Origin of the sequence: Eoetvoesiella sp. (assembly GCF_035555955.1) — a bacterium.
GTDB lineage: Bacteria > Pseudomonadota > Gammaproteobacteria > Burkholderiales > Burkholderiaceae_B > Eoetvoesia.
The window spans coordinates 57,672-115,342 of sequence record NZ_DATMGA010000039.1 but is presented as its reverse complement, the minus strand read 5'-3'; the positions used below and the strand labels follow the sequence as shown (position 1 = coordinate 115,342).

Sequence of the window (57,671 nt, the reverse complement as noted above, 5' to 3'; positions counted from 1 at the left end):
CATATCGTCCGGTTCGATCTCGAATAGCGCAACGTATCCGTAGGCGCCAAACGAGATGACCAGCTCGCGGAGATAGGGGTTGTTGGCAGTGGCCTTGCGGCAGGTGAATGGAAACTGCCTAAGTAATTCGATGCTTTGCGCAATCCGCTCCAAAGCCCTTTGAGCCAGTTGCGTGTTGTTCGGATCTTGCCCCAGCAAAAAGTCGAACAGCCGGAGCAAATCCGCTTCGGCCTCTTCCGTGAAGCGAACGGCGTAGGTCATGCCTTGCTGCTACGCTTCTTGGCCGCATCCAACTTCGTCTGAAGTTTGTTCAATACCGTCTCGGCATCCACATAATGACCGGTTTGCCGTGCATGATCGCGCGAAGCCAGGCCGCGCGCCAGGAAGGCATCGTTGGCCTTGCGCAATTCGACCTGGCTTCGTACGGCTTGCTCGATGAACTGGGACAGGCTTTCTCCTTCACGCAGAACGCTTTCGGTGTCCTGGCGCAACAGGGGGTCGACTCTGAGCGGAGGGAAGGTGGCGGTTTTCATGGGACGTCATTTTGCATTGCAATTGTGATGCATTTTAGGCTAACGAGCAGGGCATAGCAAGATGTCGAGTTTGCGTACGGTATTGTGGTTATCGCCAGCCCAGCGCGGGGGCCACGTGGGTCAGGATCGCCTCGATCACGTGCGCGTTGTAGTCCACGCCGAGCTGGTTCGGAACCGTCAGCAGAAGTGTGTCGGCTTCGGCGATGGCCTCGTCCTTCTTCAACTGCTCGATGAGTTTGTCCGGCTCGGCGGCGTAGCTGCGGCCGAACACCGCCCGTGTCTTGTCGTCAATGAAGCCGACTTGATCGGTGTTTTCTTCCGGGCGGCCGAAGTAGGCCCGGTCCCGGTCATCCATCAGCGCGAAAATACTGCGGCTGACCGAGACCCGCGGCTCCCGCGCGTGGCCGGCCTCTTTCCAGGCGGCCTTGTATGCCCGGATTTGCGCTGCTTGCTGGACGTGGAAAGCTTCGCCGGTTTCATCATTTTTCAGGGTCGAGCTTTGCAGGTTCATGCCTAGCCTCGCAGCCCAGACAGCCGTGGCGTTGGAGCCCGCGCCCCACCAGATTCTCTCGCGCAGCCCTTCCGACAGCGGTTCGAGACGCAAGAGGCCCGGCGGGTTGGGGAACATGGGGCGAGGGCTCGGCTGCGCAAAGCCTTCGCCTTGCAGCAGCTTGAGAAAGACTTCGGCATGCTGGCGCCCCATGTCCGCGTCGGTTTGCCCTTCGGCGGGCTGGAACCCGAAATAGCGCCAGCCGTCGATCACCTGCTCCGGCGAACCCCGGCTGATCCCCAATTGCAGGCGTCCGCCCGCGATGAGATCGGCCGCGCCGGCATCCTCGATCATGTAGAGAGGGTTTTCGTAACGCATGTCGATCACCGCCGTGCCTATTTCAATGCGCCGTGTTCTGGCGCCCACCGCGGCAAGCAGCGGGAATGGCGAAGAGAGCTGGCGGGCGAAGTGGTGGACGCGAAAATACGCGCCATCCAGCCCGAGCTCTTCAGCGGCCGCGGCAAGATCTATGGATTGCAAGAGCGTGTCCGAGGCGGAGCGCGTTTGCGATTGATGCGACGGCGTCCAGTGGCCGAAGGAAAGAAACCCGATTTTCTTCATGGTGATGCAAGCCTTGGAGGTTTGAAGCGGTGACTGAGTTTAATGCTTCGGCGGCCGCATCGGTTGCAGGCCGGTAGATAGCCTGAACCTTTCAAGGTTGAAGTGATTGAGTGCCCAAGCATGCCATAGGCTTGCCCCGGGGCTGGACTTCAGGAGAGCACGCTGTTCCGGAGCTGCGCGGCCTGGCAAACGGGCGGATGCCCGTTAAGCTCCTTGTAATTCATATGCCTTTCAGACACAATTATATTTCCATATGAAATAAGTATTACTGCATGTGTTGAAGCCTTTTACAGCCCGAGAGGAGTCATGCCGCACGGGCTGTTTTTTTACTGTACGTCGTTGCCCTATATCTCTATTCGAAAAAATTCCCACCCATGAAAAAAGTTGTTACCGCATTGGTAGTCCTCGCGTCGGCCTTGTCCCTTGTGGGATGTTCGGACGACGGGAGCTCGGGCAATAATGCCTCCACGGAAAGCGCGGATGCGTTCTATCGCCCCAAAAACCTGGCCATTCAAAAAGTCGATAGTTCGCAAAGCCTGCTGCGCATCCTCAGCGAGGACGACACGCTCACCACGTGCAGCATCGGAGCCTCCGGCGATCTTTCCGCCTGCGAGAATCAGGAACTGAACGGCGCCGACGTCGTGCACCAGATGGTGGTGAATGCGCGCACCGGCTCGGTGTATTTTCTGCAGGACAATGCCGATTCCATACTCGTATGCGATGGCGCCGGCGGTTCGATCTCGTCGTGCGCGCCGGCAACGGGGGGCGGCACCTTCACGGATCCGGAGTTCCTGGCCGTCAATGCAGAAGGCACAATGGCCTATGTCGCCAACGAAGACAATACGTTGACTGTCTGTACGATTGCCGGCGACGGCACTTTCGGCAGCTGCACGGTGACCGACGCCAATGGCGCGCTGGACACGCCCGTTTCGATCGGGCTGGTCTCGGGCGCCTACGGCACCCACGCGTATTTCCTGAACGGCGAAACCAAGTCCGAAGTAACCGCCTGCACGCTTGCGCCCAACGGCATGCCCAGCACCTGCCAGGCCCAGAACGACGGCACGTTCACGGCTCCTACCACGATCGCATTTTCCCCCGACGGCAAGTACGCCTATATCGGCAATCTCGACGACAGCGTGGCGGTTTGCAGTGTTGGGAACGATGCCTCGCTTTCGTCCTGCCACGCAATCGACGGCGACAACGAGCAGCGCTTCGCCGGCATTCTGAAGATTGCCGCCGATACTGCCGGCGCCAATGTCTACGTTGCCAATGCCCGCAGCAGCACCATCACGCATTGCAAGCTTACGGGGGGCGGCGCCGACTTCGCCGACTGCACCCCCTACGGGATAGAGGGCTTTGCCGTCACCAGCGACTTCGTGCTAAGCGGTAGCGCCGCATCCCCGGCCATGTTCATTACCAGCCTGTACAACGACAGCGTCTATGGCTGCGGCATCGAGGCGGACGGCAGCATAGCCGACAGCTGCATCGCCACCCGCTTTCTGGCGCAATAGCAACCCCATATGTATTCATTCCCCATGTATCCGACATTCCATAAAGCCCTGAACATGTTTCGACAATTCCTGATCGCCTGTCTTCTGCCATTGTCGTTCTTTGCCACCGCGGCCCAGGCCGACGTGCTTTATTACAACATTGCCCACGCGGTCAATCACTCCAAGTACATCGATTGGGCCGTGAGCAATGGCGCCAATGGCATCGAGGCCGATCTGCGCTTTACCGACAATGGCGAGGTTCTCAAGTTCCAGCACGGCACGATATGCGAGTGCCAGTTCCCGACAGGGTGGTATGCATGGAACGAAACGGATATCTGTGTCCAGATGATGTCGGTCAGCCCCACTTACAAGCCCGATCCCGATCTTCCGAAAACAGAGACCGTCAAGTCGGGGAAGGACGCCTGCCTGGTCAATGAAACCGCGCGCGGTTTCATGAATACCCTCGCCACGAAATCCTCGATTGCCCTGTTCATCGTCGACAGTAAGGTCGGCGGCAGCGTGGCTGCGAGCCAGGCGGCGCGCGCCGCGGCGGGACGCAATGTCATTGCCGCCCTGGTCAAGGATTTGTTTGGCAAAGGCTACAAAGGAAAGGTGATCGTCGGCGTCGACAAGGAAAAGTTCCATGCCTACATCATGGCCGCTGCCCAGGCCGCGCGCTCGACGTCCTATGCGAACCGTATTTACTTCAGCATCGACGAAAATGGCAATAAGGAGGAGTTTGCACTCAGCGCCATCGAGCTGTTGAACGAATATGCACCGGGCAAGGTGGCATACGGCAACGGCATCTCGGCCAATTTTGACGGCAATTACGAGAAGGTATTCAAGGTCGGCGTGGCGGCCGAAAAACAGGGCAAGGTTCAGTTCAACTACATCTGGACGCTGGATAAACCCAACCCGATGAACACCTACCTTTCCCTGGGCGTGCGCGGCATCATGACCAACAGCCCGAAAACCCTGCAGGGCGCCCTGAAGCCATACCTGGCTCCGGGCCGGGTTCCCGCCGGGCGCATGGCTCGTCCCGACGATCCCCTTTAATCTTCAAGAGTGGCCGGTCGGCCGCCGGCGCACTGCGTTTTGCGTGGCGGTTACAGGCCCTGGCCTTCGACCCCGGTATCGAATACCGAATCGATCACCTCGGCCAGTTTTTCTATCAGCAGTCTGGTCGAGGCCGGCATTTCGACGTGCTTGGGCCAAACGACGCCGATGGGCGCCGTTACGATGGCGGGGGGCATCTTCAGCGGCAGGATGCTGATGCCGCTGACGCGCGAGTAATGCTGGGCCAGATGCTGCGAATAAAAGCTGATGGCGTTGGCGTCGCGGATGAAGGTGTTGGACGCGGTCATCGAGCCGGATTCGATGGCGCCGGCCGGTAGCGGCATGTCAAAGTAATCCATGATGGCGTCGACGTGCTCGCGGAAGATGGCGTCGGGTGGCGGAATGATCAGGGGGTAGCCGGCCAGGTCCTGCACGGTGATTTTTTCCCTGCCGGCCAGGGGGTTCCGTGTTCCGCATACCGCGACGATGGCCTCGCCCGGATGCAGCGGCTGGAGTTCAAGGCCTGTGTGCCGCGGCGCGCTCGGCAGGGTGCCCACGATGATGTCGAGCTTGCCCTCTTGCAGCATGGGCAAGAGGCTGTCCGAGTTTCCTTCCACCAGAACGACCGTCGTGGCGGGGGCCTCTTCCTTGAGGAGGATGACGCTGCGCGGCACCAGCGCGGGCGCGGCCACCGGCAGCATGCCGATGCGTATGCTGCCGGTGGTGCCGGCTTTCAGGTGCCGCAATTCGTCGCGGGTCGTGTTGAGCTCGCGCAGCACCGAGCGTGAAAACCGGATCAGGCATTCGCCGAAAGCGGTGGGAATGAGGCCTTTGGGGTCGCGCTCGAACAGCCGCACCTCCAGGCCACGCTCGAGTTCGCTCAGCGACTTGGAGACGGCCGGTTGGGTGATGTTCAGGTAATCCGCGACGCGGCCGACATGGCGCAGCTCGTCCAGGGCCACCAGCAGTTGGAAGTGACGCGGCCGCAGGTTGGCGCGTATGTACCAGTCTAATCGTGCCATGGCATTTCCTGTAGAAAGAAAGGAATGGGCTGTATTACGAGACGGTTATCAGGGGCGCGGCAATTTTCATTGGCCGGCTTTTTCCGTGTCTGACATAGTAGCAGCAGGTGATTTTCCGCTGTCGGGAAATGGAAACTTTGGAAAAGGTAGTAGCGATGACTATGGTTGGCCAGGAGAGGGTTCGCAATGTGCTGTTCATCATGTGCGACCAATTGCGTTGGGATTATCTGTCCTGCTACGGGCATCGCGTGCTTGACACCCCGAACATCGACGGCCTGGCGAAACGGGGAGTGCGCTTCGATGCGGCCTATGTGCAGTCCGCATGTTGCGTGCCCTCGCGCATGTCGTATTACACGGGGCGCTATGTAAGCAGTCATGGTGCCACCTGGAACTACGTGCCCTTGTCGGTGGTGCAGAACACGCTGGGCGACTTCCTGAAGGGCGCCGGCCTGGAGGCGATGCTGGCGGGCAAGACGCATGTCATCCCGGACAAGCTCGGCCTGCAGCGGTTTGGCCTGGATGCCGATAGCTCGCTGGGCCGCCATTACCTGCAGGGCGGTTTTTCCGAACTGGATCGCTACGACGGCCACAGCAGTCCGGGCAGCGAAAGCGGGTACGCGGACTACTTGCGCGCACAGGGCTACGATAGCCCGGACCCCTGGACGGATTACGCCATAGGGGCCTTGGATGACAATGGGCAGGCCGTCAGCGGATGGCTGTTGCGCAATGCCCATTTCCCCGCTCGTGTCGATCGCCGGCATTCCGAGACAGCCTACATGACGGATCGCGCGCTGGAGTACATCCGTGCGAAGGGCGATCAGCCCTGGGTGCTGCACCTGTCGTACATCAAGCCGCATTGGCCGCTGATGGCGCCCAAACCCTATCACGACATGTATCGCGATGCCGATACCGGCCCCATCATTTCCCCCGCGGCGGAAACCACCGCGCCGCATCCTGTGCTGCAGGCGTATCGCCAGGCCCATGAGGACTGCATCAGCTACGGCAAGGAAGACGTCGTGCGGCACGTGCGCCCGACCTACATGGGGCTGATCAAGGAGGTCGACGATCATATCGGCCGGCTGATGACCGAGCTGGAGGCCTTGGGACGCCTGGACGATACGCTGATTGTTTTTTGCTCTGATCATGGCGATCAACTGGGCGATCACGGCCTGGGCGAAAAAGAGCTGTTCTACGAACAGGCGGTTCGCGTGCCCCTGATCGTGGTCGATCCAAGAAAATCGGCGGACGCCACCCGGGGCACGGCGGAAAGCCGTTTCGTCGAAAGTGTCGACGTGCTGCCCACCATGCTGGAAGCCCTGGGCCTGCCTCTTTCCGACCACTTGCTGGAGGGGCGTTCGCTGCGCCCGATATTGCAAGGTGAACAGGTCGACGACTGGCGGGATTGCGTGTTCAGCGAACTGGACTATGCCTTTCGCGATGCGCGCGTTTTACTGAACCGCAAGCCCGACGAATGCTATGCCTGGATGGTGCGCGACTCGCGCTGGAAATACATTCACTACCAGGGCTTTCGCCCGCAGCTTTTCGACATGCGCGACGACCCCCAGGAAATCCGCGATCTGGGCGAAGACCCACAGTACGAGGAGGTGCGCCGGTGCATGAAGGACCGGCTTGCCGACTGGCTGATGGAGCGCAAGCGCCGCACCACCATCGATAACGCCACCGTCGAACGGACGACCGAAGGCTGGAAAAACCTGGGCTTCATGAAAATCGGGGTCTGGTAGGTATCAGGCTTCCGATTTTGTACCGTATTGCGGGTTATAGGTATTGCTAATCGGTTAAGGCCATCCGCATTAAAAAATTTTTTATTGCGTCGCATTAACCAGAAATCTCATAGGGAAAACTGCAAAACTCCAGCCATGGGAAATGGCTGGAGTTTTGCATTTGCACATTTAAATTTATTGACATCGTTTGCGCGCTATCGGATTATTCGTACCGAAGTACGATTCAGTCGTACCGAATTGCGAAAATAAATGGAGCGCAGACAAATGGAATATCCGGCAACCCCCCCATCAAACACCGACGGTATCGAGTTCGTGGAGTTGAGCCATCCCTGGGGGCATGGCGTCCCCAATTGGCCGTATTTCGAAGACGTGAAAATCGAGCGGCTGCATTACATGGCCAAAAGCGGCGTGCTGACGCAGCGCATTACCACGGTGATGCATAGCGGCACGCACATCGACGCACCAGCCCATGTGGTCGAAGGCACGCCGTTCCTGGAAGAAATCCCCTTGGACCGCTTTTTCGGAACCGGCGTCGTCGTCAGCATCCCGAAAAAGAAGTGGGAGGTGATTACGCCCAAGGATCTGGAAAACGCCTACCCGAAAATCCAGAAGGGCGACATCGTCATCATCAATACCGGCTGGCATCACCACTACGGCGACAATTCCATGTACTACGCTTACTCGCCAGGGCTATACAAGGAGGCGGGAGAGTGGCTGGCGGAAAAAGGCGTGAAGATGGTCGGCGTGGATCAGCAGGCGCTGGACCATCCGCTGGGCACGGCCATCGGCCCGCACGGCGTCGGCCCTTTGCTGCCTCGAGTGTGCGAGGAATACAAGCGTGAAACCGGACGGGCCGTGGAAGAGGACTTCCCCTTGTGGGAGCCGGCTCATCGGGCGCTGCTGACCGCCGGAATCCCGGGCATTGAAAACGTGGGCGGCGACCTGGACAAGGTAACCGGCAAGCGCGTGACGATCGCGGCATTTCCCTGGCGCTGGGTGAAGGGCGACGGGTGCATCGTGCGCGTGGTGGCCATGGTCGACCACAAGGGCGATTTCCGCATCGAAAAAGCGTAAGCCCAGGAGCCTGCCATGAATGTCACCTACTTTTCCGACGCGCAACCCTACCAGGCTGCCCTCCATTTCGACATGCGTTCGCTCCGGCTGCAAGGGGCGGATGTCACCGATGTGGAAAATTTCTGGGTGGGCTTGTCGCATTTCCTGCCGGGTGGCGGAGCCAGCTGGGACGCATCTCCGCTCGAGAAAGTGTATGTGGTGTTATCGGGCGAAATGGTCGTCCGTACGAAGAACGAAGAAGCGACGCTTGGCGCCCTGGATTCATGCGTGATTCCAGCCGGTGAGGAGCGGGAGATCGTCAATCGTTCCAATCTGCCGGCATCCATGCTGGTGGTGATGCCAACGAAACGGGATTGAAATCATGTCCAGCACGATTAACAGTTTGTTCGATGTGGCGGGCAAGAGCGTGGTCATCACCGGGGCGACGGGAGCCCTGGGAGAGGCCCTGGCCCTGGCGATGGCAAGCGCCGGCGCGCGGCTGACCCTGGCGGCCGGAGGCGCGGCCAGGCTCGGCGAGGTGGCCGAAGCGGCGCGTGCCTGCGGGGCCGAGGTGGCGACGCTTGCGGCAAGGCCCGACGACGGGGAAAAGGCCGAGGCAATCATCGATGCCGCCGTCCAGGCATACGGCTCGGTCGATGTCCTGGTCGTTGCGTCCGGAACCAACAATGTGTCGCCGATCACGGATTTTCCGCAAGATCGCTGGCAGGAAGTGATGGACGCCAATGTGCTTGGCTCCTGGCTGATGTGCCGGGCGGCGGGGCGGAAAATGATTGCCCAGGGCGGTGGCGGCAAGGTCGTCCTGGTTTCCTCCACCCGGGGCAAGCTGGGCCATGCAGCGGGGTACACGGCCTATTGTCCTTCGAAGCATGCGATCGACGGGCTGGCCCGTTCGCTGGCCTGCGAGTGGGGGCGGCATGGCATCAATGTGAACGCCATTGCGCCGACCGTCTTTCGTTCCGCCCTGACCGCCTGGATGTTCGAGGACGATCCAAAAGGCAAGGAAGCGCGTGAAGGCATGCTCAAGCGCATCCCGCTGGGCCGTCTCGGGGAACCGGACGACCTGGTGGGGGCCGTGCTGTACCTGGCATCCAGGGCCTCGGATTTTTGCACGGGGCAGATCCTGTATGTCGACGGCGGCTATACAGCGGGGTAGCCATGTCCAGTTCCGATCAAGACCATATCGCCGTGGTGGGCGCGGGCCTCATGGGCTGTGGTATCGCCCAGGTCTTCCTGGCTGCGGGCCATTCGGTGTCGCTGTATGACCCGTATCCGGAAGCCCTTGCCAAGGCGGCGCCGTGCATACGCGCCAACCTGCAAAGCATTGGCGGATCGCAGGCGTGCCTGGCGCGGTTGACGCTTTGCGAGCACGTTGGCGATGCCGTTGGCCAGGCGGCTTTCGTGTTCGAAGCGGGGCCCGAGAAGCTGGAGCTGAAACAGCGCATCTTTGCGCAGTTGGATGCCGCGGCGCCGGCGGCAGCGGTATTGGCCAGCAACACTTCGGTCATACCCATTACGGACATTGCGTCGAAATTGCCGCCTGGGCGTCAGGCCCATGTCGTCGGTACGCATTGGTGGAACCCGCCCTACCTGGTCCCTTTGGTGGAAGTGGTCCGAACCGTGCAGCTTTCGGAAACTGCGTTCGATCGCACCATGGCGCTGCTGCGCAAAGTGGGCAAGAAGCCGGTCGAGGTCAAGAAGGATGTGCCGGGCTTCGTCGGCAATCGGCTGCAGCATGCCTTGTGGCGGGAAGCCTTTGCCATTGTCCATGCCGGCATATGCGATGCGCAGACAGTCGACGAAGTGGTGAAGAACAGCTTCGGCATGCGCCTGCCGGTGTTGGGTCCGCTTGAAAATGCCGAGCTCGTGGGCCTGGATCTGACGCTCGATATCCACAAGGTGGTGTTGCCGCATCTCGATGCGAGCGGCGGCCCATCACCCTTATTGGACAGCCTTGTGTCCAGCGGCTTGCTGGGCGTGAAGACGGGCGAAGGCCTGAGGCGCTGGTCGGAAGATGACGCGCAGGCCGTCCGGCAGCGCGTCGCCACGCATCTGCAGCGCATGCTTTTCGAGCGCGGGGCGGAAACCTGAAGCGATGATTTCAAGGCGGCCGCAGAGCTGCCCGATATGGATGGAGATCAGCATGACAACAGCAGTAAAACGCCCGCAACCCAAGGTCATCATTACCTGCGCGGTAACCGGGGCGATTCACACGCCGACCCTGTCGGATGCCTTGCCTTATACGCCGCAGGATATTGCGCAGCAAGCCGTGGAGGCGGCGCAGGCGGGAGCCGCCATTCTGCATTTGCATGCCAGGAACCCCGAAGACGGCAGCCCCACGGGTGATCCGGATGTCTTTGCGCAGTTCCTGCCGGCCATTGGCGAACGCACCGATGCCGTCATCAATCTGACGACGGGCGGCAGTCCCGAGATGACGGTCGAGCAGCGGCTGGCTGCCGCATTGCGTTTCCGGCCCGAAATGTGTTCGTTGAACATGGGATCGATGAACTTTTCGATGCACTTGATGGGTTCGAAGGTAAAAGACTGGAAGTTCCCATGGGAAAAGCCTTATATCGAAGCCAGCGAAGCCTTTATATTCCGGAATACCTTTCGGGATATCGCCAGGGTGCTCGAACTGATGTCCGATTTCGGCACGCGCTACGAGCATGAGTGCTACGACATCGGCCACTTGTATAACCTGGCCTATTTCGTGGACAGGGGGTTGATCAAGCCGCCGTTCTTCATCCAGGGGGTGTTTGGCATTCTGGGCGGCATCGGTGCCGATTACGACAACGTCGTTTTCATGAAGCGAACTGCCGACCGGCTTTTCGGCGGCGACTATGTCTGGTCTGTGCTGGCGGCGGGCAAGCATCAAATGCCCATTACGACCCAAGCGGCGATGATGGGGGGCAATGTGCGGGTCGGCCTGGAGGACAGCCTGTTCATCGGCCGGGGGCGCCTGGCAAGCAGCAATGCCCAGCAGGTGGGGAAAATCCGTCTCATCCTTGAGGAATTGGGAATGGAAATCGCTACGCCGGACGAAGCCAGGCAGATACTGGCGCTGAAAGGGCAAGCCGAGGTGGCGTTCTAGCCCGGCCGGCATCCACCGTCGCGGACGGCGGCGGTTTGGCGGGAGATGGTGAAGCAAGCTGCAGGAAGTGGTAGCAGGCCGGCGCGGATTGGAGCGTGCCGGATTGGCATTGTCAATGAGCTGTCCATGAGCAATCAAAAAACATATCAAGGAGACTTTCATGAAACGAGCTTTCCAGGGTTTACGTAAATCGCGGCTGGTTGCCGCGTCCGCCGGGCTGGTCTTGGGGCTGGCCGCCGCAACGGCCTGCCATGCAGCCAATGAAATCGTCATCGGCGCGTCGCTGCCGCTCAGCGGCCCGCTGGCGGGTTTCGGCAAATACCAGCAGTGGGGCTATCAGACCGCGGTCGACGATGCGAACAAGGCCGGCGGCGTCACGATAGACGGCAAGCAATACACCTTCCGCCTGATCGTTCGCGACGACAAGACGGACCCCAACGTGGCCGCCAGCAATACCGAAACCTTGATCTCGCGCGACAAGGCCCTGGTAATGCTGGGTTCCTGCACTCCCGCCCTGGTCAACGCGGGCGCGCTGGTCGCCGAGCGCAAGAAGGTGCCGCTGGTGACGGGCTGCGATCCTCTTGGCGCATTCCGTTCCGTGCGGAAATGGCATTATGTGTGGGATATCTTCTTCGACGAAGCCGAGCTGTCCGAAGCCGTGTTCAAGATGATGGACGACCTGGGCGTGAAAACCGACAAGACCTTGGCGCTGCTGCACGACAACGGCCCGGACGGAAAGGTGGTTGGGGGGCAGATCTGGCCCGCGCTGGCCAAGAAATACGGTTACAAGATCGTGCAGAAAACCGAATTCCCCGTGGACAATATGCAGTTCACGACGGCCGTCAGCGAACTGAAATCGAAGAATCCGCAAGTGGTGCTGGTCGATGCCATTACGCCGCAGGCGGTGTCTATACGCAAGCAGATGGCGGCCGTCGGTTTCGTGCCCAAGGTTCTCGACATGGAAAAAGGCGCGGAGCCCGAGCAGTTCGCCAAGGCGGCCGGCAAGCTTTCCGATGGTGTTCTGGTGGGCGCCTACTGGGATCCCAGCTTCAAGTATCCCGGCGCCTCGCAATTGTCGAAGCGGTTCGAAAAAGAAACGGGCTTGAGCGTCAGCCAGCATATTGCCGACTCGCATGCCGCGGCAAATGTCATGATCGATGCCATCATTGCCGCCAAATCGCTGGATCGCGCTCAGATCAACAAGGCCATTGCGAAGACCGACAAGGTCTATGTCGTCGGCCCCGTCAAGTTCGATCAGACCAATACGTCCAAGTTGCCGATTGCCATGTCCCAGTGGCAGGATGGCAAGCCCGTTATCGTATGGCCCAGGGATCTGGCCACCGGTACGTACATCCAGCCGAAATAAAGCCGGGCCGCCGGGCATTCCGTCGAAAGAGGGAGTTTTATGGAAAACGTGGACATCGTAATCAACAGCCTGGTTTCCGGAGTGCTGTTGGGGGGCGTGTTGGCCTTGGCCGCACTGGGCCTATCCATAGTCCTGGGCGTCATGGGCCTGGTGAACCTGGCCCATGGCGAACTGCTGATCGCGGGCGGCTATCTCATGGTCTTCGTCATGCAGCCCCTGGGCTTGAGTTCCCTGCTCGCGCTGCCGCTGGTTGCCGTGCTGATGGCTGCCTTGGCCTGGCCCCTGCAGCGCTACATGTTGCAGCCTCTTGCGGATAAGCCGCCCGAGTCCGCAATGATGACCACGTTCGGCCTTTCCATCGTATTGCAGAATGTCTACATCATGCTGTTCCATGCCGATACGCGCTCCATCCAGTTCGGCAATGGGGTGAGCTCCATTCAGATAGGCCCGGTCGGGTTCGGAAGAATCTACCTGATCGGCTTCGTGCTTTCCATCGTGGTCATTCTCGCGGTGCATTTCCTCATCTCGCGCACGGCGTTTGGGCGCGACCTGCGCGCCAGCGCGTCGGACCCGGTTGCCGCGGCTGTGAACGGCGTGGACGTACGGCGCGTGCATGGCTGGACATTCGCGCTGGGCGCCGCCTGCGCCGGGGTCGGGGGTGTGCTGATCGGCAGCATCTTTGCCTTCACACCCATAAGTGGCGCCACCTACCTGTTGAACGCTTTCGCCATCGTCGTGCTGGGAGGGCTGGGCAATATCTTCGGAACGCTGGTGGGCGGTTTGCTGCTTGGGGTGTTGCAAAGCCTGGGCGGCTTGATGCTGGGCGATGGTTATCGCGATCTGGTGGGCCTGGTGCTGTTGCTGCTCATGCTGGCCCTGCGCCCGCAGGGGCTGCTGGGACGCAAGGGGGGATAACATGCAAACACAAATCAAACCCGCGGCGCATGCCGATGCGGCGGCCTGCCGAACCATTGCGTACTCGGTTGTCCTGCTGGCGGTAGTGGGCTTTCCCATTGTCGTTCCAGGGGCCTTGAGCAGCTACGGCTTTGAAGTCGGGTTCCGGCTGCTGCTGTTGATGACGCTGGCCGAAGCCTGGAATCTTCTGGCTGGATACGGAGGCCTGGTATCGCTGGGAACCGCCTCGTTTTTCGGGGCCGGCGGTTATATGCTGATGGGCCTCATGAATTTCGCCGGCCTGCCGGTCTTGCCCGCTTTGCTGGCTTCGGCCGTGGCGGGGGCGGCGCTGGCCGCCCTGGTGTCGCCCGCGGTGTTCCGCCTGAAAGGCCTGTACTTCACCGTGGGCACGCTTGCCCTGGCCGAGGCCATACGGTTGTTCATGATCAACACCAGCTATTTTGGCGGCGCGACGGGCTGGTTCGCCGTCGTGGATCCGCCTTCCGTGCAGGTTCTGTACTTGTGGGCGTGGGTGCTGTTCGTCTTTGCCACCATTGTGTTGTCCCTGTATGTGTCGTCGCGGCTGTCCATAGCGCTCAAGGCGGTGCGCGACGACGAGGCGGCGGCGGATCAGGTGGGGGTGCGGGTCTTCCGCGTAAAGCTGCTGGCTTTCATGACGGCCAGCGCCCTGATGGCGATGGCGGGTGGCCTGCAGGCGGTGAAGCTGGGCGCCATCGAGCCCTACGGCATGTTCGGAATTTCGTGGTCGGTGGATGTTCTGTCGGTGGTCATCATCGGGGGCATAGGCCTGCGTGCGGGGCCTTTGGTGGGAACCGTGTTCATCGTGGCGCTAAGCGAATGGCTGGCCGACTACCCCGATGTGCATCTTGCCATTACGGGCCTGATTCTCATTGTCGTCATCCGGTGCGCGCCGCAGGGCCTGACCGGGCTGGCCATTTCACTGTGGCGCAGAAGAAATGGCCGGCGAACGCAAACCGGCCGCGCCGACGCCGCCGGCGCGCAATCCGCACTGGAAAGGGGGTGAAGCCATGACCGTCGATTCTTCATTCAAGGCTATGGACGGGCAAGCCCCCTTGCTGCAGGTGGCGGGGCTGACCAAGCGTTATGGCGGCGTAGTGGCGGTCAACGATCTTGGATTTTCGCTTGGCAAGGGCCAGATCCTGGGCGTAATCGGCCCGAATGGCGCCGGCAAATCCACACTGATCTCCATGCTTGGCGGGGCCTTGCAGCCCACCGAGGGCAATATTTTCTTCAATGGCCGCAATATTACGGCGACCTCCGCCGCCTCCCGGGCGCGCCTGGGCATCGGGCGCACCTATCAGATTCCCCGGCCTTTTCTGGACATGACGGTGGAAGAGAACCTGCTGGTGCCCTTGTATGCCAGAAGCCCTTTTGCCAATCGCAAGATCGTGCGGCTCGAATGCCGGGCGTTATTGGAAAAGACGAATCTCGTTGATGTCGCCGATTGGCGGGCCAGGGATCTTCCCTTGTTGCGCCGCAAGCGCCTGGAGGTGGCTCGGGCCCTGGCATTGAAGCCGCAGCTTCTTATGCTGGACGAGGTGGGGGGCGGACTGGTGGATCGCGAAATCGATGAATTGATCGAGCTCGTTCGCCAGGTGGCGCCGGAAACCGACGGCATCATCATCATCGAACACGTTCTGCGCGTGGTGCGCGAGTGCTGCTCGACCACCATGGTGATGAATTTCGGCGAGAAATTCGCCTATGGACCCACGGAGGACGTGCTCGCCAGCGACGACGTGGCCGCCATTTACCTGGGCTCTGCACATAAAAAGCAGGGCAGAGCCGAGGGCGCGAATGCTGCAGCGCAGGCCGGGGCCGAGCCAGTGCCGGATGCCGCACTTTCCCAGGCCAGCCATGGCCTGGACAGCATCGTGGCGCCGCCGCGGACGCCGTCCGGCGAAGCCGCTCCGGAGCTTTTGCGGCTCGAGGACGTATGCGCGGGCTATGGCCAGGCCAGGGTGCTGCATGGCCTGAGCTTTGGTGTCAAGGCAGGGCAGGCCGTGGCTATCCTGGGCTGCAATGGCGCGGGCAAAAGCACGTTGTCGCAAGTCATTGCGGGAACCATCAAACCCACCTCGGGCTCGCTGCGGTTCGACGGCGCCGACATCACATCGATGGCGCCGCACCGGATCGCCGATCTGGGCATTGCCCAGTGTCTGGAGGGACGCAGAATCTTTCCGACCTTGTCGGTGGAGGAAAATCTTCTGCTGGCTGCGCGCCGGGTGGCGCCGAAAGAGCAAAAAGAGCGGCTGGACGCGGTGTATCGGCTGTTCCCCATATTGGCCGAAAGGCGCGGGCAGGCTGGCACCTCCATGTCCGGCGGGCAGCAGCAGATGCTGGCGATCGGGCGTGCACTGATGAGCCGCCCGCGCCTGGTCGTCTTCGACGAGATCAGCCTTGGGCTGGCCCCTGTCATCGTCGACCGGCTCTACACGGCGCTGGACGTTCTGCGCAAGGCAGGCCTGACCATACTGCTTGTCGAGCAGGACGTGGAGCGGTCGCTGGATCTGGTCGATACCGCGCATATCGTTTCGCATGGAAACATCGTTCTGTCGGGCAGCGCCGTCGAGGTGCGGAACCATCCCGGGTTGAAAGATCTGTATGTTGGCGCGGGCCACGAAGAGCCGCGTGAATCCGTTTGTGTTTGAACACTGAAAACGCGTTGGCATGCCGCGCCACGCAACGACAAGGAGGCATTATGAAGTTAGAGGAAGTCGACCGGCTGCTGGATCCCGCCCCAATGCAGCTGGAAACGGGATACGAACGCCTGGATACGGGCGTGCTGCATGTGGCGGCCCGCACCGACCTGCATCGCTGCACCGGGGAAATGTTTGAATGGTGGTTCCGGTTTCGGCCGGATACCCAGAAATACGTGTGGTGGCATCCGGTGGATCACGTGTTCAGCGACTGGGCCGAGTGCCGCGATGGCACGCACGTAGGCTCCATTCATGTCGTCGAGGAACGTTTTACCGGCTTGCCCGCCGAGAAGCTGTCCATCCAGTTCCGCGACGCTGCCGAGTTTTTCGACGCCGGCGCCTATGACGCTGCCCGCCGCGAAGGGCGGGTGAGCGCGGCCGTGTGCGGGCGCGTCGGCGCGGGTCATCAACCTCCGCGCGACGGCGACAAGGTTCTGGGCGGCCGCTTGCTGCATATTGGCCGCGATACCGAATGGGGCTGCGCGCTGCGCAGTCACTTTTATCTGGGGCAGGACCTCGTGGACCAGGGGATGAGCCCTTCGGAGATCGAAAAGCTGGTCACGGACGAGTTCGGCCGGGCGCTGTTGATGCATTGCTATAACGAATTCACCTTTCTCTCCCGGTTCCTGCCTTCGCTGTTCATCGCCGAAAACCGGGATAGCCGGCCCATAGCCGTGCCCTGGTAGGGCGGAGGAGGGCATTTTCAGTGTGGCGAACGGCGTATAGTGCCGATGTGTTCGAACGCCGTAGCCATTAAACTAGGGCCTTTTAGCTTTTAGTGCTGACCGGCCCTGACTGCGCCGTTTCCAGGCGCTCCGAAATCAGCAGCCAAGTGGAATTTTATGAAGCCAAATCCGCCTGATCAGGTATTACGCGGCGATGAGCCGGCAAACGAGCGCTCGGGCATCCAGGTAATCGCCCGAGCCGCAGCCATCATGCAGCTGCTCGCCCAGAATTCGGGGGGAATGTCGTTGGGGCAGATCGCCAAGTCGCTTGCGTTGCCGCGTTCCACCGTGCAGCGCATCGTCGATGCCTTGAACCAGGAAAACCTGGTGATTGCCGGGTCGTCGGCCCGTGGCGTGCGGTTGGGGCCGGCCCTGATTCCCCTGGCCACCGCGGCGCGGTTCGATATTGCCGAAGTGGCGCGCAAATACATGCAGGAGCTTGCCTCCAGCCTGGGTGAAACCGTCGATCTGACCATTTTCGAGCAGGACAAGGTCGTGTTCATCGACCAGATAACCGGCTCGCACCGGCTGCAGGCGGTCTCTTCCGTGGGTATCTCGTTCCCGCTGCACGCTTCGGCGCCTGGCAAGGCGGTATTGGCGTGCCTACCCGCGGCGGCACTGCAGAAAATCAAAAAGAAGATCCGTTTCGAACCTCATACGGCGCGTACCATCACGTCATGGGAAGCCCTGGAAAAAGAGCTGGAAGAGGTGCGGCGCACGGGTATTGCCGTCGATTACGAAGAGCATGACGAAGGCATTTGCGCGGCGGCCATCGCGCTGCAGCGGGCCGGGGGCGATTTGGCCTCCATTTCCATTCCCGTTCCTACCCTGCGCTTCAAAGAGGCGGAGCGGGACATCGTGAACCAGTTGCTGGCCTGCAAGGAAAAAATAGAGCGCGATTTATTGTCCTGAGCCTTGTATGCTGGCCGGCGCCTTCCCTGACAAGCCGGTATAAAATACCGAATTTCCCACCCCCTTTTTCGCTGGCTCCCCGGCATACAGGAAAAACCTTGTTCAGCACGCTCTCGGCCTATGCAGGCGACCCCATATTGTCTTTGCAATTGGCGTATCGCGACGATCCCCGGCCTGAAAAAATCAACCTCAGCATTGGCTTGTATTACGACGACGAAGGCAATATTCCTCGCCTGGAGTCCGTGCAGCGTGCGCAGGAAATCGTCAACGCCTCGACCGCGCCCAGCGTCTACCTGCCCATGAGTGGCAGCCCGGCGTATTGCAAGGCGACGCAAGAGCTGGTCTTTGGCAAGGATTCCGAGGCGCTGCGCGCCGGCCGTGTCGCCACTATCCAGACTTTGGGCGGCTCGGGCGCGCTCAAGGTGGGCAGCGACCTGCTGAAAAAATTCTTTCCGAGGTCGGTGGCGCGCATCAGCAACCCCACTTGGGACAACCACCGGGCCATCCTGGAGGGCGCGGGGTTTGCGGTGGAGGCGTATCCGTATTTCGACCCGGCCACCCAAAGGCTGGATTTCGAGGCCATGGCCGCCTACCTGGAAACGCAGGCCGAGCAAACCATTATTGTGTTGCACCCGTGCTGCCACAATCCCACCGGCGCCGATCTCAATAGCGCGCAATGGGACGAGGTCGTGCGCATCGTCGCCCGGCGCAAGCTGCTGCCTTTTCTCGACATGGCCTACCAGGGGCTGGGCGAAGGCCTGGAGCGCGATGCGTATCTGGTGCGGGCTCTGGTCAAGGCCGACCTGCCGTTCCTGGTGGCCAATTCGTATTCCAAGATTTTCTCGATTTATGGCGAACGTTGCGGCGGCTTGAGCATGTTCTGCGCGAACGCGGACGAAGCCTCGCGCGCGCTGGGGCAGTTGCAGCAAGCGGTGCGGCGCAATTATTCCAGCCCTCCGGCCTATGGCGGGCATGTGGTGGAAACGGTGCTGCTCGACCCCGAGCTGCGCGCGCTGTGGGAGTCCGAAGTCGACGCCATGCGCGAACGCATCCACGAGATGCGGCTCGAGCTGCATCGCGGGCTGGTGCGGGTGCATCCGGCCTACGACTGGGATTTCCTGCTGGCCCAGCGCGGGATGTTCAGCTATGCGCCCGCGCTGGCGCCCCATATGCAGGAGCTCATTGAAAAGTACGGCGTCTACATCATCGAGTCGGGGCGCATTTGCGTGGCGGGGCTCAACACCCGCAATGTCGAGCGCACCGCCCAGGCATTCGCTTCGGTCTTGAAGTAGGCTGGCTGCACACCCCCTTGAAGGATGATTCGGGTATGGCGGGGCGCCCGCTTTGTTCCGTCTGCCAAGGCGGGATAAAGCGGGCGTCTTTTACGTCTATTTTGCTGTGGGCATGGCGAACTCGGCGCCTTTGGAGGTGCTTTCCGGCCAGCGCTGCATGATGCTTTTTTGCTTGGTGTAGAAGCGCACGCCTTCTTCGCCGTAGGCGTGCATGTCGCCGAACAGCGATTTTTGCCAGCCGCCGAAGCCGTGCCAGGCCATCGGCACGGGAATGGGCACGTTGATGCCGACCATGCCGACCTGGATGCGGCGGCCGAACTCGCGCGCAATGTGGCCGTCGCGGGTGTAGCACGACACGCCGTTGCCGAATTCGTGCGCGTTGATGAGATCGACGGCGGTGGCGAAATCGTTGACCCGCACGCAGGCCAGCACCGGCCCGAAGATTTCCTCTTTATAGATGCGCATTTGCGGCGTGACGCGATCGAACAGCGTGCCGCCGGTGAAAAAGCCGTTTTCGTGGCCGGGCACTTTCAGGCCGCGTCCGTCGACGACCAGCTCGGCGCCTTCTTCCTGGCCCAGCGCAATATAGCTTTCGACGCGCTCCAGCGATTGGCGGCTGACGAGCGGGCCCATTTCGGCGTCGCTTTCCATGCCGTTTTTGACGACCAGGTTCTTGGCCCGCTGAGCCAGCATGGGCACGATCTTGTCGCCGACGTCGCCCACCAGGACAGCCACTGAAATAGCCATGCAGCGTTCCCCCGCCGAACCGTAGGCGGCGCCTGTGAGGGCGTCGACGGCTTGCTCCAGGTCGGCGTCGGGCATGACGACCAGATGGTTCTTGGCGCCACCCAGGGCCTGCACCCGCTTGCCGTAGTGGGCGGCCTGCTCGTAGATATAGTGGGCGATGGGCGTCGAGCCCACGAAGCTGACGGCCTTGACGTCCGGATGGGCCAGCAGAGCGTCGACGGCGACCTTGTCGCCCTGCACGACGTTGAAAACACCGTCCGGCAGGCCGGCCTGCTTGAGCAGGTCCGCCATGTAGAGCGCCGCCGACGGGTCGCGCTCGCTGGGCTTGAGCACAAAGCAGTTGCCCGCAGCGATGGCGACGGGAAACATCCAGCAAGGCACCATGCTGGGGAAATTGAACGGCGTGATGCCCGCCACGACGCCCAAGGGTTGGCGCAGGCTCCAGTTGTCGATGCCGGTGGAAACCTGGTCGGTGTAGTCGCCCTTGAGCAGTTGCGGAATGCCGCAGGAGAATTCGATGACGTCAATGCCGCGCGACACCTCGCCCTGGGCATCGCTGAACACTTTGCCGTGCTCGGCGGTGATGATGGCCGCCAGTGTGTCGCGGTGCTGGTTCATGAGTTCGAGGAACTTGAACAGAACGCGCGCGCGCCGGATGGGCGGGGTGTTGGCCCAGGCGGCAAAAGCTTGCTTGGCGCCGGCCACGGCCGCATCGACGTCGCCGGGTTCGGCCAGCAGGACCTGCCTGGCTACGCTGCCCAACGCGGGATTGTAGACATCCTGGCGCCGCACGGATTTGCCCGGAGTGCGTTGTCCGTTGATGAAATGTCCTACATCGCTGCGGTCGGTGAAGTTGTGCATGGCGGCGTTCCTGTCGGTATTCGGTGAGACTGCTGGTTTAACGATGCATATCGCATTCGATTTTTTAGTTTAAGGATGTAGGCGTTGTTTGAATAGCCATAAAAGCTGGATTCATTGTTCAATATAATGAATAATCCATGCATGGATAACGAAAAAATCTCTGCGCTGTGGACGCATGTTCACTGGCTTACGGTGCTGGCTCAGCAAGGCAGTTTTACCGCCGCCGCACGGCATCTGGATGCCAGCAAGGCCGCCATGAGCCAGCGCATTGCCGAACTCGAGCGGGCGGCTGGCGTATCCCTGGTCCAGCGCACGACGCGCAGCGTGCGCCTGACCGAAGCGGGGCAGCAGTTGGTCGAGGCGACGCGGGGCGCTTTCGAGCATATTGCCGACAGCTTCGAGAGCGTGCGCGAACTGGCGGCTTCACCTCAGGGCACTTTGCGCCTGAGCGCCCCGGTGGCGTTCGCCCGCCAGCAACTGGTGCCGCGCCTGCCCGTGTTTTTGCGCAGCTATCCCCGGATCCGTATCGAGCTGGATCTGTCCGATCAGTTGAGTTCGCTGGCGGTGGACGGTTTCGATCTGGCGATCCGCCATACATCGTCGCCGCCCGATACATACGTGGCGTGGGCCTTGTGCGCGACGCGCTCGGTGCTGGTGGCCAGCCCGGATTACATCGCGCGCCACGGCGCGCCGGATACGCCCGAAGCCCTGGCCGAGCATGCGTGCCTGCATTATCCGCGCCGCCAGAGCACGGTCATGTGGACGTTCGAGTCGGCGGCCAGGAAGGGCCAGGCGGCCAAGAGATGGGTGGTGCCGGTCAAGGGGCCGTTTGCCGTCAACAACAGCGAGGGCTTGCGCGAGGCTGCGCAGGCCGGCCTGGGCATTACCCTGTTGCCGGATTTCACGGCGCAGCAAGCCCTGCTCGATGGAACATTGGTGCCTGTTCTGCCTGGCTGGAATGTGGTGAACGTGTTCGGAGATACCCTATATGCCATCCGGCCCTATTCCACACATGCCCCCCGCGCCGTCCAGGTTTTCGTGGCGTATTTGCGCGAAGCCTTTGCGCAGGGGTTCACCGCGTAGCGGCAAGCATGGCCGCCGGGCCGGCTTCTGTACACCTTGACGTCCAGCCAGGCGTCGTTCTACACACGCAGCGGCTTTTCCCGGTTTCTGACTTGAGGATTGACCAGGTCGACGGGCTGGCCCGCCGCGTAGCGGACGATGGCGTCGAAGGCGGCGCCGTAGTAGGCCTCGTAGTTGTCTTTTTCGACGAAGCCGATGTGAGGCGTGCACAAGGCATTGGCCAGCTTGAGCAGAGGGTGGCGGGCGCCAAGCACGGGCTCGGATTCGTAGACATCCACCGCCGCGAAACCGGGGCGCCCCTGGCACAGGGCGCGCTCCAGGGCGTCGGGCTGGATGAGCTCGGCGCGGCTGGTATTGACCAGCAGGGCGGTGGGCCGCATGCGAACCAGGTCGGCCAGGGCGACGAGCCCCCGGGTTTCGGGCGTAAGGCGGATATGCAGGGTCACGATGTCGCTGCCGGCCAGAAACTCTTCCCGCGAGACCGCAACGGCGAATCCGTCCGCGCGGGCGCGGTTGGCGGAGCCTTCGCGGCCCCATATCCAGACATCCATGCCAAAGGCTCTGCCGTAGGCGGCGACCTGCCGTCCGATGCGCCCATAGCCCCAGACCCCCAGGCGCTGGCCCCGCAACTGCTGGCCCAGATGCCCTTGCCACAGGCCGTCGCGCAGCCGGTTGACTTCGGCGACCAGGTGGCGGCGGCTGGCAAGAATCAGCGCCCAGGTCAGTTCGGCTGCCGCCGCGCCGCTGCCTTGCCCATCGGCGACGGCGATGCCATGTTCGGTACAGGCGTCCACATCGACGTGTCCGCCGATCTTGCCGGTCTGGCAGATCAGGCGCAGCCTGGGCAGGCGCTTGATCAGGTCGGCCGAGACAATGGTGCGTTCCCGGGTAAGCACCAGGGCCTCGGCGGTGCCGAAGCGTGCGGCCAGCTCGGTCAGGTCTTTGGCGCTGTCGTTGAAGACTTGCACGCTGTGTCCGGCCAGCTTGTCGAAGCAGTGCAGATGGCGAACACAATCCTGGTAGTCGTCGGCGATGGTGATGTTCATAGGGCCTGTTAGCACATAGTAAGGAGATCGCGTTGGGGCTGGAACCGCTTGAGCGCAAGGACTCCCCCGCAGCAAGGCTAAATGCCTTGCGAGGAAGGGCAACGCCATGAGCGGCGGGGCGGACGTATTGGTAATTTCCCCAGTTTCATTAAATTGACTGCAATCCAGTGTTATCTTACGGCTAGTGTTACAGCGTTACAACAGGCCGAGCCCGGCCTGCGGGCCGGCTCATTATTACTTTACGAATACTAATAATTCAGTGAGGTTTTTGATGTTGGTCAAACCGCGTACCCCGACTGCATTCCGTCCCCTTACAAGCTCCGTGCGGCAGCTTATCAATAACGAAAGGGCCAAGCAGGCCTCTTCAAAGCGGATCATCAGCATGGGGGGCGTCGGCAACGAACGCTACGACCGCAGACGCGCCAAATAGGCCTGGCCCTCCCGGGGCGCAGGTGGATGGCGGGCACAGAGGTAAAATAACCGTTTTATCCAACTCGCCCATGACCCCCTTGTTTGCGGCTGTTTCGCCGCATCGACGCAACTGGTCTTCGGGCTATTGATTCTGTCATGGCTGATTTCCTGGTTGCCGCGCTGTACAAGTTCGTCCATCTACCCGATTACAAGGCGCTGCAGGCGCCGTTGTTCGAGTTTTGCGAAAGCAACGAGGTCAAGGGCACCCTGCTGCTGGCCGAAGAGGGCATCAATGGCACCATAGCCGGCCCCGAAGCCGGCATCCGGGCCGTGCTGGCTTATTTACGCCGCGACCCGCGCATGGCTTCGCTGACGCACAAGGAATCGCGGGCCGGCAAAATGCCGTTCTATCGGCTGAAGGTCAAGCTCAAGCGTGAAATCGTCACCATGGGCGTGCCCAATGTGCAGGCCGGCACCATGGCCGGCACCTACGTCAAGCCCGACCAATGGAACGCCCTTATCGACGACCCGGATGTCGTGGTAGTCGATGTGCGCAACGATTACGAAGTCTCCATCGGCTCGTTCGCGTCGGCGGTCAACCCGCATACCGCAAGCTTTACCGAGTTTCCTCAATGGGTGCAAACCCAGACCGAAAACGGCGTGTTGAACAAGAAGTCCCGCGTGGCCATGTTCTGCACCGGCGGCATTCGCTGCGAGAAATCCACCGCCTACCTGCGCTCGCAGGGGTTTGAAGAGGTTTATCATCTTGAAGGCGGCATTCTCAAGTACCTGGAAACCGTGCCGCCCGAGCAAAGCCGCTGGGAAGGCGAGTGCTTTGTCTTCGACGAACGGGTTTCGGTGGTGCACGGCCTGGAGGAAGGGCATTACGAGCTGTGCCGGGCCTGCCGCCAGCCGCTTGGCGCCGCCGACAAGGTCTCGGAGCATTTTGTCGAAGGCGTAAGCTGCCCGCATTGCCACGGCACGCACACGCCCGAGCAGGTTCAGCGATTCCGCGAGCGCCAGAAGCAGGTAGAGCTGGCCCGCCAGCGCCGTCAGCGCCACATCGGCGTGCGCATGGAAAAAAACCATGCTGCAGCCGATGCCGCAGCCGCAGCCGGATCCGGCGCGCAAGGTGCAGCCGAATAGCGGCATGCGTATCGTGCCCATGCATTGCCGCCCATTTTTGTCTGTGGGTGATCAGGCCCTGACACAACCTTGACGCTGCGTGGCTGGAAATCTGCACGCGACCGGGCGGCGGACTTGAACGAATTCTTTTGAAGGACGAATCATGATAGCGACAGCATTGACGGATATGTTTGGCCTGGATCACCCCATTGTGCTGGGGCCCATGGGCGGCGTGGCGGGCGGCCGCCTGGCCGCGGCGGTGTCCAATGCCGGAGGCCTGGGCATGGTGGGCGGAGGCTATGGCGATCCCGACTGGCTCGATACCGAATTGGCCTTGGTCAAGGCGCAGGCCAAGCGGCCTTGGGGCGTGGGGCTCATCACCTGGGCCATCGGCGACGGCATACTCGAGCTTGCCCTGAGGGCCAAGCCGCACGCTGTCATGCTGTCCTTCGGCGATCCTTCGCCTTACGCGTCGGCGATCAAGGCGGCCGGATGCAAGCTGATTTGCCAGGTGCAGGATGTGGCCGGCGCCGTCCAGGCACGCAAGGCGGGCGCCGACGTCATCGTCGCCCAAGGCACGGAAGGGGGCGGCCATGGCGGCGCGCGCGGCACGATGCCGTTGGTGCCGGCCGTGATCGACGCCTCGGGCTCGGTCCCGGTGGTGGCGGCCGGGGGCATTGCCGACGGGCGAGGCCTGGCGGCGGCCCTGATGCTGGGCGCCCATGGGGCCTTGCTTGGCACGCGGTTCTATGCCAGCCGCGAAGCGCTGGGGCACGACCAGGCCAAGCAGCGCATCGTCAACGCCGAAGGCGAACAAACCCAGCGCACCCGCATCTTCGATATTGTGCGCGGCTACGACTGGCCCAATGGCTATACCGGCCGCGCCCTGCACAATGCCTTCATGAGCCGCTGGACGGGCAGGGAAGACGAGCTGGCCGAGCAAGCGGCCACGGTAAGCCCCGAGTTCTGGGCGGCGGCCGGCGATGGCGACTACGATACCGCCATGGTGTGGGCCGGCGAGGTCGTCGATCTTATCCATAAGGTGGAAAGCGCCGGCGATCTGGTTGCCGGCATCGGTGCGCAGGCCGAAGAGCAATTGCAGCGTGCCGGGCAGTTGCTGCGCAAGCCATGAAGGCGCAGGCGCGCCCGATCCTGTATTCCTTCCGCCGCTGTCCCTACGCCATGCGGGCGCGCCTGGCCTTGGCCGCCAGCGGCCAACAGTGCGAGCTGCGCGAAGTGGTGCTGCGCAACAAGCCGCAGGCCTTGTACCAGGCGTCGCCCAAAGCCACGGTGCCCGTGCTGGTGCTTGGCGACGGCCAGGTACTGGAGCAAAGCCTGGACATCATGCTGTGGGCCTTGGGCCGGAACGATCCGCAAGACTGGCTGGCGCCGGATCGGCAGGGGCCCGATGCCATGCTGGCGCTCGTGGCCGAATGCGACGGCGCTTTCAAGCACCATCTGGACCGCTATAAATATCCGCAGCGCTATGCGGGTGAGCCGGGCGCAGGCGGGCGAGCCGATGCGGCTACCAGCGCCAATGCCGGCATTGCGGCCAGCTCCGATATGGATGGGAGCCCTGTTCAGGCCGCGGCGGCGCATCGCGCCGAGGCCGCGTGTTGGCTCATGAAGCTGGAGCGGATGCTGGAACAGGACGCCTTTTTGTTCGGGCATCATGCGGCGCTGGCGGACATGGCCATTGCGCCTTTCGTCAGGCAGTTCGCGCACGTCGATGCCGGCTGGTTTCAGGCCCAGCCCTGGCCGCGGCTGTCGGCATGGCTTGCAGCGTGGATGGACTCCGACCTGTTCGGCCGCATCATGAAAAAATACGCCCCCTGGACCGAAGGGGGCGATGGCGTGGTGTTTCCCGAAACCCTGCCGTTATGACCACAAGCTAAAGCTCCGGCCCTTGGGCCGGAGTTCTTCACATGCCTGGAACAACGGTGGAGAAGCCCGCATCCACGTGGGTGATCTCGCCGGTTACACCCGCTGCCAGATCGGACAGCAGGAAAGCGGCCACGTTGCCGACATCTTCGATGGTGATATTGCGGCGCAGCGGCGCGTGGGATTCCACGAACTTGAGTATGGAGCTGAAGTCCTTGATGCCGCTGGCGGCCAGTGTCTTGATGGGGCCCGCGGAAATACCGTTGGCACGGATGCCCATGGGGCCCAGCGAGGTGGCCAGGTAGCGCACGCTGGCTTCCAGCGAAGCCTTGGCCAGACCCATCGTGTTGTAGTTGGGGACCACTTTTTCGGCGCCCAGGTAGGTAAGGGTAAGCACCGAGCTTTGGCGGCCCTTCAGCAAGGGCAGGGCGGCCTTGGCCAGGGCCGGGAAGCTGTAGGCCGAGATGTCGTGCGCAATGCGGAAGCCTTCGCGCGAAAGGCCTTCGAGGAAGTCGCCGGCAATGGCTTCGCGCGGCGCGAAGCCGATGGAATGCACCAGCCCGTCCAGGCCGTCCCAGTGCGACTGCAGCTCGGCGATGGCGGCTTCGATTTGCGCGTCTTCAGCGACATCGCAAGCCAGGACGATGGTGCTGCCAAGTTCGGCGGCGAATTCGGTGACGCGCTCTTTGAAGCGTTCGCCCACATAGGTAAACGCCAGTTCGGCGCCTTGCTGGCGGCAGGCCTGGGCGATGCCGTAGGCAATGGAGCGATTGGACAGCACGCCGGTGACCAGGATGCGCTTGCCGTTTAAAAAACCCATTTTTTTTATCCTGTTTGGTTGTTGCGGACCGGTTTGGGACTAGCCGCGGATATTGGTGCCCGGCACGCGCAATTGCTTGCCCCGGGCCAGACTGTTGCTTTTAAGATTGTTCAGTTTGCGCAGTTCGTCGATCGAGGTGTGGTAGCGCTTGGCCAGCGAGTACAGCGTGTCGCCCGATTGGACGGTATGAGTGCGGACATTGGCCTTGCGCTTTACGACGACGACGTCCTTGCCTCGCCGCTGCACCGATACTTTCTTGATGGATGGCTTGCGGGTTTCGGATCCGGAGTCGTTGGAGGGGTATTCCAGGGACGCCAGCTGGATGCCGCCGCCCGATTCCAGCTTGGGAACCAGCAGGGTTTGCGCGATCGCCCGCGTTTTCTTGCTGCTTAGCCCATTGATTTTTCGAAGGCTTGCCAGGCTTATGCCGTATTTTTTGGCAATGGCCGCGTACGACTCGCCCTGCCTCGCATGGTAGGCCTGCCACGAGCTGAGCTTGCCCTGGTAGGCCTCGAGGTTGGCCTTGAAAATATCGGCCCGGTCGGTGGGCAGCAGTAGCGTGGGTTCGTGTTCGCCCAGAATGACGGGGCGGTTGAACGAGGCGTTGAGCGCCTTGAAGTCTTCCACCGACATTTCGGCCAGTTGGGCGGCCACGGCGACGTCGATGGATTGCGTTCTTTTGATGGTGGTGAAATAGGGGGTGTTGCTGACGCTGGGAAGGGTGATGCCGTATTTTTTGGGGTTGGCGACGATGTTTTTTATGGCCTGCAGCTTGGGCACGTAGTTGCGGGTTTCATCGGGCATGCTGATGGAGGCGTAATCGGTGGGCAGCCCCGCATCGGCGTTTTTGTCGAGGGAGCGCTTGACCGCGCCTTCGCCCCAGTTGTAGGACGCCAGCGCCAGGTACCAGTCGCCCTGGAAGTCGTACAGATAGCTCAGGTAGTCCAGCGCGGCATGGGTGGAGGCGATGGGGTCGCGGCGCTGGTCGCGCCACGAGTCCTGCTGCAGGTTGTAATGCAGGCCGGTGCTGGGAATGAACTGCCACAGGCCCGAGGCGTTGGATTTGGAATAGGCGGTGGGGTTGTAGGCGCTTTCCACGAAAGGAAGCAGGGCCAGTTCGGTAGGCATGCCCCGGCGTTCGAGTTCGTCGACGATGAAATACAGGTACTTGCTGGCCCGCTGGCTCATGCGGTAGACGGCTTCGGGGTGCGAAGCGTAGTACTCCGTCCATTGGTCGGCCAGGTCGCTATGCAGATTGGGGATGGCGAAGCCGCGGCGGATGCGGTCCCACATGTCGCGGGGGGGGTGGGTGAGGTCGATGGTGCGCGAGGTTTCCTCGGCGGTATAGACCTTTTTGTTTGCGTATTGGCTGGTTTGGTTGCTTGCGCAACCGGCCAGGACTGCCACGATGAGCAGAATGAAGAGTCGTAGGCAGTTCATTGGCTAGGTGTCAAAAATTGTTCTTCCATTCGCGCAGGCTCGCAAAAACGGCTACAGCCGAGGTCAGCGGCTCGCCCGCATAAGCGGCGGCCGCGTCTGAAACGCTTTGTTGCAATGGGCGGCAAAACGGGTTGGTTTCAAGCTCCAGGCCGATGGTGGACGGCAGGGTCGGCAGACCTTCGGAGCGTTGCCGCTGCGCGGTCTGCCAGCGTTGCTGCAAAGCAGTGTTGCCGGGTTCCACCTGCAGCGCCCAGCGCAAATTGGCCAATGTGTACTCGTGCGCGCAGCACACCAGGGTTTCCAGCGGCAAAACTTTGAGTTTTGCCAGGGAATTGACCATTTGGGCGGGGGTGCCTTCGAAAAGGCGTCCGCAGCCTGCGGCAAACAGTGTATCACCACAGAACACCACGGGCTTGCCGGTGTCCAGGTAGCCGAAATAGGCGATGTGGCCGGCGGTATGGCCAGGGATGTCCAGGATGGACAGGGTTAGGCCGAGGTTCTCAAGTGTGATATTGTCGTCTTCCTTGAGGCCTTCGTCGCATACCGGCAGGGTTTCGCCCAGCGGGCCGTAGACCTTGGCGTTGGTCAGCGCCTTCAGGGCCTTGACGCCGCCGACGTGGTCGGGATGATGGTGGGTTAGTAAAATGGCATCGAGGGTTAAATGGTATTGCCCGAGCAGCTTTTCGATGGGCTCGGACGCCCCCGGGTCGACCACCACCGCATGCCCGCCTTTGCACAGCAACCATATATAGTTGTCGGAAAAAGCGGGAACCGGGATAAGCTGGGTGCGGCTAGAGTCTGGGTTAATCATGTTTGCCAACCATATTGCAAGGAGCTCATGTGTCTGAATCGTTGGGCCAGCCGCTTATCGTGGAACTTGCCGAATGGTTGAGCACGCCCGCCGGCCAGTACGTCAAGCAATGGGAACAGGAAAAAATAAACGGGATGGTGGCCAATGCGTTCGGGTACCATGCCATGCAGGTTGGCCTGCCCGGCTGGGACTTGCTGCAAGCAAACAGGATTCCGTACAAGGGCCGTACTCATTCGTATGGCGATGCGGGTTGCGCGCAACCCGGCGTCGCGCTTTATGCCGACCCGGAAAACCTGCCCTTCGATGGCCAGAGCATCGACTTGCTGATATTACCCCATGTTCTGGAGTGTTCCAATAGCCCGCACCAGGTTTTGCGCGAGGCCGAGCGGGTCCTGGTGCCCGAGGGCCGGGTGGTGATTTCGGGCTTCAATCCCTGGAGCCTGTGGGGGCTGCACGAGCGCATACCGGGCCTGGATCCCATCATGCCCATTCCCGCCCACCTGCAGGTTTCCCTGGGCCGCCTGAAAGACTGGTTCAAACTACTGTCGTTCGAGGTCGACCGGGGGCACTTCGGCTGCTATGCCCCTCCCTGCGAGACCGAGAAGTGGCTGCAGCGTTGGGCGTTCATGGAGCCGGCGGGCGACCGCTGGTGGCCCATATGCGGCTCGGTCTATGTGGTGTCGGCCATCAAGCGCGTGGCGTGCATACGGCTGGTGGGCCCCGAATGGAAGCATGTAAAGAAGCACGTCAGAAGGCGTACGGTGGTCACCGGCAGGCATTCGGGTATCTAGGCAGGCGGGCCAGCCAGGCCGTCCGCCGGGGCGGCGGGCCGCGGCAACGCGCAAGTCAAGTTAAGTTAAACAGCGCGCCGCGGGGCAGGCCGGCGGCGGAATGGAAGCGGGCGGAGCCGCAAGGAAAATAATGAGTCGTGAACATGTTGTGGATATCTGGACCGATGGCGCCTGCAAGGGCAATCCGGGCTGGGGGGGGTGGGGGGCGCTGCTCAAGCAGGGCTCCCACGAGAAAACCCTGTGCGGCGGCGAGCCCAATACCACGAACAACCGCATGGAGCTGATGGCGGTCATCCAGGCGCTTGCCGCCTTGAAGCGCCGCTGCACGGTGGTCATCCATACCGATTCCCAGTACGTGCAAAAGGGCATGACCGAATGGATCGCCAACTGGAAGCGGCGCGGCTGGCGCACGGCGGACAAAAAGCCGGTGAAGAACGCTGATCTGTGGCAGATGCTGGACGAACTGGTGGAAAAGCACGATTTAAGCTGGCAGTGGGTAAAAGGGCATGCCGGCGATCCCGGCAACGAGCGCGCCGACGCGCTGGCCAACCAGGGGGTCGAAGTGGCGCAAGGCCGCAAGGCGACTTCCGAAACCTGACCGACATAAAAAGCCCCCACGCTGCGCCGCTGTGCGGCTTGCTGCCCCCCGAGGGGGCTTTTTTGCCTTGGGGCGGCCCGGCGGCAAAAAATGGCCCCCACGCTGCGCGGGCTAGCGCCCGCTTGCTGCCCCCCGCGGGGGTGCCTTTTGCCTTGGGGCGGCCCGGCGGCAAAAATCCCCCGACATACGCTACTATCTACGCTTGATGGAAATGGCTTGTTGCGTTTTGCGCGGGCGAAACATAACAGGTTTTTTCCACTATAAATAAACCCATAACAAGCTATTGATTTCATGAAAATAAATGCAGCGGGACTTGCGGGAGTCTTGGTGCTGGGCGTGGTGTTGGGCTCGGCGGGTGTGCGCGTATTGCAGGGGGGCAAGGCGGGCCAGGCTCCGGCTGCGGCCAAGGCCGCGCCGGCCGCCGGCGGCCAGGCGGCGCATTCGGCCGCCACTGTCGAGGTTGCCAGGGTCGAATCCGTATCGCTGCCTCGCGGCGTTTCGGCTGTGGGCACGCTGCGCTCGCAAAACTCCGTCGTGTTGCGCCCCGAAATTACCGGCCGCATCGACGAAATCAATTTCAAGGAAGGCGGCAGGGTTGCCAAGGGCCAAGTGTTGGTGCGTCTGGACGATAGCGTTGCCACGGCGCAGCTGCAGCAGGCGCAAGCCAATCTGAACCTGGCTGCCAGCCAGCACCGGCGGGCGCAAGAGCTCAGCGCCCAGGGGTTCATCAGCAAGCAGGCGCGCGACGAGGCCGCCAGCCAGCTCAAGGTGCAGCAGGCGGCGGTGGCGCTGGCCAGCGCGCAACTCGGCAAGACCGTCATCGTGGCGCCGTTCGACGGCCTGATCGGCTTGCGGCAGGTATCGGTGGGCGACTATGTAAGTCCCGGCGCCGACCTGGTGCCCATTGAGTCCATCGACCCCCTGCAGGTCGATTTCCGGATTCCCGAGCATTATCTGGGCCAGATCCAGACGGGCCAGAAGCTGACGCTGCGCTTCGACGCCATGCCGGGTGTCGAGCGCGAGGGCAAGGTCGGCGCCATCAACCCTCTGGTCGACGTGGGCGGGCGTTCCATTTTGCTGAGGGCCGATGTGCCCAACGCCGACGATGCCTTGCGTCCGGGCTTGTTCGCCCGGGTGCAATTGCAATTTGCCGACGACAAGGCGCTGGTCGTTCCCGAGGCGGCGCTGGTGCCGTCGGAAGAAGCCCGCTATGTGTATCGGGTCGATCAGGGCCGGGTCGAGCGCAGGCAGGTGCGAATCGGACTGCGCCGCGACGGCAAGGTCGAGGTGCTGGAAGGCCTGGCCGAAGGCGACCAGGTGGTGGTGGCGGGCGTGCAGAAAATCAGCGACGGCGCGGCGGTGCGCGTTGCGCCGGCCGCCGCGGCGGCCGGTTCCTGAGCCGGGATCGCTTCCATGATACTTTCCGAAGTCTGCATCAAGCGCCCGGTGTTCGCCTCGGTGCTGTCCCTGCTCATTGTGCTGGTGGGGCTTATTTCGTACCAGAGGCTGACGGTGCGCGAGTACCCAGCCATCGACGAGCCGGTGGTGTCGGTAATCACCACCTACAAGGGGGCCTCGCCCGAGGTGGTCGAATCGCAGGTCACCAAGCCTCTGGAAGACCAACTGGCCGGCATCGAGGGCGTGGATGTCATGACCTCGGGCAGCCGCACCGAACGCAGTTCCATTACCATCAAGTTCAATCTGTCGCGCGACCCGGATGCCGCGGCGGCCGACGTGCGCGACAAGGTGTCGCGGGCGCGGCGCTACCTGCCGGATGAAATCGATGAACCCATCATCAGCAAGGTCGAGGCCGATTCCACCCCGGTCATCTTCATGGCGGTCGAGCCCGGCAACCTCAGCACGCTGGAGCTTTCCGACTACATCAATCGCTACGTCAAGACCCGCCTGTCGGTGCTGCCGGGCGCGGCGGAGGTGCGCATCTACGGCGAGCGCCAGCCTTCCATGCGCATCTATGTGGACAGGGGCAAACTGGCCGCCTACAGCCTGACGGTGCAGGATGTGGAAACCGCGCTTGGGCAGCAGAACGTGCTGATCCCGGCCGGCCGCATCGAGTCTTCCGACCGCGAGTTCTCGGTGGTGTCGTCCACCGACCTGCAAACCATCGAGCAGTTCCGCAACGTCATCGTGGCGAACGTGAAGAATTATTCGGTGCGCCTGGGCGACGTGGCCGACGTGCGGATAGACCCCGCCGAAGAGCGCGTGCTGTCGCGCTTCAACGGACACGAAGGCCTGAACATAGGCATTACCAAGCAGTCCACCGCCAATCCGCTGGATCTTTCCAAGGCGGTGGCCGCCGAAACGGAACTTATCAACGAGACGCTGCCGCCGGGCATGAAGCTCAGCGTTGCCTACGACAGCTCGATCTTCATCCTGGAGTCGATCAAGTCGGTGTATCACACCATTGGCGAAGCCATTGTGTTGGTGGTGCTGGTGATCTTCTTTTTTCTGCGCAATATGCGCGCCAGCCTGATTCCCATCGTCACGATTCCCGTATCGCTGATCGGCGCGTTCGGCATCATGTATTTCTTCGGGTTCTCGGTCAACACGCTTACCCTTTTGGCCATGGTGCTGGCCATCGGCTTGGTGGTGGACGATGCCATCGTCGTGCTGGAAAACATTTTTCGCCATCTGGAAGAGGGCAAGACGCGGCTCGAGGCGGCCTTCCTGGGGGCCAGGGAAATCGGCTTTGCGGTGATCGCCATGACATTGACCCTGGTGGCCGTGTACGCACCGCTGGCTTTTGCGACAGGCCGCACGGGCCGGCTGTTCATCGAGTTCGCCCTGACGCTGGCGGCGACGGTGCTGGTGTCGGGCTTCATCGCCCTGACACTTACCCCCATGATGTGTTCCACCATGCTGCGGCACCAGTCCGGGCATGGCCGCCTGTACACCTATATTGAGAACATGCTGGAAAGCATGACGCGGGCGTACCAAAAAGCCTTGCTGTGGGCGCTGGGCCGGCGCGCGCTGGTGCTGGGCGTGGGGCTGGCGGTGGCGCTGGGCAGCGTCGTGCTGTTCAAGATAGTAAAAAGCGAGCTTGCTCCGCTGGAAGACCGGGGTGTGGTGTTCGGGGTGGTCAGCGCGCCCGACGGCGCAACGCTGGACTACACCGTGCGCAGCGTCAAGACCATCGAAGGCTACTACGCGCAAATCCCCGAAGCCATGGGCAACCAGTCCATCGTGGGTTTTCCCACCGTGACCGAGGGCTTTGCCATTCTGCGTCTCAAGCCCTGGGACCAGCGCGACCGCTCGCAGCAAAGCATTGCCCGCGAACTGCAGTCCAAATTCTCCGCCCTGCCGGGCGTGCGGGCCTTCCCGACGAATCCGCCCTCGCTGGGCCAGCGCTCCACCTCCAAGCCCATCGAGTTCGTCATCATGAGCCAGTCTTCCTACCCGGAAATCGACAAACTGGTCAACCGGTTTCTGGACAAGCTGCGCGATTACCCGGGCCTGCAGAATGTGGACACCGACCTGCGCCTCAATACGCCCGAGCTGAAGGTGGCGGTAAACCGCGACAAGCTGGCCGACGTGGGCGTGGATGTGGGAACGGTGGGACGCACGCTCGAGTCCATGCTGGGCGGCCGCCAGGTAACGCGGTTTCGCGACAGCGGCGAACAGTACGACGTCATCGTCCAGGTCAAGAAGCGGGACCGCTCCGATCCGGCCGACATCAACGATATCTACGTGCGTACCCGCAACGGCGCCATGGTGCAGCTGTCCAATTTCCTGGCCGTGGAGGAAAGCGTTTCACCGCAGTCGCTGAACCACTTCAACCGCCTGCGGGCGGTGAAGGTCAAGGCCTCGGTGGCGCCGGGCTATGCCCTGGGCGAAGTGCTGCAGCATATGGAAACCGTGGCGCGCGAGGTGTTGCCGCACACGGTGCAAACCGACCTGGACGGCCAGTCGCGCGAGTTCCGCGACTCATCGGGCGGCATCTACCTGGTCTTCGTCATGGCGCTGGCCTTTATCTACCTGGTCCTGGCTGCCCAGTTCGAAAGCTGGCGCAATCCGCTCATCATCATGCTTTCCGTGCCTTTGTCCATGACCGGCGCCTTGCTGGCGCTGTGGCTGTCGGGCGGCACCTTGTCCATTTACAGCCAGATCGGCCTGATCACCCTGGTGGGCCTTATCACCAAGCACGGCATCCTCATTGTTGAGTTCGCCACGCAGCTTCGGTCCGAGGGTCGGGAAATGCGGGAGGCCGTGGTTCAAGCCTGCGTATTGCGCTTGCGGCCCATTCTCATGACGACGGGAGCCATGGTGCTGGGCACGTTGCCGCTGGCTTTTGCCGCGGGCGCCGGGGCCGAGTCGCGCCAGCAGATAGGCTGGGTGCTGGTGGGTGGCTTGAGCTTCGGCACCCTGCTTACCCTGTTCGTGGTGCCGGTGGCTTATACTTTGATTGCAGGCAAGGGCAGACCCAAGTCGCTGGAGTAGCCGGAGGCTCCATTTGGCATCTTTTGGCTGTGTCGGCGGGCCGAATGAGGCCACCACCGCGTTTATCGGCGGCGCTCCGTTCCAGGTTGCCGCCGCTTTACAGGAATTACATGCGTCAAATTATTCTCGATACCGAAACCACGGGCCTGGACCCCTCCCAAGGACACCGTATTGTCGAAGTGGCCTGCGTTGAAATGATCAATCGCACGCTGACGGGCAGGCACCTGCATTTGTATCTGAACCCCGATCGCGACAGCGACCCCGAGGCGCTGGCTGTTCATGGCCTGACCACCGATTTCCTGGCGGGCCATCCTCGCTTCCCGGAGGTGGCCGACGAAATCATCGAATACGTGCAGGGCGCGGAAGTCATCATCCACAACGCGGCATTCGACAAAAAATTCCTGGATGCGGAACTCGCTCGCGCCGGCAAGCCGCTGTTCGGCTCCTTGTGCGGCAAGATCACCGACTCGCTGCTGTTCGCCCGTGAACTGCACCCCGGCAAGCGCAACTCGCTGGATGCCTTGTGCGAGCGCTACGGCATCTCCAACGCGCACCGTACCTTGCACGGCGCTTTGCTCGACTCGGAGCTGCTGGCCGAGGTGTGGCTGGCCATGACGCGCGGGCAGGACGCCCTGATCATGGATTTCGACGACCCGGTTTCGAACGTCAGCCAGGGTTCGAGCCTGGAAGCTTTCGATGTTTCGCGGTTGCGCGTGGTCGCGGCGTCGCCCGACGAGGCCCAGGCCCACGAACAATACCTGGACGATCTTGATAAAGCCGTGGGCAAGCCCTGCGTGTGGCGGGCGGACGGGGAGGCGGCCTGACCAACCGGGGGCTCCGCTGTCTTGTGTGTTCAACGGCGCTTGGCAGGTTGGCGTTTCGCAGATGAGGTCGGCTCAGTCTTGCTCGAACGCCAGGCTTTCCACTTTTTCCAGATCCAATGCATATAGCGCCGCCTTGATCTTGTCGAACAGATTGGCGTAGGACGGGTATAGTCCGGACATTTTCTCGAGCCAATTCTCGATATCGGTAATGTGGCCGCTGCGGGCCATGAGCGCCAGCGCCATCCGGTCTTGTTCGGGCAGCTCCGGTGAAGGGGTGCTGCGTGCGCTGGTTTGCTCGCCTTGCTCTTGAACGGCGGCGTGCTCACGCGATGGAAGCGGGTCGGGCGGATTCCAGACGACGATTTTGTCGTTCAAGCTCCGGATATTCAAATGGAAGCTGAATATGCTGCCGTGCTCGGGCGTGCTGTAAAGATGCAGGTCGCTGCCCATGCCTCGCACGATGTTCCGCGAAATGAACAGGCCCAGGCCCATGCCCTCGTCTTGAGGGTGCAGTTGCTGGAAAGGCTTGAAAACCGTTGCCTGTTCATCCGCGGCAATGCCGACGCCGGAGTCGATGACGGCGAACCGGACATGCCAGTCGACGCCTGTCTGGGCGGCCTGGATGTCCAGGCAAATAAAGCCATCCTTGGTGAACTTGGCGGCATTGCCCAAAAGATTGAACAAAACCTGTTGCAGGCGGCGGCCGTCCAGCAGGATCAGTTCGGGCAAGGCGCAGGATATATTGAACTGGACCTGATTGTTGTTGAGCAGGGCCAGGCCTTGGGCATGGTAGGCGATGTCGTCCAGCAGCGTGCGCGTATAGACCGGCGCGGGCGAGAGCGTGGGTGGATGCAGTTCGGTCTTTGCATAGTTGAGCAGTTCGTCGATCAGGGTCATCTGATAATTGATGCTGCGTTCTATGGCCAGGACATACGACGCATCGTAGGCTCGGTTGCTGCCTTTAAGCAATTTCACATACCCGCTGATGGTTGCCAGCGGAGTGCGCAGGTCGTGTCCGATGTAGCCCAGGATTTCAGTTTTCTGGCGGTTTCTCTGGTCAGCGTATTCAACGGCCTGGTGCAAGGCCGCGGTTTGCCTGGCGACTTCCTCCTGCAGCTTTTGCTGTTCTTGTTCCTGCCAGGCGAGGAGCTTGTCGGTAGCCACTCTGCGCTGCCTGGCGATATGGTGGATCCATACCGCGACGATCGCCAGGTTGATGAGCAATCCCGCCAGCGACAGGACGGAACTGCACACTACCGGGTCGATGCTTTCGGTGATATGGAAGAAATGCGGATGGGCCAGGCTTTCAAGCGCATGCAGCACGAATACCAGGAAGGTGAAGACGGTTTGCAGCAGGATGAGTTTGCGGCTGGGGGCCTTTTGCCTGATCAGATAGATGGCGCCGACCATGATGGTGGCGGCGGTTAGCGGTAGTGTATATACCGCGATTTTGTTCAGTATGTACAGGTCGACGAAGAACACCCCGAACGCCAGCAGCATCTCCATGCATGCCATGGCCAGCAACGGGCGCTTGGGCAGGATCAGCCGTTCGGCCTTGGCGACGTGCAGCGCAAACAGGATGAGCACAGTAAATGCAATATGGCCGAAGAAAAAACTGCTTATCAAGTCCCAGGCGGGGTTTTGCGGCCAGAGGTGGATTTTTGCATAGCCTTGCTGCGAGGCTTCGTGCAGCAGGACGAGCAGGCACTCTATGCCCAACAACGAGAACGAAAGATTCCTGGCCAGCAGGGCGATAATCAGCGCGCCCCAGCCGAAGGCCAGCAGGCCGCCGAAGAAAAGGCCGCTCCACAAGATACTATGGCTTTCCGACTGCTGGTAAGCGTAGTCGGTGTAAAGCGTCGGATTGATCTGCATGAGCGCCGGGCTTTGCATTCTGACGAAAATGCGTGCATGGCTATGGGGCTGCAGAACGAACCTGGCCGATGGCTGACGCGAAACCTGGAGAGGGGTTGCGGCGCTTCCCGCATCCAGAGACGTCCAGTGATCCCCGTCCTCCATATAGGCGCTTTGGTGCAAGAAACCATGGGGCCCCAGTACCAGTCGGAGAGACCGTGGCGAAGGGCTCGTGTTGGCCAGATCCAGCCGTAGCCAGATGGCCGAACGAGTCAGGCCTGGCTGCTGAGTGCCGGCGGGCACGAACCCGCCGGGCCCTGAAGGCAATGCGGCGACTTGCTGGATTGTGAGGCGTCCCGATGGGTCTTCGAACACGCTTGCCGCTTTATCAACGGAGGCCGACCAGTCGATCCGATCCGGGACATTTACAGCTTCGGCGTGCGCCGTGGTTGCCCAGAGTGCAACAAGTAGACAAAGTAATCGGAGGAGCATCTCTTTCTGAAGCTGGGTTCAGCGACGGAAGCGCTACGGCTGGTTCGCGAGCGAAGCAGGGGAGCCAATGGTACCTACGAATAAGCTTGAAAAACCGTAAGTCCGCTTCAGCAAAATGCTTTGTCCGTTTGGGAAAGGTCAGGGTGGCTGTGTCTGGCGCCAGGCAACTGCTTTATCGGTCAGTGTTGGAGAATGTGCGTTTTGCGTTTTGTGGTTGGCTTGTTTTATCTTGTAGTAAGAAAAAGCACTTGGTATATTATGAGATCGTATCGATCGATAACATATTTTCACGCATGCTTTCTACCTTCTTCACCTAAGCCACTTTGGCTGTGGTAAGCGTTTTTGCGCAACCCTGGACAGGACTTTTGCTGGTTGAATGTTTTTTTCTGAAGCTGTGTCACCGTCGCCGCACATTCTCATCGTCGAAGACAATCCGGATCAGTTGCGTTTGCTCATCGAAACGCTGCGCAGCTCGGATTTCCGGCTGAGCGTGGCCTTTGACGGCCTGCAAGGGTACGACAGGGCGCTCGCCAGCCAGCCCGACCTCATCCTGCTGGACGTGCGCATGCCGCGCCTGGATGGGTTCGCCCTGTGCCGCAGGCTCAAGGCCAATCCTGCTACCGCCGGGATTCCCGTTGTGTTCCTCAGCGCCGCCGACGACCTCAGCGAGCGCCTGATCGGACTGCGTGATGGCGGCGTCGATTACATACTTAAACCCTTCGAGTCCGAAGAAGTCATAGCGCGGATTCGCATACACCTGGGCCTGACGGCCAAAGATCTTCTCGACGATGCTTGCTTGTCGGCCGAACATCTTAACGAGGAAGAGGTGCTGGTGCGGGCCGCCCAAAGCCAGTTGCTGGCCAATTTATCTCAAACCCCGCGCCTGGACGAACTGGCGGAGCGGCTGGGCGTAAGCGAAAAACGCCTTTCCCGGGCATTCCGGCGATGCTTGAACATGACGGTGTTCCAGTATTTACGGAACCAGCGGATGCGGACGGCTCAGCGTCTGCTGACTGAAACCTCGCTGAGCATGGTCGCCATATCCGAAGAGGTTGGCTTTACCAGTGCAGCCAATTTCTCTACGGCGTTCCGCGAGCATACCGGAGTGTCTCCATCCGACTATCGTCGCGGGGACGCTCCGGGCGGATTCACTTCGACCATTCACGACAGTTGACGTACCTTTCGGATTCTCTTTGCAATTGCTGACAATTGCATTCTTCTCATTTGTAACTTGTAACGCCACTGCCTTTGGGCTGCCGGGCGATCGAGGGCAGAGCTTTAGCAGAACATGGGTCTGAATACCATGACCTATTTTGCATATTGACAATTCTTGACCATCAATTCGAAGATTTCGGCGCTTCATCAAAACTATTTGTCACTTGCGAAAAATTCAGTTTCATCCGCGGGCGCTACATTCCATCGTAATTTTTACAAAAGACTACGCAATCCTCCCGCAATGATTTCCCGGTGCAGGCGCATTCCGCACGCGCGCGTTTCGCGCACGTGCCCGCGCGTGTTGACCGTCGCGCAGGCAGAACACAGATGACGCTCATCCGCTTTCCCCGTACCCGTTCGAATTCTTCCAGCCAGCCGGCGCAGATATTTGCGCCGCGCCGCACGCTGCTGGCCCTGGAGCCCCGTACCCTGTACGACGGAGCCGCCGCCGTGGTCGCCGACAAAGTTGCCGGCCAGCAACAACACGTCACCCATGCCGATCACGAGGGAAGCACGGACCAGGCGCCGGCGCGCACCATCGCCGAGCCGGGCCGCGATGCCCAGCCGCACGGGGAAGCGAAAACCACCGAGTTGCTGTTCGTCGACACCACCGTGCAGGGCTGGCAGAACATCGTGGCCCAAGTGCGACCCAATGTGCAGGTCGTACTGCTGGATCCGGCGCGCGACCCCATCGACCAGATCGCCGAGGCCATGAGCCACGACGGCAAGGTCGACGCCATACACATCGTGTCGCACGGCGCCGACGGCAGCCTGCAGATCGGCGGACGCAGCATTGACCTGACTTCCTTGCAGGGCTATTCCACGCAGCTTGCCACCATAGGCGAACACCTGACCGCCGATGGCGACATTCTGCTGTACGGCTGCGACATCGGCGAGGGCGCTGCGGGAGCGCAGTTCGTGCAGGCGCTGGCCCAGGCCACGGGCGCCGACGTGGCGGCGTCCACCGACGCCACCGGCGCCGCCGACCAAGGCGGTGACTGGGTGCTGGAATACCAGTTCGGGCAAATCGACGCCACCGTGTTGCAAGCCACTGCGTTTGCCGGCTTGCTGGAGGCGCCCTCGGTTACCGGCACCATGAAGGATTCCACGGTGGTGGAGCCCAGCGTGCTGAACCAGAATGGTGCGGCCGACTCCCAACTGACCTTGACGGGGTGGGCGATTGCCGACAACAGCGTCGGCACCGGCCAGACCGATCAGGTCACCGTACAGGTGACGCTGTCCAATACCGCTGCGGGGACATTGTCCGACGTCGGCGGCCATGGCACCGCCCTGGGCAACGGCTACACATTTACCGGAACCGCCGCCGACGCCACTGTCTGGGTGAACCAATTGAAGTTCTCGGCGGCGGATACCGAGCTGGGAAATACCGCCGCCACAACCGGCCTTACCGTGACGGTTACCGATGCGGATACCAGCGTCTCCAGCGCCAAGACCATACAGCTTACGGTAACTCCCTCTAACGACCCGACGGTTTTCAGCACGGGCGCGGGGGACGGACAGCAAGACGTCAGTGAAGTCGGCGGCACCACGATCACCGGCCTTACCGGAGCCTCCTCCGACAGCGCGGCGCTGCATATCATCGATCCCGAAGTCAGCAAGGGCACGCAAAACGCCTCGCAAATTGTCTACCGCCTGACGGATGCGCCCGACTATGGGTATCTGACCTTGAATGGCGCGCGCCTGGGGGTGGGCTCCATTTTTACCCAGGCCGATGTCCTGGGCAACAAGCTGGTGTACGTGCATACGGCCTCCGGGGCTGATCAGAATACGGCGGACGCCTTCACCGTGTCGGTCAACGACGGTGCAACGCCCCAGGCAGATTCGGCGACCAAGACCGTTACCCTGAACGTCACGCCCGTGAACCAGGCGCCGGTCATTGCGGGCAGCAGCGGCTCCGTGTTCGAAGGCCAGCCCCGCAATGCGCAGGACGGCGGCAGCCCGCTGTCAGTGGTGGGTGATTTCATCGATGCCAATGGCGGCGGCGACCCGGGCGACGCCGTGCTGCAAGTCACCATTACCGCGCTTACCACGCATGGCACCTTGCATTACACGGGCCAGGCAACCATAGGCGGCACGACCCAGACCATCGATCGCGATCTTACCCAGGCCGATATCGACAGCGGTTTCGTCATCGATTATGCCGCTCGCAGCGGCCTTACCTACGCCAACGACGGCATCGACGTGGCCGGCCTTCCTCCCAACGACAGCTTCGGCATACGCGTTACCGACGGTGGCGGCGGCGCCGGCGCTTCCGCCGTCAAGTCTGTCGATGGCACCGTCAACATCACGGTGCGCCCCGTCGACGACGACCCCACTTTTGTGAACGCCAGCACCCGGGAAGCCACGGTCGATGCCAATGGCGCCGATCATTCGGCGGGCACCGCCGACGACTATCGCGTCACCCTGACACCAGACATGCTGCAGGCGCAAGACGTCGACTCCACCGACGCGCAGCTCACCTTCGTCGTCACCCAGGTGCCGGGGTCCGGGCTGTTGCTGTTGAACGACGGCGTTCTGCAAGCGGGCGCCACCTTCACCATGGCCGATGTGCGCGCCGGCCGTGTGCAGTATCTGCAAACCGCTTTGCGTACCGATGCAAGCCCGACGGACACCTTCCTTTTCCAGGTGCAGGACAATGCGCTTGCCCTGCACTGGAACGCCGACGGCACCAGCTATACCCGCCCTGGCGGGGTTTATGACGCTGCGGGGGCCGATGCGGCGCTGACCACCTTCGCCTTCAACGTGAATCTGGTGCAAAGCGAGACGCCCGACTATACCGGTCCGGCGAACCCCGATCATTCTTCGACGCCGGCGCCGAGCACGACGGTTACGACCGAACACGCCGGCGATGACCCGAACCCGGGCGGTGTTCCCATCGGAACATTGATCGAGGGCGGCAGCATCACCCTGTGGGGCGACGACGGCAGCGGCGGCTCCAACCCCATCATGCTGAATTACACCGTCGACGGCATACCGCCCACACAGGTGGTGTACACCGTCGAGGGGTTCGCCAGCGGCTGGAGCGGGCAGTTGCTGAAGAACGGCGTAGCCATGAGCGTCTACAGCACCTTCACGCAAGACGATCTGAATAACGGCCGCATTACCTATCAGCACGACGGCAGCGAGCATTTCGAATCCACCGTCACCTTGCGGGTGGCGGCCGGGGGCGCGCAGAGCGACGCGGCGCTGTCCACCAACGACATCAATTTCACGTTCTACGTCACCCCCGTCAATGATGCGCCCGACGCCCACGGCTCGTCCGACACGGTCATCGCCGAAGGCGGCACGGTGGCCGTGACCACCGACATGCTGTCGTTTTCCGATCCCGATGACGCCGATAGTGGCTCCACTTATGAAGACGGCACGTTCAACGGAACCCTTCCGGTCGATGGCGCCGACCTGAATTTCGCGATCAACAATGGCGCCGGCGGCAGCGACCCCCTGCAGTTCAGCATCGCCGCGCTGCCCCAGCACGGCACGCTGGAATATTTGAAGGACGGCGTCTGGACGGCCATCACGTCGGCGGATCTGAACAGCCTTCTGCTGGACGCCAGCCTGTTGACCTCCAGCGCCGGCACGACCGGCCTGCGCTACATCCACGACAGCAGCGAGAGCAGCAGCGACAGCTTCAAGGTCTATGCCGTCGACAATCGCGGCGTGCACAGCGCCGACGGCACGGTCGGAATCACCATCACGGCGGTAAACGACAGCCCGCAGATCGCCAAGGATCCGACGCAAGGCGATCCTTCGGGTACTTCGCCCAATGCAATAGGCCCTGACGGCGATCCTGACAAGGGATCGGTCAATGAGCCGTTGACCGTGGTCGAGGAAGGCGGCTTCAAGCAGATTACTTCGGACATGCTGCTGGCCTATGACCCCGACTCCACGTCCGAGCAGGTTCAGTACCGTGTTACGGCGGCGCCCGCCAGTGGCCGCCTGGCCTATTCGACCGATGGAATAAATTTCACCACTATCGGGGTAGGCGCATCGTTCTCGCAGAAGGATGTCAACGAGGGGCACATCTACTACATCAACGACGGCACCGAGCCCGCCAGCGCAGGCTACCCGAACTCGCCCGATGACAGTTTCACGTTTACCGTAGCCGACGGTGACAAAGAGCAGGCGGGCAACCAGTTCTGGATTTATGTCAAACCCACCAATGATGCCCCTGTCGTCACTGGCCCCGCCGGCCCCGTCATTATCGACAGCACATCGTCCGAGCACAATCCAGTGCCCGGATTCAGCATCCACGACGTCGACCTGGACAGTGTGCTTACCGGCGTCGAGACCGATTTCGTGCAAGTCACGGTGCGCTTGCTGGATAAGAACGGCGATGCATTTGACTATGGCGAATATAGCGACGTTATCATCGGCTATGACAGCGCAAGCGGCGCCACGGTAGACACAGACCATGGCGGAAATCACGATTTCCTGACCTTGCGCGGCACACAGCAGCAGATCAATGACGCGCTGGAGGGTTTGACCGTTACCTTCGGCAATGATCACGATGCCATCTATCAGGTGCAGGTGATTGCCGACGACCGCGTGCGCGATCTGGCCTCGGGCGACTTGATCGATACCGACTCCGGCACTTCGGGGGTTCAGCCCGAGGCCAACGGCGGCCCCCTGAACCAAGCGTCGCCTGGTCCCGGGGAACCGACGGTGATACCGGCGACCGAGCATGATTGGTACTCCGAAGCCGTCGCGGCCAACGATCCCAATATCGGCGCGCAGTCGGTGATTATCTGGGCATCGGTGGTCAATGACCCAGCCGTTTTCACCGGCCCGGCAACCAAGGACGTCGTCGAGGATCAGGCTACTTTCATCGGCGGTGATTTCGTCGTGTCCGACGCGGAGTCGGCGGCATTCGGCACGACGGTCAAGGTTACCCTCAGCGTACCCAACGGCACCCTGATCATAGGCAGCGGCGCCGGAGTCGTAGGCAGCGGCAGCGGAACGGGCACGATAACGCTTACAGGTACGGCCCAGGCCATCCAGGACCTTCTGAACGATCCGACCAATGGCTTGAAGTACCAAAGCCCAACAGATGGAAACCATGACTACAATGGCGCGGGCACCGATGGCGACGTGACATTGACGGTTAAATTCGACGATGCCGGTTCGGCTATAGGCGATGACACCGGGAGTGGCAGCCAGCCGAACAATCCGCCGGATATTACCGTTGCGTTGACCATCAAACCGGTCAACGATGCTCCAACCGTTGACGCGGGATCGGACATCGTGGTCGTGAATGGAACGGATGCCGTGGAAATACACGGTATTTCGGTGTCCGACAAGGATATCGGCGGTGATGGTGATGGCGGTACTCCGGCAACAGGTGAAACGGATTTCATCCAGGTGACGGTGCGCCTGCTGCAGCAGGCAGATGGTAGTTGGGAACCTGTGGCTTCGGGCGACTATGCCGGGGTTGTGCTGGATTCCAACGAGGCAGGTTCGGGCGCCATAAAAGATGCGACCTATAACGGCGCTGGCAAGGCGCTGGTCATTCGCGGAACGTTGAATGACGTGAATGAATTCCTCGCCAAATTGACGGTGTCTATTAACGGCGCCCTGGCTAATAAGGACGCTACTTACCGCCTGGAGATCATTGCCGACGACCGTGTGCGCGATGCTAGCGGCGATCTGGTCGGTACCAGCGCCAATGGTGGAGAAAACGATAACCCTGCCGGGGGCACCCAGGCTGTTCCGACCACTGCCATTGATCCCTATCAGGCCATTCCGGGCGGTTTGGGAGACAACGTAAGCTCCGCGACGCGCGATCTGTTTCCAACCGATGTCAACGACCCAGCCGAGATCAAGGTAACGGATCCTTCCGTGAACGAGGGCAGCGGCACGTACGCGCTCAGCGGAATCGTCATTACGGATTCGGACGCGCTGGACGGCGATTTGACCGTGACCATCAGCCTGCCGGCGGGCTTCACATTCGCGTCGCAAGGCAGTGGGGCGGTTATCGACAGCAGTACTTCCACCAGTGTCACCATCACAGGCACCCTGGCCGAGATCAACGCGCACGTCAATTCCATGACGGTGCAGTTGCCGGATGTCGCGGGAACGGCCGAACGTACGGATTGGAACGGTTCGTTCGAGGTAACCCTGGTGGTCAACGATGGCGGCAACAGCGGCGGCCGCCCTGCTTCCTTGCCGGGCGATACGAACAACCCCGATGCAAACCCCGGTGATTTCGATTATGCGGACGGCTCCAGCAACGTGCTGGTCACGACCCGCGTTTATACGGTTACGGTTGCTCCGGTCAATGATGCGCCGGTCGTGACCGGCGGAAGCGCTGTCGACTTCGGTTCGGTGGACGAAGGAAATACGTCGGTGTCTTCGACAGTCGCCGCATTGTTTGCAAGCCACTTCAGCGACGCGCGCGATGTGGTCGATAATTCGGCCCTGGGAGACGGTTCCAATGTCGGCGCGGGGACGAGCGGCGACGGTTTCTGGGGCGTTGCCATCGTGGGGTATAGCCCCAATGCCGCCCAGGGTGTCTGGCAGTATTCGACCAATGGAACGACCTGGACTGACGTGGGTTCCCGTACCGCGAGCAACGCGCTGGTGCTGAACAAGAATGTTCAGCTGCGCTTCGTTGCGGCAAACGATTTTCACGGTACGCCGAGCACATTGACGGTGAACTTGGTGGAAACCGATACGGGCTCGAATAACGACAGCACGACGGCCGATCCCGTTTCGAATACGGTGGTCAATCTGTCCGGGGGTAGTGCGCGGGGCGGTAAGAGTGTCTACGGCTCTGACCCGATCACGCTGGACATTGCCGTCAATAATCTCAACGACAGTCCTGTCCTGACCGGCTCGAGCGCGCTCGGTTCAGTGGCCGAAGACACCACAGGCCCCGATGGCGCAACGGTATCCGACCTGTTCGGCGGGCAATACAGCGACACGACCGATAATCAGGGCGCCGGCGGCGCGGGTATTGCCGGCGGCACTGATGCTTCCACGTCCCTGGGCGGCGTGGCGATCGTGGGCAACACCGCCAACTCGTCCACGGAGGGCGTCTGGGAATACAGCACCGATGGCGGAACATCCTGGCAGGCCGTGGGCACGGTCAGCGACAGCAGTGCGGTGGTGCTGGAAGCCAGCGACATGCTGCGGTTCGTGCCGTCTGCGAACTATACCGGCACGCCTCCCAGCCTCGACGTCCGGGTGGCGGATTCCGCTCAGACGCACGCCGCCGGTGTCAGTCTGGATCTGGCCAACGACGTCTCGGGCAACGAGTCCACATGGTCCGACAAGGGGGTGTTGACCACCTATGTGGCGCCGCGCAACGACGCGCCCGTATTGGGCGGCAATGTGAACTCGGCCGACCCGGGCACCTCCACGGTCATAGCGGTGACGGAGAATGGCGATACCAGTACGGGCGAGTCGGTGCCGGCTACCCGGTTGCTGGACGGCGCGTCCATTTCCGATCTGGATTTAGGATCCACCCATGATGCGGCCAACGCCGATATCCTGGACAGCAGCATCTTCGGCGCCGGCAGCGTTACGGTCAAATTCACGGATGGCTACGTTACAGGCGATATCCTGTTCGTGGATCCCTCCATTCTGGCAGCCAATGGCGCTACGCTCGATGCGACGTCCAATGGCCAGGCCAAGGATCTGACAATCAACTTCAGCGCTACGACGACTGTTGCGCAAGTCAATGCCGTGCTTAACGCCTTGAGCTACCGCAGCAGCAGCGACAACCCGACCGTCAACGGTGATCGCACCGAACGCAATTTCAGTGTGGTCGTCAACGACGGTCGCAACGACCAGGGCAGCGGCAAGACGGCTGGCGCCAATCCGGACGGCAGTACGACGACGGGGCTGGACAGCAATGCCATTACCGGGCAGATCGCCATTACTGCGACGAACGACGCACCCCAGCCGGCCGACGACGCCGGTTCCGTCAAGGAGTCGGGCGTTAAGGATGGCGGCAACGTTGCCGAATCCGGCACCGGCAGCGCCACCGGCAATGTGCTGACCAACGATGTGGATGTGGATTTGCCGCCGACAGAGAGCCTGAAGGTTTCCCAGGTCAACGGCTCGTCCGCCAACGTGGGCATGGAAATCGACACCACCTACGGCAAAATCACCATCAACCAGGACGGCTCCTACACCTACACGCTGGACAATACCAAAACCGCTACCCAAGCCTTGTATCAAGGGCAGACGGCTCAGGATACGTTCACCTACTACGTCGTGGACGACAAGGGCCTGGAGAGCGCCAGTGCCGCCACCCTGACGATCACCATCACGGGTACCAATGACCGTCCCACCATCACTTCGGACGCTGCGCAGGCGGAAGGCTCCGTCACCGAGGCGGGCATCGACAGCAACGGAGATGCTGTAGCGGATGTAGATACGGCTACGGGCACTCTGGCTTCCAATGATGTGGATACCGGAGCCGGCGCAACCTGGTCGATCGATACCGACAGCACTCCCGCCACCAGGACGGGCACCTACGGTGATTTGGTCATCGATGCGGCGACCGGAAAATGGACTTACACGCTGGACAACAGCCGAGCCGCCACGCAGGCCCTCAAGGCTGGCGATTCCGTCACCGATACCTTTACGGCGCGTGTGACTGACGAACATGGCGCTTACTCAGAGCAGGACATCACGATTACGGTTACGGGTACCAATGACGCGCCGGTAGCTGTCGACGACACTAACAGCACCGACGAGGATACGTCCATCACGGTTAGCGACAGGGCGGACGGCGTCCTGCCCAACGACACCGATGTCGATACCCCCAACACTTCTCTCGTCGTGAGCGAAGTCAACGGCTTGGTGGGTAATGTTGGTACGGCTATTACGGGATCTAATGGGGGTACCTTCACTCTGAAGGCGGATGGGACCTATACCTTCGATCCGGGCAAGGACTTTCAGCCCTTGAAGGACGGCCAGTCCGCGACAACCTCCATAACCTATACCGTGTCCGATGGTTTGGGCGGTACCGACACGGCGACGCTGACGATTACCGTGACTGGCAAGGACGATACACTCGGGATCGCAATTGCGGATGTGGACGGCGCAGCCAGCGGTGGACAGAACAGTGTCACCGAAAAGACGGGAGACATCGTAACCGGTACGGCGACGATTACCGCCACGGCGGGCGTCAAGACGGTGACTGTGGGTGGTGTGGATATTTCCGGTGCGACGTCGTTGACGCCGGTAGAGATTGATACTACGGGCAACGGCACCCTGGTGGTCACGAATTACGATGCGGCCACCGGCGTCATTACCTATAAATACACCGAAGCCGATACAGCTCATAACCACAATGCGGCCAATGACAACATTTCGGACAGTTTTGAAATCAAGGTTACCGACTACGCGAATCAGACAAGCAGCAGCAATCTGAATATTTACGTATTGGACACTGTGCCGGTAGCGCATGCGGACACGAATACGGTAACTGAGGGTACCTCGACCGATCCGGGCGCGCCGACGGCCAGCGGCAATGTAATCACGACGGGAGCCGGCGCGGATACGCTGGGTGCGGATGCGACGACGGTGGTGGGCGTGGCCAAGGGCGATACAGGCGCTGATCTGACCGATGGCACAGGTGTGGCCGGCACAGGCGTGAGCGGCAGTTACGGCCAGTTGACGCTGAACGCCGATGGCAGCTACAGCTACAGCCTGGACAATGCGAACCCGGCGGTCAATGCCTTGAAGGACGGTGAGCACCTGACGGAAGTCTTCACCTATACGATCCAGGACGCCGACGGCGACAGCAGCAGCACTACGCTGACGATCACGATCCACGGCCAGACCGATGGGGCGCCGACGGTGACGCCAGCCGACGGCAACAGCACGGACACGGGCGAGGCGACGGTGTACGAGTCGGGCCTGACCACGGACGGCCCGGGAGGACAGTCCAAGAGCGCCGACGGCACCATAGACCTGACCGCGCCGGACGGCTTACAGAGCATCACAGTGGGGACGACGGTTGTCACGGTGGCGCAGCTCAACGACCTGGGCGCGCATCCCATCGTCATTACCTCGACCGACAAGGGCACGTTGACGCTGACGGGCTTCACTTCGGGCGGCGACGCGAATGCGCCAACCAGCGGCACGCTGAGCTATACATACACGCTGACCGACGCGCAGACCGGCACGAGCTCGGATGGCCCGAGCGAGACGACCGACAGCTTCGCGCTGGTGGTGACGGACAAGACGACGAGTCCGGGCGCACAGGCGACAAGCACGTTGACGATCCGCATCGTGGACGATGCGCCCACGGCGGTCGCCGATGTGAATTCGGTGACGGAGGACGCGGGCACGCCGATCACGGGTAACGTGATCAGCGGCACGGGCAGTCCGCTGGCGGGCACGGACACGCTGGGCGCGGACGGTGCGACGGTGACGGGAGCGCAGTTCGGGGCCCTGACGGGCGGTGCGACTCACGTGGCCGATGGCGGGGTGAACGCGGTCGGTTCCGACACCACAGCGCTGGCCGGAGACTACGGCACGCTGGTCCTGCACGCGGACGGCAGCTACAGCTACACGCTGGACAACAGCAACCTGGATGTTCAGCACCTGACTGCGAGCGAGCACCTGACCGAGACGTACACCTACACGATCACGGATGGCGACGGGGATCAGTCCACGACGACGCTGACGATCACGATCAACGGTGCGGACGACGGCGTGACGGTGACGGTGCCGGATAATCATCCGACCACACCCGTGACGGGCGACAAGACCGACCAGGTGGTGTTCGAGCGAGGCCTGAGCGATGGCTCGGCGCCGAACGCGGATGATCTGGCGGTGGTGTCCAGCTTCACGATCAAGGCGCTGGATGGCGTGGACGGCACGCAGGCGGTGACCATCGGGTATACCGATGGGACGGGCGCGCAGACGCTGACGCTGCGCCAGTCCGATCTGGAAGGGCTGTCGACGACCGCGAAGACGATCACGACGCAGTACGGCACGCTGGTATTGAATGGCTACAGCCAGGCGGCGGACGGCACGATCACGGTGAACTACACGTACACGCTGATCACGGCGCCGTCGGTCGATAGTACGGATACGATGGACAGCTTCCTGATCCAGGCCAAGGACCGTGACGGGGATGTCGGCACGGGTACGGATGCAAGCCGCACGCTGAACATCAAGATCGTGGACGATGCGCCCACGGCGGTGGCCGATGTGAATTCGGTGACGGAAGACGGAACCGCGACGGTCACGGGCAACGTGATCAGTGGAACGGGCAGCCCGCTGGCGGGCACGGACACGCTAGGCGCGGACGGTGCGACGGTGACGGGAGCGCAGGCCGGAGCCCTGACGGGTGGTGCGACTCACGTGGCCGACGGCGGGGTGAATGCGGTCGGTTCCGACACCACAGCGCTGGCCGGAGACTATGGCACGCTGGTCCTGCATGCGGACGGCAGCTACAGCTATACGCTGGACAATGCCAACACCACTGTCAATGCCTTGAAGGATGGCGAGACGCTGACGGAGACGTACACGTATACGCTGACCGACGGCGACGGAGACCAATCCACGACGACGCTGACGATCACGATCAACGGGCACACGGATGGGGCGCCGACGATTACACCCGATGACGGCAACGGCACTGCCGACGGCCATGTCACGGTGCGTGAAGCGGGGCTGGCCGACCACGACGATAGCCAGACCAACACCGGCACCATTGCGGTCGATGTGCCCGACGGCCTGGTCAGCATCGACGTGGGCGGCACCACGATCAGCCTTGCCGATTTGCGCGGCCTGGATCCCGCAGACCCAGCCACGTTCGTCACCGTCACGACGCCCCAGGGCGAGATTACCCTGACCGGCTTCGACGTCACCGCAACAGTCGGCGGCGTGCCTACCGAAGGCACGTTGACCTACAGCTACACACTGACCCACGTACAAAACACTCCGGGCGACGATAGCAATACGGAGACGATTGCGCTGGGCATTACCGATGCCGGTGCCAGTACTAGCTCGGGCACGTTGACGATCAATATCGTCGACGATGTGCCCACGGCCCGCGATGACTCCAACTCGGTGACCGAGGACAGTGGTGTGGCGGCCACGGGCAACGTCTTTACCAATGACCGCATCGGCGCGGACGGCGCGGCCTCGCCCGGCCCCGTCACGGGCGTGGCCCATGGCGCAACGGCGGGCACGGTGGGCGGCTCGCTGGATGGCGCGTACGGCAACCTGACGCTGAATGCCGACGGCAGCTATAGCTACGTTGTGGATGACGCCAATCCAGCCGTCAACGCCTTGAGTGTCGGCAAGACATTGACCGAAACGTTCAGCTACACCATTACGGACGGTGATGGCGACACCAGCGTTTCCACGCTTACCATCACCATCAGGGGTGCGAACGATGCGCCGGTGACCGTCGGCACGCTGCCCAATGTCCACCAGGACGACAGCACCGTGGTGAAGGTGCCGACGGCGGGCGGCTTCACCGACGTCGACTCCAGCGACACACTTACCTACACCGCCACCAATCTGCCTCCCGGACTGTCCATCGACAAGAACACCGGCGAGATCGCCGGCACGTTGACGCATGATGCCAGCCAGGGCGGGCCGGGCAAGGATGGCGTATATCACATCACCGTTACGGCGGACGACGGCAATGGCGGTTCGGTTACGCAAACCTTCACCTTTACCGTCGCCAATCCTCCGCCCGAGGCACATCCGGATACCGGCGCTGTCGATGCCGACAGCACGCTGACGGCCGGTCCCGGCGTGGGTGTGGTCAGCGGTTCGGTCACGGGCGCGGGCAAGGACGTCGACGTCGATGGCGATCCCATAACCGTGATCGGCGTGGTTACCGGCACGGCCGGCGACGTGGCTGGGGTGGGTACGGGCCATGTCGGCTCTCCGCTGGTGGGCACGCACGGCACGCTGGTTTTGAACGCGGACGGCAGCTACAGCTACTCGGCCGACCAGCCTGCTTCCAAGGCTTTGAAGGCTGGTGAAACCGCGACCGATGTGTTCACCTATGCCATCAGCGACGGCAATGGCGGCACATCCTACACGACGCTCAGCATCACGGTTACCGGCATCGTGCGGGCTCTGCCGCAGCCGCCGGCGACGCCCGACTTCAGGCCCATCATCGATGCCTCGCAGCGATCCATGGCACAGTTCAGCGAGCTGGTGACCGATGCGCCGCACATCTGGGAAGATGCCTACCACGAGAACCGCGTCACCAATCTGAGCATGCCCATGCACCCCATTGTGTACGTGGAGGTGGCGGTGCAGGCCTCGCAGAATCAGCGCGACGTCGATGACCTCGCCGCCGAGGGCGTGAACCTGGATCTGGTGCTGCCGATCGAGGCCGAGCTCAGTTCCTGGACGCGAGGCCTGGGCCAGGACGAGACGATCTACGTCAGGCACGCGGTCGGGCAGGCCGAACACGAGCGCTTGATCCTGCAGGGCAGGGCGCTGGGCCGCGACGGGCGTACTTCGCTGTCGGCCGACAATCTGCTGTCCAACCACGGCATTTTCGCCGGCAGCAAGTTCCTGCAGTGGCTGGCGCATCCCGGCCACGACAGGGATGCGCAGCATTCCGGCGCGCACCAGGCGGATGGGCAGGGACAGAGTCAGGGCCAGGATCACGCCGCTGCCGGCTCGCGCGGGGCCAGTGCTTTTTCCGAGCAGTTGCAGCGCATGAGCCGCTACGTCTCGGCCGACCAGGACTCGCGGCATTCCTCGCAGCCGGCCCACCCCTTTATGCAAGTCGCGAAATCCAATCCTTCCATCATTACTGAATGACTTGATCATGCAACGATACTTGAAAATAGGCACACTTTCCGTCTTGGCCATTGCGTTGGCGGGCTGCTCTTCGCTGCAGCCGCAGCCTTTTACCCAGAAAGAGATCAAGGAACGCGTCGCTGCCGACCGGGCGGAGATGTATGCCAACCAGGAGCCCATTACCGGGCCGATCAGCTTCGATGAGGCGGCGGCGCGGGCGCTGAAGTACAACCTGGACTATCGGCTCAAGCTGATGGAAAACGCCCTGGCCAAGGGGCTGATGGACGTCTCGCGCTGGGATATGATGCCGCGCCTGCTGGTGGGTGCGGGCTACAGCACGCGCAACAACGACTCGGGCGGCAAGTCGATCAACATCGAAACCGGCGAAGAATCGCTGGCGCCTTCCACCTCGGAAGAGCGCAGCCACACCATGGCCAACCTGAGCCTGTCGTGGAATCTGCTGGACTTCGGCGTCTCGTACTATCGCGCCAAGCAGAAGGCCGACCAGTACCTGATGGCCCAGGAACGCCAGCGCAAGGTCATCCAGAACGTGCTGCAGGACACCCGCAACGCCTACTGGCGCGCGCTGGGCGCGCAGAAACTGATCGTAAGGGTGGATAACCTGATAGACCGCGTCAACGACGCCCTGGAACGTTCGCGCAAGGCCGAGAAGCAGGGCCTGCTGCCGCAGCCGGTGGCGCTGGGCTACCAGCGCGCGCTGCTCGACGCGGTGGCGCTGCTGTCGCAGCGCCGTCAGGAACTGGAACTGGCGCGCAGCGAATTGGCGGCGCTGATGTCGCTGCCGCCGGGCACGCGCTTCACGCTGAAGGACGAGACCATGCCGGCGCTGCCTCCGGTGCCGCAGGACGTGTCGAGGCTCGAGAACATTGCCCTGGAGCGCCGCCCCGAACTCATGGAGGAATGGTATCGCAAGCGCGTTACCACCAACGACGTGAAGGCGGCCATGATCCAGGCGCTGCCCGGCATACAGCTCGACTTCCTGAACCTGCAGTACGACAGCAACAAGTATCTGTACAACAATTCCTGGTCGCAATCGGGCATACAGATATCGTGGAACCTGTTCAGGCTGGCCAGCCTGCCGGCCTTGCAACGCGCTCATGACGCCCAGGCCAAGACCGACGACTACCGCCGCATGGCCCTGAGCATGGCCATCCTGACCCAGGTGCGCATCGGCGTGCAGCGCTATGCGCTGGCCAAGGCTGACCTGGCGCTGGCCAAGGAGTCGGCGCGGGTCGACCAGGGGCTGTACCGCTACGCCAAGGCCGCCGAGACCAGCCGGGTCGACTCCGGTCTGGAAGTGATACGCGCCGAGGCCCGCGAGCTGCTGACCGAATACCAGCAATATGCCAGCTATTCCAATGCCCAGTCGGCGTGGGGCCGCCTGTACAACTCCATCGGCCTGGACGTGTTGCCCGACGCGATTGCCAGCCTGGACGTCCATTCCCTGGCCACGGCCATAGGCAAGACCACTTCCGAGTGGGAGCACAAGACCTTCTATGCCGAGGCCGCGCAGGCTGAGGCTCCCGTTGCATCGGCCAAGCCTGCTGCGCCGGCGGTCGCGACGGCGGCGCCGGTTGCGGCCGAGGGATCGAAATGAGCCGCAATTGCAGTGCGGGACGGCGGCAGGGGCTGCCGCGGGTGTTGGGCCTGGCAGTTCTGGCGCTGGCGGCTTGTGTCGCGCAGGCTGCCGCGCCGGATATGAATGCAGCGTCGGCTGCGGCCGATACGGCGGTCTCGCGCCCGCTCCCGGAGTCTGGTGCCACGGCCCAGATGAACCCGAACGTGGTGCGGGCGCTCATCGCGGCGGATAAGGAAACCACGCTGGCCGCGCCCATGGCGGGGCGCATCACCGAGCTGAATATGAGCCTGGGCAGCTCTTTTGCCGCGGGCGATACGCTGCTGGCCTTCGACTGCGCGGAAAATCTGGCGCGGGCCAAGATCGCGCGCGCCGAGCTCAAGGGTGCGCGCGAAAACTACAGCGCCAAGTCGCGCCTGCGTGCCCTGAAGGCCGCTGGCGATGTCGAGGTCAACCTGGCCTTGGCCAGCGTCGACAAGGGCGTGGGCCAGGTCGAACTGAGCCAGGCTCAGGCCGACGAGTGCACGGTCAAGGCGCCGTTCGACGGACGGGTCGCGCGCCTGCATGTCAAACAGTACCAGGGCGTGAACCTGGGAGCGCCGTTGGCCGACATCATCAGCAACGGCCCTTTGAAGCTGCGCATCAACGCCCCCTCGCACTGGCTCAGGACGCTGAAGCTGGGTATGCCTTTCCAGGTGACGGTGGATGAAACCGGGCGTAGTTATCCGTCCAAGGTGTCGGCTATTGGCGCGCGCGTGGATGCGGCCGCCCAGGCCGTGGAGATCGAAGGCCGTTTCGACGGCAGTTTTCCCGAATTGCTGGCAGGCATGAGCGGAACCGTGCATTTCCCGGGAATTCAATGACCGTAGCCGCAGCAACCGCCGCCGCGGGCGCGGCGGTACTGAACGCAGAAGCACGCAGCCGCTCGGCGCAGACTATCCAGTCGCTGGCGTTCACCATCGTCAACGAGACTTGGCAGGTCATGCCTTATCGCCAGGCCCTGGCTTTTCGCCAGGCGGCCCGCGGGCTGGATCTGATGGCGGTGTCGGGCCTTGCCTCGATCGCCGAGGACACGCCGTTCACAGTCTGGGTCACGCGCCTGATACGCGTCCTGTGGCGCGAGGCGGCCGAGTCGATGTACCTGGTGGATCTGCGCCGCATCGAGCAGGAAGGCCGCGCCCCCGAAGGCCTGCCGGGGCTGCTGCCGGACATCGTCAGCGGCTGGGACGAATGGTGGCCGCCCTATATGCTGGTGGTACCTCTGTTCCGCGACGGGCAGTGCCACTCCATGGCGCTGTTCATGCTGGAAGAGGCGCCTTCGGGCGCCTCGCTGCAGACGATTGCGCGGCTGCAGTCGACCTGGTCGTATTGCGCCTGGGCGCTGACGCACGTGCGCCGCACGCCGCTTGTGCGCCGGCTGCCGCGCACACGCAAGCTCTGGATCGCCCTGGCGGTGGTCGCGGCCTTGCTGGCCATGCCCATCCGTCAGGCAGCCCTGGCGCCCGCCGAGATCGTGGCTTTGGACGGCCTGGCCGTGGCCGCCCCGCTGGACGGCGTGATCAAGACCTTCTACGTCAAGCCCAACCAGCAGGTCAAGGCCGGCCAGCGGCTGTTTTCGCTGGATGACACGACGTTGCGCAACCGGCGCGAAGTGGCCTTGCGAGCGCTGGAGGTGGCCGCCGCTGAGTTGCTGTCGGCCCAGCAGCGCGCGTTCGGCGACGAGAAGGCGCGCAGCGAGGTTGCCGTCCTGCAGGGCCGCATCGCCGAGAAGCGCGCCGAGCTGCAGGCGGTGGAGGACCAGCTCAAGCGCATCGACGTAGTGGCGCCGCGCGACGGCATTGCCGTCTTCGGCGATGTCAACGACTGGCAGGGCAAGCCTGTCTCCACGGGCGAGCGCATCATGCAGCTGGCCGACCCTAAGGATGCGGGCGTGATGTTGTACATGCCGGTGGCCGACGCCATCGCACTGGATCACGGCGCACGCATCCGCATGTTCCTGCAGGTGGCGCCGCTGCATCCCATCGAGGCGCGGCTCACCCAGACCAGCTACCAAGCCGTGCTGTCGCCCGACGGAGTCGCCTCGTACCGGCTGCGCGGCACGATAGACCAGGGCAGCGAGCGCCTGGCGCGCATAGGCCTGAAGGGCACCGCCAAGGTATATGGCGAGCGCGTGCCGATGGTCTATTTTCTATTGCGCCGACCGCTGGCCTCGGTGCGCCAATGGAGCGGGCTGTGACGGCCCATACGCTGGCGCTGCCCGATCCGCGGGATCTGCCGCCGCCGGGCGACCTGCCCGGCGGCCTGGCGCAGACCATGCCGTCGGCGCAGCCACTGCCGCCGCTACGCGAGGATCTCATCCTGTTTCCCGCGGCGGACAATCGCGACGGCTCGCCGGCATGGATGATCCACGATCCCGTGGTCAACCGCTTCTATCGCATCGGCTGGCTGGAATTCGAGATGCTGTCGCGCTGGCAGGACTCAGGCTCGGCGCTGCTGGCCCGGCTCAACGCCGAAACCACCTTGGCCGCCGACGCGCAGTCGCTTGCGGCCCTGCTGCAATTCCTGGAGCAGAATTTCCTGTTGCGCGCCGATACGCCGCAGGCCAGCGCAAGGCTTGCGGCAATGGCCGAAAGCCACAGCCGGCGCGACCTGCGCTGGCTGCTGCACCACTACCTTTACATCCGCATTCCGCTGGTGCGACCCGACCGTTGGCTGGCGGCCGCGCTGCCCTACGTCCGCTTCATCTACACGCGCGCGTTCGCGCTGCTCGTGCTGGCGCTGTCCGTTACCGGGTTGGTGCTGGCTTCGCGCCAGTG

At 62.1% G+C, this 57,671-nt stretch carries 40 protein-coding genes (2 of these 40 cut by a window edge); 30 read left to right on the top strand and 10 right to left on the bottom strand.

Annotated features, from left to right (window positions below):
* The 3 genes from VNT00_RS11155 to VNT00_RS11145 all read right to left on the bottom strand — a co-directional run.
* Window positions 1-261 carry the 5' portion of a type II toxin-antitoxin system RelE/ParE family toxin gene (locus tag VNT00_RS11155; protein ID WP_325587445.1) on the bottom strand. Its footprint begins 48 nt before the window's first position, so the window shows 261 of its 309 coding nt (coding positions 1-261); it begins with the start codon at window positions 259-261; its stop codon lies off the left edge, out of view.
* Window positions 258-533, bottom strand: coding sequence for a YlcI/YnfO family protein (locus VNT00_RS11150; RefSeq protein WP_325587444.1), 276 nt, complete (start codon window positions 531-533; stop codon window positions 258-260). Before VNT00_RS11150 ends, VNT00_RS11155 begins: the two co-directional genes overlap by 4 nt.
* Window positions 534-621: 88 nt before the next feature.
* Window positions 622-1,644, bottom strand: coding sequence for an LLM class flavin-dependent oxidoreductase (locus tag VNT00_RS11145; RefSeq protein ID WP_325587443.1), 1,023 nt, complete (start codon window positions 1,642-1,644; stop codon window positions 622-624).
* A gap of 374 nt (window positions 1,645-2,018) precedes the next feature.
* Here VNT00_RS11145 and VNT00_RS11140 point away from each other — a divergent pair, with 374 nt between their 5' ends.
* A complete protein-coding gene (locus tag VNT00_RS11140; protein WP_325587441.1) occupies window positions 2,019-3,155 on the top strand; it encodes a lactonase family protein in 1,137 nt (378 codons plus the stop codon).
* Window positions 3,156-3,209: 54 nt separating this feature from the next.
* A complete protein-coding gene (locus VNT00_RS11135) occupies window positions 3,210-4,190 on the top strand; it encodes a PI-PLC domain-containing protein (protein ID WP_325587439.1) in 981 nt (326 codons plus the stop codon).
* A gap of 50 nt (window positions 4,191-4,240) precedes the next feature.
* On the opposite strand, the gene VNT00_RS11130 is transcribed toward VNT00_RS11135, so the two are convergent.
* A complete protein-coding gene (locus VNT00_RS11130) occupies window positions 4,241-5,212 on the bottom strand; it encodes a LysR family transcriptional regulator (protein ID WP_325587437.1) in 972 nt (323 codons plus the stop codon).
* A gap of 155 nt (window positions 5,213-5,367) precedes the next feature.
* Here VNT00_RS11130 and VNT00_RS11125 point away from each other — a divergent pair, with 155 nt between their 5' ends.
* The 13 genes from VNT00_RS11125 (at window position 5,368) to VNT00_RS11065 (ending at window position 19,043) form a co-directional block, all read left to right on the top strand.
* Window positions 5,368-6,954, top strand: a complete 1,587-nt coding sequence (locus VNT00_RS11125) for an alkaline phosphatase family protein (protein ID WP_325587436.1) — start codon at window positions 5,368-5,370, stop codon at window positions 6,952-6,954.
* A gap of 264 nt (window positions 6,955-7,218) precedes the next feature.
* Window positions 7,219-8,028, top strand: coding sequence for a cyclase family protein (locus VNT00_RS11120; protein ID WP_325587434.1), 810 nt, complete (start codon window positions 7,219-7,221; stop codon window positions 8,026-8,028).
* Window positions 8,029-8,043: 15 nt separating this feature from the next.
* Window positions 8,044-8,385, top strand: a complete 342-nt coding sequence (locus tag VNT00_RS11115; RefSeq protein WP_325587432.1) for a cupin domain-containing protein — start codon at window positions 8,044-8,046, stop codon at window positions 8,383-8,385.
* Window positions 8,386-8,389: 4 nt separating this feature from the next.
* Window positions 8,390-9,181, top strand: coding sequence for an SDR family NAD(P)-dependent oxidoreductase (locus VNT00_RS11110; RefSeq protein ID WP_325587430.1), 792 nt, complete (start codon window positions 8,390-8,392; stop codon window positions 9,179-9,181).
* Between the two features lie 2 nt (window positions 9,182-9,183).
* On the top strand, window positions 9,184-10,116 hold the full coding sequence (locus tag VNT00_RS11105) for a 3-hydroxyacyl-CoA dehydrogenase family protein (RefSeq protein WP_325587429.1): 933 nt from the start codon (window positions 9,184-9,186) through the stop codon (window positions 10,114-10,116).
* A 52-nt stretch (window positions 10,117-10,168) separates the two neighbouring features.
* Window positions 10,169-11,116 carry a 3,5-dioxohexanoate:acetyl-CoA acetone transferase gene (kce, locus tag VNT00_RS11100; RefSeq protein WP_325587428.1) on the top strand — a complete coding sequence of 316 codons (948 nt, stop codon included), beginning with the start codon at window positions 10,169-10,171 and terminating at the stop codon, window positions 11,114-11,116.
* 160 nt (window positions 11,117-11,276) lie between these two features.
* Window positions 11,277-12,482, top strand: coding sequence for an amino acid ABC transporter substrate-binding protein (locus VNT00_RS11095; protein ID WP_325587427.1), 1,206 nt, complete (start codon window positions 11,277-11,279; stop codon window positions 12,480-12,482).
* 39 nt (window positions 12,483-12,521) lie between these two features.
* Window positions 12,522-13,397, top strand: a complete 876-nt coding sequence (locus VNT00_RS11090; protein WP_325587425.1) for a branched-chain amino acid ABC transporter permease — start codon at window positions 12,522-12,524, stop codon at window positions 13,395-13,397.
* 1 nt (window position 13,398) lies between these two features.
* Window positions 13,399-14,421 carry a branched-chain amino acid ABC transporter permease gene (locus tag VNT00_RS11085; RefSeq protein ID WP_325587423.1) on the top strand — a complete coding sequence of 341 codons (1,023 nt, stop codon included), beginning with the start codon at window positions 13,399-13,401 and terminating at the stop codon, window positions 14,419-14,421.
* Window positions 14,422-14,425: 4 nt separating this feature from the next.
* A complete protein-coding gene (locus VNT00_RS11080) occupies window positions 14,426-16,066 on the top strand; it encodes an ATP-binding cassette domain-containing protein (protein ID WP_325587421.1) in 1,641 nt (546 codons plus the stop codon).
* A 50-nt stretch (window positions 16,067-16,116) separates the two neighbouring features.
* Complete coding sequence (locus VNT00_RS11075) at window positions 16,117-16,800, top strand: DAPG hydrolase family protein (RefSeq protein WP_325587420.1); 684 nt, start codon at window positions 16,117-16,119, stop codon at window positions 16,798-16,800.
* A gap of 156 nt (window positions 16,801-16,956) precedes the next feature.
* A complete protein-coding gene (locus tag VNT00_RS11070; protein ID WP_325587418.1) occupies window positions 16,957-17,751 on the top strand; it encodes an IclR family transcriptional regulator in 795 nt (264 codons plus the stop codon).
* Window positions 17,752-17,849: 98 nt separating this feature from the next.
* The gene (locus VNT00_RS11065) at window positions 17,850-19,043 is read left to right on the top strand and encodes an amino acid aminotransferase (protein ID WP_325587416.1); all 1,194 of its coding nucleotides are present in this window, start codon (window positions 17,850-17,852) and stop codon (window positions 19,041-19,043) included.
* A 96-nt stretch (window positions 19,044-19,139) separates the two neighbouring features.
* Here VNT00_RS11065 and VNT00_RS11060 read toward each other — a convergent pair whose 3' ends face one another.
* Entirely contained in the window at window positions 19,140-20,651 is a 1,512-nt protein-coding gene (locus tag VNT00_RS11060) for a CoA-acylating methylmalonate-semialdehyde dehydrogenase (RefSeq protein WP_325587414.1), read from the bottom strand.
* Between the two features lie 141 nt (window positions 20,652-20,792).
* Between VNT00_RS11060 and VNT00_RS11055 the strand changes: the two genes are divergently transcribed.
* Window positions 20,793-21,734: a LysR family transcriptional regulator gene (locus VNT00_RS11055; protein ID WP_325587412.1), complete on the top strand. Its 942-nt coding sequence runs from the start codon at window positions 20,793-20,795 to the stop codon at window positions 21,732-21,734.
* Between the two features lie 59 nt (window positions 21,735-21,793).
* Here VNT00_RS11055 and VNT00_RS11050 read toward each other — a convergent pair whose 3' ends face one another.
* Window positions 21,794-22,780 carry a D-2-hydroxyacid dehydrogenase family protein gene (locus VNT00_RS11050; RefSeq protein ID WP_325587410.1) on the bottom strand — a complete coding sequence of 329 codons (987 nt, stop codon included), beginning with the start codon at window positions 22,778-22,780 and terminating at the stop codon, window positions 21,794-21,796.
* Between the two features lie 567 nt (window positions 22,781-23,347).
* Here VNT00_RS11050 and trhO point away from each other — a divergent pair.
* The 3 genes from trhO to VNT00_RS11035 all read left to right on the top strand — a co-directional run bounded on the left by trhO (window position 23,348) and on the right by VNT00_RS11035 (window position 26,200).
* Window positions 23,348-24,337 (top strand): oxygen-dependent tRNA uridine(34) hydroxylase TrhO, encoded by a 990-nt coding sequence (gene trhO, locus VNT00_RS11045; RefSeq protein ID WP_325587408.1) that lies wholly within the window; start codon window positions 23,348-23,350, stop codon window positions 24,335-24,337.
* A 142-nt stretch (window positions 24,338-24,479) separates the two neighbouring features.
* Window positions 24,480-25,448: an NAD(P)H-dependent flavin oxidoreductase gene (locus tag VNT00_RS11040; RefSeq protein ID WP_325587406.1), complete on the top strand. Its 969-nt coding sequence runs from the start codon at window positions 24,480-24,482 to the stop codon at window positions 25,446-25,448.
* The gene (locus tag VNT00_RS11035; RefSeq protein ID WP_325587404.1) at window positions 25,445-26,200 is read left to right on the top strand and encodes a glutathione S-transferase; all 756 of its coding nucleotides are present in this window, start codon (window positions 25,445-25,447) and stop codon (window positions 26,198-26,200) included. Before VNT00_RS11040 ends, VNT00_RS11035 begins: the two co-directional genes overlap by 4 nt.
* A 37-nt stretch (window positions 26,201-26,237) precedes the next feature.
* On the opposite strand, the gene fabI is transcribed toward VNT00_RS11035, so the two are convergent.
* From fabI to gloB, 3 genes are read right to left on the bottom strand one after another with little or no spacing between them, the layout of a single operon-like run.
* Window positions 26,238-27,017, bottom strand: coding sequence for an enoyl-ACP reductase FabI (fabI, locus tag VNT00_RS11030; protein ID WP_325587403.1), 780 nt, complete (start codon window positions 27,015-27,017; stop codon window positions 26,238-26,240).
* 39 nt (window positions 27,018-27,056) lie between these two features.
* Window positions 27,057-28,457: a transglycosylase SLT domain-containing protein gene (locus tag VNT00_RS11025; protein ID WP_325587401.1), complete on the bottom strand. Its 1,401-nt coding sequence runs from the start codon at window positions 28,455-28,457 to the stop codon at window positions 27,057-27,059.
* A gap of 10 nt (window positions 28,458-28,467) precedes the next feature.
* Window positions 28,468-29,268 (bottom strand): hydroxyacylglutathione hydrolase, encoded by an 801-nt coding sequence (gene gloB, locus VNT00_RS11020; RefSeq protein WP_325587399.1) that lies wholly within the window; start codon window positions 29,266-29,268, stop codon window positions 28,468-28,470.
* A gap of 29 nt (window positions 29,269-29,297) precedes the next feature.
* On the opposite strand from gloB, the gene VNT00_RS11015 reads away from it, so the two are divergent.
* From VNT00_RS11015 to dnaQ, 5 genes are all read left to right on the top strand, one after another.
* The gene (locus tag VNT00_RS11015; RefSeq protein ID WP_325587397.1) at window positions 29,298-30,059 is read left to right on the top strand and encodes a class I SAM-dependent methyltransferase; all 762 of its coding nucleotides are present in this window, start codon (window positions 29,298-29,300) and stop codon (window positions 30,057-30,059) included.
* Window positions 30,060-30,189: 130 nt separating this feature from the next.
* Window positions 30,190-30,657, top strand: coding sequence for a ribonuclease HI (gene rnhA / locus VNT00_RS11010; RefSeq protein ID WP_325587395.1), 468 nt, complete (start codon window positions 30,190-30,192; stop codon window positions 30,655-30,657).
* A gap of 291 nt (window positions 30,658-30,948) precedes the next feature.
* Window positions 30,949-32,055, top strand: a complete 1,107-nt coding sequence (locus VNT00_RS11005) for an efflux RND transporter periplasmic adaptor subunit (RefSeq protein ID WP_325587393.1) — start codon at window positions 30,949-30,951, stop codon at window positions 32,053-32,055.
* Window positions 32,056-32,070: 15 nt separating this feature from the next.
* A complete protein-coding gene (locus VNT00_RS11000) occupies window positions 32,071-35,112 on the top strand; it encodes an efflux RND transporter permease subunit (protein WP_325587391.1) in 3,042 nt (1,013 codons plus the stop codon).
* A gap of 110 nt (window positions 35,113-35,222) precedes the next feature.
* Entirely contained in the window at window positions 35,223-35,936 is a 714-nt protein-coding gene (gene dnaQ / locus VNT00_RS10995) for a DNA polymerase III subunit epsilon (RefSeq protein WP_325587389.1), read from the top strand.
* Window positions 35,937-36,008: 72 nt separating this feature from the next.
* Here dnaQ and VNT00_RS10990 read toward each other — a convergent pair whose 3' ends face one another.
* Window positions 36,009-38,282, bottom strand: coding sequence for a sensor histidine kinase (locus VNT00_RS10990; RefSeq protein WP_325587387.1), 2,274 nt, complete (start codon window positions 38,280-38,282; stop codon window positions 36,009-36,011).
* Window positions 38,283-38,658: 376 nt separating this feature from the next.
* Between VNT00_RS10990 and VNT00_RS10985 the strand changes: the two genes are divergently transcribed.
* The 6 genes from VNT00_RS10985 to VNT00_RS10960 form a co-directional block, all read left to right on the top strand.
* Window positions 38,659-39,456 (top strand): helix-turn-helix domain-containing protein, encoded by a 798-nt coding sequence (locus VNT00_RS10985; RefSeq protein WP_325587385.1) that lies wholly within the window; start codon window positions 38,659-38,661, stop codon window positions 39,454-39,456.
* A 368-nt stretch (window positions 39,457-39,824) separates the two neighbouring features.
* A complete protein-coding gene (locus VNT00_RS10980; protein WP_325587383.1) occupies window positions 39,825-53,279 on the top strand; it encodes a VCBS domain-containing protein in 13,455 nt (4,484 codons plus the stop codon).
* Between the two features lie 7 nt (window positions 53,280-53,286).
* Entirely contained in the window at window positions 53,287-54,876 is a 1,590-nt protein-coding gene (locus tag VNT00_RS10975) for a TolC family protein (protein WP_325587381.1), read from the top strand.
* A 101-nt stretch (window positions 54,877-54,977) separates the two neighbouring features.
* Window positions 54,978-55,718 (top strand): efflux RND transporter periplasmic adaptor subunit, encoded by a 741-nt coding sequence (locus VNT00_RS10970; protein ID WP_325587379.1) that lies wholly within the window; start codon window positions 54,978-54,980, stop codon window positions 55,716-55,718.
* Window positions 55,715-57,091 (top strand): efflux RND transporter periplasmic adaptor subunit, encoded by a 1,377-nt coding sequence (locus VNT00_RS10965; protein ID WP_325587377.1) that lies wholly within the window; start codon window positions 55,715-55,717, stop codon window positions 57,089-57,091. The genes VNT00_RS10970 and VNT00_RS10965 overlap by 4 nt, the downstream gene beginning before the upstream one ends.
* Window positions 57,088-57,671, top strand: the start of a protein-coding gene (locus tag VNT00_RS10960) for an HlyD family efflux transporter periplasmic adaptor subunit (RefSeq protein WP_325587375.1). Its footprint extends 1,591 nt past the window's final position; 584 of the gene's 2,175 nt are visible here — the first part of the coding sequence; the start codon lies at window positions 57,088-57,090; the stop codon falls past the right edge of the window. The genes VNT00_RS10965 and VNT00_RS10960 overlap by 4 nt, the downstream gene beginning before the upstream one ends.

What these genes read in the sequence shown, in the direction of transcription:
- VNT00_RS11095 (WP_325587427.1), top strand. Translation starts at nt 11,277, where the DNA reads ATGAAACGAGCTTTCCAGGGTTTACGTAAATCGCGGCTGGTTGCCGCG.
- VNT00_RS10970 (WP_325587379.1), top strand. Translation starts at nt 54,978, where the DNA reads ATGAATGCAGCGTCGGCTGCGGCCGATACGGCGGTCTCGCGCCCGCTC.
- VNT00_RS11005 (WP_325587393.1), top strand. Translation starts at nt 30,949, where the DNA reads ATGAAAATAAATGCAGCGGGACTTGCGGGAGTCTTGGTGCTGGGCGTG.
- VNT00_RS11080 (WP_325587421.1), top strand. Translation starts at nt 14,426, where the DNA reads ATGACCGTCGATTCTTCATTCAAGGCTATGGACGGGCAAGCCCCCTTG.
- VNT00_RS11110 (WP_325587430.1), top strand. Translation starts at nt 8,390, where the DNA reads ATGTCCAGCACGATTAACAGTTTGTTCGATGTGGCGGGCAAGAGCGTG.
- VNT00_RS11130 (WP_325587437.1), bottom strand. Translation starts at nt 5,212, where the DNA reads ATGGCACGATTAGACTGGTACATACGCGCCAACCTGCGGCCGCGTCAC.
- VNT00_RS11145 (WP_325587443.1), bottom strand. Translation starts at nt 1,644, where the DNA reads ATGAAGAAAATCGGGTTTCTTTCCTTCGGCCACTGGACGCCGTCGCAT.
- VNT00_RS10990 (WP_325587387.1), bottom strand. Translation starts at nt 38,282, where the DNA reads ATGCTCCTCCGATTACTTTGTCTACTTGTTGCACTCTGGGCAACCACG.
- VNT00_RS10985 (WP_325587385.1), top strand. Translation starts at nt 38,659, where the DNA reads ATGTTTTTTTCTGAAGCTGTGTCACCGTCGCCGCACATTCTCATCGTC.
- fabI (WP_325587403.1), bottom strand. Translation starts at nt 27,017, where the DNA reads ATGGGTTTTTTAAACGGCAAGCGCATCCTGGTCACCGGCGTGCTGTCC.
- gloB (WP_325587399.1), bottom strand. Translation starts at nt 29,268, where the DNA reads ATGATTAACCCAGACTCTAGCCGCACCCAGCTTATCCCGGTTCCCGCT.
- VNT00_RS11050 (WP_325587410.1), bottom strand. Translation starts at nt 22,780, where the DNA reads ATGAACATCACCATCGCCGACGACTACCAGGATTGTGTTCGCCATCTG.
- VNT00_RS11115 (WP_325587432.1), top strand. Translation starts at nt 8,044, where the DNA reads ATGAATGTCACCTACTTTTCCGACGCGCAACCCTACCAGGCTGCCCTC.
- VNT00_RS11035 (WP_325587404.1), top strand. Translation starts at nt 25,445, where the DNA reads ATGAAGGCGCAGGCGCGCCCGATCCTGTATTCCTTCCGCCGCTGTCCC.
- VNT00_RS11070 (WP_325587418.1), top strand. Translation starts at nt 16,957, where the DNA reads ATGAAGCCAAATCCGCCTGATCAGGTATTACGCGGCGATGAGCCGGCA.
- VNT00_RS11135 (WP_325587439.1), top strand. Translation starts at nt 3,210, where the DNA reads ATGTTTCGACAATTCCTGATCGCCTGTCTTCTGCCATTGTCGTTCTTT.
- VNT00_RS10980 (WP_325587383.1), top strand. Translation starts at nt 39,825, where the DNA reads ATGACGCTCATCCGCTTTCCCCGTACCCGTTCGAATTCTTCCAGCCAG.
- VNT00_RS11025 (WP_325587401.1), bottom strand. Translation starts at nt 28,457, where the DNA reads ATGAACTGCCTACGACTCTTCATTCTGCTCATCGTGGCAGTCCTGGCC.
- kce (WP_325587428.1), top strand. Translation starts at nt 10,169, where the DNA reads ATGACAACAGCAGTAAAACGCCCGCAACCCAAGGTCATCATTACCTGC.
- VNT00_RS11150 (WP_325587444.1), bottom strand. Translation starts at nt 533, where the DNA reads ATGAAAACCGCCACCTTCCCTCCGCTCAGAGTCGACCCCCTGTTGCGC.
- trhO (WP_325587408.1), top strand. Translation starts at nt 23,348, where the DNA reads ATGGCTGATTTCCTGGTTGCCGCGCTGTACAAGTTCGTCCATCTACCC.
- VNT00_RS11000 (WP_325587391.1), top strand. Translation starts at nt 32,071, where the DNA reads ATGATACTTTCCGAAGTCTGCATCAAGCGCCCGGTGTTCGCCTCGGTG.
- VNT00_RS11140 (WP_325587441.1), top strand. Translation starts at nt 2,019, where the DNA reads ATGAAAAAAGTTGTTACCGCATTGGTAGTCCTCGCGTCGGCCTTGTCC.
- VNT00_RS11090 (WP_325587425.1), top strand. Translation starts at nt 12,522, where the DNA reads ATGGAAAACGTGGACATCGTAATCAACAGCCTGGTTTCCGGAGTGCTG.
- VNT00_RS11085 (WP_325587423.1), top strand. Translation starts at nt 13,399, where the DNA reads ATGCAAACACAAATCAAACCCGCGGCGCATGCCGATGCGGCGGCCTGC.
- dnaQ (WP_325587389.1), top strand. Translation starts at nt 35,223, where the DNA reads ATGCGTCAAATTATTCTCGATACCGAAACCACGGGCCTGGACCCCTCC.
- VNT00_RS11055 (WP_325587412.1), top strand. Translation starts at nt 20,793, where the DNA reads ATGGATAACGAAAAAATCTCTGCGCTGTGGACGCATGTTCACTGGCTT.
- rnhA (WP_325587395.1), top strand. Translation starts at nt 30,190, where the DNA reads ATGAGTCGTGAACATGTTGTGGATATCTGGACCGATGGCGCCTGCAAG.
- VNT00_RS11125 (WP_325587436.1), top strand. Translation starts at nt 5,368, where the DNA reads ATGACTATGGTTGGCCAGGAGAGGGTTCGCAATGTGCTGTTCATCATG.
- VNT00_RS11075 (WP_325587420.1), top strand. Translation starts at nt 16,117, where the DNA reads ATGAAGTTAGAGGAAGTCGACCGGCTGCTGGATCCCGCCCCAATGCAG.
- VNT00_RS11060 (WP_325587414.1), bottom strand. Translation starts at nt 20,651, where the DNA reads ATGCACAACTTCACCGACCGCAGCGATGTAGGACATTTCATCAACGGA.
- VNT00_RS10965 (WP_325587377.1), top strand. Translation starts at nt 55,715, where the DNA reads ATGACCGTAGCCGCAGCAACCGCCGCCGCGGGCGCGGCGGTACTGAAC.
- VNT00_RS11120 (WP_325587434.1), top strand. Translation starts at nt 7,219, where the DNA reads ATGGAATATCCGGCAACCCCCCCATCAAACACCGACGGTATCGAGTTC.
- VNT00_RS11105 (WP_325587429.1), top strand. Translation starts at nt 9,184, where the DNA reads ATGTCCAGTTCCGATCAAGACCATATCGCCGTGGTGGGCGCGGGCCTC.
- VNT00_RS11040 (WP_325587406.1), top strand. Translation starts at nt 24,480, where the DNA reads ATGATAGCGACAGCATTGACGGATATGTTTGGCCTGGATCACCCCATT.
- VNT00_RS10975 (WP_325587381.1), top strand. Translation starts at nt 53,287, where the DNA reads ATGCAACGATACTTGAAAATAGGCACACTTTCCGTCTTGGCCATTGCG.